General features: G+C 62.7%; 53 protein-coding genes (2 of these 53 cut by a window edge). 24 read left to right on the top strand and 29 right to left on the bottom strand.

Annotated features, from left to right (window positions below; genetic code table 11):
* The 9 genes from AD663_RS15445 to AD663_RS15405 form a co-directional block, all read right to left on the bottom strand.
* Positions 1-68, bottom strand: the start of a protein-coding gene (locus AD663_RS15445) for an aconitase X (RefSeq protein WP_053214071.1). It extends 1,711 nt beyond the left edge of the window; 68 of the gene's 1,779 nt are visible here — the first part of the coding sequence; its start codon is at positions 66-68; its stop codon lies beyond the left edge, outside the window.
* Between the two features lie 10 nt (positions 69-78).
* Positions 79-897, bottom strand: a complete 819-nt coding sequence (locus AD663_RS15440) for a transporter substrate-binding domain-containing protein (RefSeq protein ID WP_003182419.1) — start codon at positions 895-897, stop codon at positions 79-81.
* A 219-nt stretch (positions 898-1,116) separates the two neighbouring features.
* Positions 1,117-1,878, bottom strand: coding sequence for an AraC family transcriptional regulator (locus AD663_RS15435; RefSeq protein WP_003182418.1), 762 nt, complete (start codon positions 1,876-1,878; stop codon positions 1,117-1,119).
* A gap of 188 nt (positions 1,879-2,066) precedes the next feature.
* Positions 2,067-3,323 (bottom strand): FAD/NAD(P)-binding oxidoreductase, encoded by a 1,257-nt coding sequence (locus AD663_RS15430; protein WP_053214070.1) that lies wholly within the window; start codon positions 3,321-3,323, stop codon positions 2,067-2,069.
* Entirely contained in the window at positions 3,320-3,556 is a 237-nt protein-coding gene (locus AD663_RS15425; protein WP_053214069.1) for a 2Fe-2S iron-sulfur cluster-binding protein, read from the bottom strand. Before AD663_RS15425 ends, AD663_RS15430 begins: the two co-directional genes overlap by 4 nt.
* 191 nt (positions 3,557-3,747) lie before the next feature.
* Positions 3,748-4,863: an FAD-binding oxidoreductase gene (locus AD663_RS15420; protein WP_053214068.1), complete on the bottom strand. Its 1,116-nt coding sequence runs from the start codon at positions 4,861-4,863 to the stop codon at positions 3,748-3,750.
* A complete protein-coding gene (locus AD663_RS15415; RefSeq protein ID WP_053214067.1) occupies positions 4,860-5,792 on the bottom strand; it encodes a 4-hydroxyproline epimerase in 933 nt (310 codons plus the stop codon). The genes AD663_RS15420 and AD663_RS15415 overlap by 4 nt, the downstream gene beginning before the upstream one ends.
* Positions 5,793-5,901: 109 nt before the next feature.
* On the bottom strand, positions 5,902-6,573 hold the full coding sequence (locus AD663_RS15410; protein ID WP_003182408.1) for a GntR family transcriptional regulator: 672 nt from the start codon (positions 6,571-6,573) through the stop codon (positions 5,902-5,904).
* 64 nt (positions 6,574-6,637) lie between these two features.
* Positions 6,638-7,846: an MFS transporter gene (locus AD663_RS15405; protein ID WP_053214066.1), complete on the bottom strand. Its 1,209-nt coding sequence runs from the start codon at positions 7,844-7,846 to the stop codon at positions 6,638-6,640.
* Positions 7,847-7,982: 136 nt separating this feature from the next.
* On the opposite strand from AD663_RS15405, the gene AD663_RS15400 reads away from it, so the two are divergent.
* On the top strand, positions 7,983-9,371 hold the full coding sequence (locus AD663_RS15400; protein WP_003182403.1) for a PLP-dependent aminotransferase family protein: 1,389 nt from the start codon (positions 7,983-7,985) through the stop codon (positions 9,369-9,371).
* A gap of 146 nt (positions 9,372-9,517) precedes the next feature.
* Positions 9,518-11,659, top strand: coding sequence for a TonB-dependent siderophore receptor (locus tag AD663_RS15395; RefSeq protein WP_053214065.1), 2,142 nt, complete (start codon positions 9,518-9,520; stop codon positions 11,657-11,659).
* A 196-nt stretch (positions 11,660-11,855) separates the two neighbouring features.
* On the opposite strand, the gene AD663_RS15390 is transcribed toward AD663_RS15395, so the two are convergent.
* Complete coding sequence (locus AD663_RS15390) at positions 11,856-12,062, bottom strand: 4-oxalocrotonate tautomerase family protein (RefSeq protein ID WP_003182400.1); 207 nt, start codon at positions 12,060-12,062, stop codon at positions 11,856-11,858.
* Between the two features lie 123 nt (positions 12,063-12,185).
* On the opposite strand from AD663_RS15390, the gene AD663_RS15385 reads away from it, so the two are divergent.
* The gene (locus AD663_RS15385) at positions 12,186-13,109 is read left to right on the top strand and encodes a LysR family transcriptional regulator (protein WP_053214064.1); all 924 of its coding nucleotides are present in this window, start codon (positions 12,186-12,188) and stop codon (positions 13,107-13,109) included.
* A gap of 110 nt (positions 13,110-13,219) precedes the next feature.
* Here the strand turns inward: AD663_RS15385 and AD663_RS15380 are convergent, their stop codons facing one another.
* The gene (locus AD663_RS15380; protein ID WP_003182396.1) at positions 13,220-13,654 is read right to left on the bottom strand and encodes a nuclear transport factor 2 family protein; all 435 of its coding nucleotides are present in this window, start codon (positions 13,652-13,654) and stop codon (positions 13,220-13,222) included.
* Positions 13,655-13,843: 189 nt separating this feature from the next.
* Positions 13,844-14,740, bottom strand: coding sequence for a LysR substrate-binding domain-containing protein (locus AD663_RS15375; RefSeq protein ID WP_003182394.1), 897 nt, complete (start codon positions 14,738-14,740; stop codon positions 13,844-13,846).
* Positions 14,741-14,849: 109 nt separating this feature from the next.
* Between AD663_RS15375 and AD663_RS15370 the strand changes: the two genes are divergently transcribed.
* The 3 genes from AD663_RS15370 to AD663_RS15360 all read left to right on the top strand — a co-directional run bounded on the left by AD663_RS15370 (position 14,850) and on the right by AD663_RS15360 (position 19,100).
* Positions 14,850-16,253 carry an MFS transporter gene (locus AD663_RS15370; RefSeq protein WP_053214063.1) on the top strand — a complete coding sequence of 468 codons (1,404 nt, stop codon included), beginning with the start codon at positions 14,850-14,852 and terminating at the stop codon, positions 16,251-16,253.
* Positions 16,250-17,524 carry a glucarate dehydratase family protein gene (locus AD663_RS15365; protein WP_053214062.1) on the top strand — a complete coding sequence of 425 codons (1,275 nt, stop codon included), beginning with the start codon at positions 16,250-16,252 and terminating at the stop codon, positions 17,522-17,524. Before AD663_RS15370 ends, AD663_RS15365 begins: the two co-directional genes overlap by 4 nt.
* A gap of 391 nt (positions 17,525-17,915) precedes the next feature.
* Positions 17,916-19,100, top strand: coding sequence for a porin (locus AD663_RS15360; protein WP_003182389.1), 1,185 nt, complete (start codon positions 17,916-17,918; stop codon positions 19,098-19,100).
* Positions 19,101-19,309: 209 nt separating this feature from the next.
* Here AD663_RS15360 and AD663_RS15355 read toward each other — a convergent pair whose 3' ends face one another.
* The 11 genes from AD663_RS15355 to nirS all read right to left on the bottom strand — a co-directional run bounded on the left by AD663_RS15355 (position 19,310) and on the right by nirS (position 28,398).
* Entirely contained in the window at positions 19,310-20,806 is a 1,497-nt protein-coding gene (locus AD663_RS15355) for a nitrite reductase (protein ID WP_053214061.1), read from the bottom strand.
* On the bottom strand, positions 20,803-21,645 hold the full coding sequence (cobA, locus tag AD663_RS15350) for a uroporphyrinogen-III C-methyltransferase (RefSeq protein WP_003182384.1): 843 nt from the start codon (positions 21,643-21,645) through the stop codon (positions 20,803-20,805). Before cobA ends, AD663_RS15355 begins: the two co-directional genes overlap by 4 nt.
* A 36-nt stretch (positions 21,646-21,681) precedes the next feature.
* Complete coding sequence (gene nirJ / locus AD663_RS15345; RefSeq protein ID WP_053214060.1) at positions 21,682-22,863, bottom strand: heme d1 biosynthesis radical SAM protein NirJ; 1,182 nt, start codon at positions 22,861-22,863, stop codon at positions 21,682-21,684.
* Positions 22,864-22,890: 27 nt separating this feature from the next.
* The gene (locus AD663_RS15340; RefSeq protein ID WP_053214059.1) at positions 22,891-23,424 is read right to left on the bottom strand and encodes an Lrp/AsnC family transcriptional regulator; all 534 of its coding nucleotides are present in this window, start codon (positions 23,422-23,424) and stop codon (positions 22,891-22,893) included.
* A complete protein-coding gene (locus AD663_RS15335; RefSeq protein WP_003182378.1) occupies positions 23,399-23,842 on the bottom strand; it encodes an Lrp/AsnC family transcriptional regulator in 444 nt (147 codons plus the stop codon). The genes AD663_RS15340 and AD663_RS15335 overlap by 26 nt, the downstream gene beginning before the upstream one ends.
* Positions 23,835-24,347, bottom strand: coding sequence for an Lrp/AsnC family transcriptional regulator (locus AD663_RS15330; RefSeq protein ID WP_003182377.1), 513 nt, complete (start codon positions 24,345-24,347; stop codon positions 23,835-23,837). The genes AD663_RS15335 and AD663_RS15330 overlap by 8 nt, the downstream gene beginning before the upstream one ends.
* Positions 24,344-24,802 (bottom strand): Lrp/AsnC family transcriptional regulator, encoded by a 459-nt coding sequence (locus AD663_RS15325; RefSeq protein WP_053214058.1) that lies wholly within the window; start codon positions 24,800-24,802, stop codon positions 24,344-24,346. The genes AD663_RS15330 and AD663_RS15325 overlap by 4 nt, the downstream gene beginning before the upstream one ends.
* Before the next feature lie 2 nt (positions 24,803-24,804).
* On the bottom strand, positions 24,805-25,983 hold the full coding sequence (locus AD663_RS15320; RefSeq protein WP_053214057.1) for a cytochrome D1 domain-containing protein: 1,179 nt from the start codon (positions 25,981-25,983) through the stop codon (positions 24,805-24,807).
* Positions 25,980-26,309 (bottom strand): cytochrome c, encoded by a 330-nt coding sequence (locus AD663_RS15315; protein WP_003182371.1) that lies wholly within the window; start codon positions 26,307-26,309, stop codon positions 25,980-25,982. Before AD663_RS15315 ends, AD663_RS15320 begins: the two co-directional genes overlap by 4 nt.
* Positions 26,310-26,496: 187 nt before the next feature.
* Positions 26,497-26,805 carry a c-type cytochrome gene (locus AD663_RS15310; RefSeq protein ID WP_003182369.1) on the bottom strand — a complete coding sequence of 103 codons (309 nt, stop codon included), beginning with the start codon at positions 26,803-26,805 and terminating at the stop codon, positions 26,497-26,499.
* Between the two features lie 24 nt (positions 26,806-26,829).
* Complete coding sequence (gene nirS, locus AD663_RS15305) at positions 26,830-28,398, bottom strand: nitrite reductase (protein ID WP_256217218.1); 1,569 nt, start codon at positions 28,396-28,398, stop codon at positions 26,830-26,832.
* A 378-nt stretch (positions 28,399-28,776) separates the two neighbouring features.
* Here nirS and AD663_RS15295 point away from each other — a divergent pair, with 378 nt between their 5' ends.
* From AD663_RS15295 to AD663_RS15270, 6 genes are all read left to right on the top strand, one after another.
* Positions 28,777-29,511 carry a CbbQ/NirQ/NorQ/GpvN family protein gene (locus AD663_RS15295; RefSeq protein ID WP_371261191.1) on the top strand — a complete coding sequence of 245 codons (735 nt, stop codon included), beginning with the start codon at positions 28,777-28,779 and terminating at the stop codon, positions 29,509-29,511.
* Positions 29,495-30,079 carry a cytochrome c oxidase subunit 3 family protein gene (locus AD663_RS15290; RefSeq protein WP_003182364.1) on the top strand — a complete coding sequence of 195 codons (585 nt, stop codon included), beginning with the start codon at positions 29,495-29,497 and terminating at the stop codon, positions 30,077-30,079. Before AD663_RS15295 ends, AD663_RS15290 begins: the two co-directional genes overlap by 17 nt.
* 12 nt (positions 30,080-30,091) lie before the next feature.
* The gene (locus AD663_RS15285; RefSeq protein WP_053214055.1) at positions 30,092-30,349 is read left to right on the top strand and encodes a cytochrome C oxidase subunit IV family protein; all 258 of its coding nucleotides are present in this window, start codon (positions 30,092-30,094) and stop codon (positions 30,347-30,349) included.
* A 252-nt stretch (positions 30,350-30,601) separates the two neighbouring features.
* Positions 30,602-31,042, top strand: a complete 441-nt coding sequence (locus AD663_RS15280; protein WP_053214054.1) for a cytochrome c — start codon at positions 30,602-30,604, stop codon at positions 31,040-31,042.
* Between the two features lie 3 nt (positions 31,043-31,045).
* Complete coding sequence (locus AD663_RS15275; protein ID WP_003182358.1) at positions 31,046-32,473, top strand: cbb3-type cytochrome c oxidase subunit I; 1,428 nt, start codon at positions 31,046-31,048, stop codon at positions 32,471-32,473.
* 182 nt (positions 32,474-32,655) lie between these two features.
* Complete coding sequence (locus AD663_RS15270; RefSeq protein WP_003182356.1) at positions 32,656-34,494, top strand: nitric oxide reductase activation protein NorD; 1,839 nt, start codon at positions 32,656-32,658, stop codon at positions 34,492-34,494.
* A 4-nt stretch (positions 34,495-34,498) separates the two neighbouring features.
* On the opposite strand, the gene AD663_RS15265 is transcribed toward AD663_RS15270, so the two are convergent.
* A complete protein-coding gene (locus AD663_RS15265; RefSeq protein WP_003182354.1) occupies positions 34,499-34,699 on the bottom strand; it encodes a hypothetical protein in 201 nt (66 codons plus the stop codon).
* Positions 34,696-35,379 (bottom strand): Crp/Fnr family transcriptional regulator, encoded by a 684-nt coding sequence (locus tag AD663_RS15260; protein ID WP_003182352.1) that lies wholly within the window; start codon positions 35,377-35,379, stop codon positions 34,696-34,698. The genes AD663_RS15265 and AD663_RS15260 overlap by 4 nt, the downstream gene beginning before the upstream one ends.
* A 560-nt stretch (positions 35,380-35,939) precedes the next feature.
* Between AD663_RS15260 and AD663_RS15255 the strand changes: the two genes are divergently transcribed.
* The gene (locus tag AD663_RS15255) at positions 35,940-37,127 is read left to right on the top strand and encodes an NnrS family protein (protein WP_053214053.1); all 1,188 of its coding nucleotides are present in this window, start codon (positions 35,940-35,942) and stop codon (positions 37,125-37,127) included.
* A gap of 25 nt (positions 37,128-37,152) precedes the next feature.
* Entirely contained in the window at positions 37,153-37,590 is a 438-nt protein-coding gene (locus tag AD663_RS15250) for a hypothetical protein (protein WP_053214052.1), read from the top strand.
* 181 nt (positions 37,591-37,771) lie between these two features.
* On the opposite strand, the gene ytfE is transcribed toward AD663_RS15250, so the two are convergent.
* Complete coding sequence (gene ytfE, locus AD663_RS15245; protein ID WP_003182344.1) at positions 37,772-38,446, bottom strand: iron-sulfur cluster repair protein YtfE; 675 nt, start codon at positions 38,444-38,446, stop codon at positions 37,772-37,774.
* A 159-nt stretch (positions 38,447-38,605) separates the two neighbouring features.
* Here ytfE and norR point away from each other — a divergent pair, with 159 nt between their 5' ends.
* From norR to AD663_RS15210, 7 genes are all read left to right on the top strand, one after another.
* Positions 38,606-40,138 (top strand): nitric oxide reductase transcriptional regulator NorR, encoded by a 1,533-nt coding sequence (gene norR / locus AD663_RS15240; RefSeq protein WP_003182342.1) that lies wholly within the window; start codon positions 38,606-38,608, stop codon positions 40,136-40,138.
* Positions 40,139-41,290: 1,152 nt separating this feature from the next.
* Positions 41,291-41,938, top strand: a complete 648-nt coding sequence (gene pdxH, locus AD663_RS15235) for a pyridoxamine 5'-phosphate oxidase (RefSeq protein ID WP_053214051.1) — start codon at positions 41,291-41,293, stop codon at positions 41,936-41,938.
* A gap of 87 nt (positions 41,939-42,025) precedes the next feature.
* A complete protein-coding gene (moaB, locus tag AD663_RS15230; protein WP_003182337.1) occupies positions 42,026-42,580 on the top strand; it encodes a molybdenum cofactor biosynthesis protein B in 555 nt (184 codons plus the stop codon).
* Positions 42,577-43,812, top strand: coding sequence for a gephyrin-like molybdotransferase Glp (gene glp, locus AD663_RS15225; protein WP_053214050.1), 1,236 nt, complete (start codon positions 42,577-42,579; stop codon positions 43,810-43,812). Before moaB ends, glp begins: the two co-directional genes overlap by 4 nt.
* A gap of 81 nt (positions 43,813-43,893) precedes the next feature.
* Positions 43,894-44,889, top strand: a complete 996-nt coding sequence (locus tag AD663_RS15220) for a peptidase U32 family protein (RefSeq protein ID WP_003182333.1) — start codon at positions 43,894-43,896, stop codon at positions 44,887-44,889.
* A gap of 10 nt (positions 44,890-44,899) precedes the next feature.
* Positions 44,900-45,790, top strand: a complete 891-nt coding sequence (locus AD663_RS15215) for a U32 family peptidase (protein ID WP_053214049.1) — start codon at positions 44,900-44,902, stop codon at positions 45,788-45,790.
* Positions 45,784-46,254: an SCP2 domain-containing protein gene (locus AD663_RS15210; RefSeq protein WP_053214048.1), complete on the top strand. Its 471-nt coding sequence runs from the start codon at positions 45,784-45,786 to the stop codon at positions 46,252-46,254. The genes AD663_RS15215 and AD663_RS15210 overlap by 7 nt, the downstream gene beginning before the upstream one ends.
* Before the next feature lie 190 nt (positions 46,255-46,444).
* Here the strand turns inward: AD663_RS15210 and AD663_RS15205 are convergent, their stop codons facing one another.
* From AD663_RS15205 to AD663_RS15195, 3 genes are all read right to left on the bottom strand, one after another.
* Positions 46,445-47,122: a Crp/Fnr family transcriptional regulator gene (locus tag AD663_RS15205; protein WP_003182327.1), complete on the bottom strand. Its 678-nt coding sequence runs from the start codon at positions 47,120-47,122 to the stop codon at positions 46,445-46,447.
* Between the two features lie 259 nt (positions 47,123-47,381).
* On the bottom strand, positions 47,382-48,029 hold the full coding sequence (gene narL, locus AD663_RS15200) for a two-component system response regulator NarL (protein WP_003182325.1): 648 nt from the start codon (positions 48,027-48,029) through the stop codon (positions 47,382-47,384).
* The gene (locus AD663_RS15195) at positions 48,026-49,825 is read right to left on the bottom strand and encodes a HAMP domain-containing protein (protein ID WP_003182323.1); all 1,800 of its coding nucleotides are present in this window, start codon (positions 49,823-49,825) and stop codon (positions 48,026-48,028) included. The genes narL and AD663_RS15195 overlap by 4 nt, the downstream gene beginning before the upstream one ends.
* 308 nt (positions 49,826-50,133) lie before the next feature.
* On the opposite strand from AD663_RS15195, the gene AD663_RS15190 reads away from it, so the two are divergent.
* The 3 genes from AD663_RS15190 to AD663_RS15180 all read left to right on the top strand — a co-directional run.
* Positions 50,134-51,435, top strand: a complete 1,302-nt coding sequence (locus AD663_RS15190) for a nitrate/nitrite transporter (RefSeq protein WP_003182321.1) — start codon at positions 50,134-50,136, stop codon at positions 51,433-51,435.
* The gene (locus tag AD663_RS15185) at positions 51,413-52,810 is read left to right on the top strand and encodes a NarK family nitrate/nitrite MFS transporter (protein WP_003182319.1); all 1,398 of its coding nucleotides are present in this window, start codon (positions 51,413-51,415) and stop codon (positions 52,808-52,810) included. The genes AD663_RS15190 and AD663_RS15185 overlap by 23 nt, the downstream gene beginning before the upstream one ends.
* A gap of 65 nt (positions 52,811-52,875) precedes the next feature.
* Positions 52,876-56,438: the 5' portion of a nitrate reductase subunit alpha gene (locus AD663_RS15180; RefSeq protein ID WP_053214047.1), read on the top strand. 211 nt of this gene lie beyond the right edge of the window; the window shows 3,563 of its 3,774 coding nt (coding positions 1-3,563); the start codon lies at positions 52,876-52,878; its stop codon lies beyond the right edge, outside the window.

The following is a 56,438-nucleotide window of genomic DNA, read 5'->3' as shown; positions in this document are numbered from 1 at the left end:
AGCAGGGCGCCCTGGGCGGCACCCTCCACCAGGCTGCGGCCTTTCACACGGACAGGCGTGCTTGGCATGCGCCGATCCTCAGTAATAAACCTGGGGAACGGTCAGGTTGGCCGGCGGAATGTCAGTGCCGACCCATTTGACGAACAGTTCTTTGTAGCGGCCGGTGCGCACTTGCTGGTTGACGAACAGGTTGAGGTAATTGAGCAGGCCGTACTCGCTGCGCTTGGCGCCGAGGGACACGTAGTCGATGACGTAGGGTGCGTCGCCGGCAATCTTCAGGCCCTTGTACTTGCCCGACTTGATCGTCGCAGCGGCTACGGTGTTGGTGACCACGGTCGCATCGATGTGCCCTTGGGCGACGGCCAGCAGCGTGTCGTTCTGCGACTGGTAGGCGCGGAAACTGCCGCTGCCCCAGCTCTTCTGGTCTTTCTCCAGGGCGATGGCTTCGTAGGTGCTGCTGGTGTTGCCCAAGGCCTTGCCCTTGAGGTCGGCGTAGCTGTTGATGCCGGTGTTGTCGCGGGTCAGCACGACCATCTGGAAGGCGAAGTAAGGCACGGTCAGGCCAACGGTCTTGGCCCGCTCCAAAGTGTCGGAAGTGGAGGCGACGATGACATCGGCGCGGCCGGACAACAGCGCGGGGATTCGGTCGGAGAAAGGCGTTTCCACGACTTCGGCGTCTACACCGAGGACCTTCGCCAGGTCGTGGCAGTAATCCACGTCGAAGCCTGCCGGCTTATTGCTTTCGTCGCGAAAGCCCATGGGTGGGAAGTCCAGGGTCACGGCGCAACGCAGTTTGCCGGAACCGATGATGTCGTCGAGTTTGTCGGCTTGGGCGGGGGCGATGAAAAGGGGTGTGAGGACAACGCTGAGGGCTACGGCCAATGCAGGGTTTTTCATAAATGCCTCGCTGTCGAATAAATGCGGTGAGATATCGTATTGAGGATTTCGTATACGATATTAGATAAGCAATCAGCGTGCCTATCTGCGCTGCGGCCGCCAGAACGTCACCAAACAGCGGAAATAGAGGCTTCTGCACTGAATGAGCGGCAGTGGGATGGGGTGGCGTGCGCGTTTGAGGTGTTACAGATAGGAGCAGCGCAGGTGCCCGGCGCCCCGTTAGGGAACAACGCCCAATGCAGATTCGCGGTATTGACTGGGCGACAGGCTGGTCAGCGCCCGGAACTGGCGACTGAACGCGCTGTGGTCGGTGTAACCGCAGCGCAAGGCGATCTCTGTGATCGGCAGGTCCTTGTCCAGTAACAATCGCGAGGCCTCTTCCAGGCGGGCCTTGTGAATCATCTGCCGGGGCGTGAGTTGGAAGATACGCTTGCAGTGCCGCTCCAGCTGCGCCACCGATAAACCGGCGATGGCGGTCAGCTCGGCCAGGCTGATGGGGCGGGCGAAGTGGTGTTTGATATGGGCATCCACCGCCGCCAATTTTTGAAACGCCGGGTGGCTCGATTGGGGCAGCTGCAAGTCACGGGAAATGCCCGCCAGGCCGACGGTCTCGCCATTGAGGTCTTGCAAGGCCAGTTTGTGGGTCAGGCACCACACTGGCTGGTTGCCGTAATAGAGGTGCAACTCCAGCTGGTCGGCCAGCTCCCGCCCGCTGGCCAGCACTCGCCGATCCTGTTCGGTATACAGCGGGCCAAAGCGCTCGGGAAACACCTGCTCGGCAGTCAGGCCCAACAAATCGCCGCTGTGCTTGAAGCCACAACGCCGGGCCAGGGTCTGGTTGACGAAGGCGTAGCGGGCCTGCTTGTCCTTGATGAAAAACACCACGTCCGCGAGGGTGTCGAGCAGCGGCGCGATGGGTTGCAGGCTGCGCAGCAGGGTGTCCAGGTCGCAGGGGGCGAAGGAGGTGAGCGTGGGGTACATGGGCACCTGCAATCCGAGAGATCCACAGATCATAGAGCCAAAGCCATTGAGGCAGGAAAATTCTGGAGCCGACTCGGTCGACTGTGGGAGCGGGCTTGCTCGCGAAAGCGGTGGCTCGGCTTGCATTGATATTGACTGTGCTGACGTCTTCGCGAGCAAGCCCGCTCCCACAAAAGGTCCAGGTGCGCTCAGGTGGGCGGTGTTTCTTCAAGTCCCAGCAGGGTCTCGATCCGCGCCGGGCTGAAGGGCGGGCGGGGTGTGGGCGGGGTCCAGCCGAACAGATGCTCCAGCGCGGCGCCGCACACGCGGCCCTGGCAGGCGCCCATGCCGCAGCGGCTGGCCAGTTTCGCTTCGCGCCAGTTGCCATGCCCGACGAGCTCGCCGTACGGCACGTCTTCGCAGCGGCAGACCAGTGTGTCGGCGCGGGCCAGGGTCTTGAGTCGTGCGTCGAGGGCGAAGGCTTTGTTCAGTGCCTGGGCGAAACCTTGCCAACGTGCGCGGCGCGGCCACAGGCGCTGGGCGGCTGCGCTATTGCCCACCGCCGCGTGGCCGGCGATGGCGCCTTCCACCAGCGCCAGTTCGCTGCCGCCAAAACCGGTGCATTCGCCCGCAGCATAATGGTCGCGGCGGCTGGTCGCTTGCCAGGCGTCGACCACCAGCCCTTGGTCTCCCACCACGCAGCCCAGAGCCTGGCCGAGCTGGGTGTTGGGAATCAGCCCGAAGCCACAGGCCAGGCGGTCGCAGGCCAATTCAACGATCTTGCCGTGTTGCAGCAAGCGCACGCCTTCCAGCCGTTCGCGCCCCAGGGCCTCCAGCACATGAGTGCCGGTGCGGTAATGACCGTCGAACAGACTGAACGATTGCACAAGCTTGCCCGGCCAGCGCGGCAGTTGCGCGGCGAAGCCGCCCACACGGGCGCGACTGGCCTGCTCGGCGATCCGCAGCACGCGAGCGCCATGGTGCTTGGCTGTGGCGGCACTGGCCAGTAACAACGGTCCGCTGCCGGCGATCACCAGCCGCTCGCCGCGCACCGGCAGGCCGCCCTTGATCAGCGCCTGCAAGCCACCGGCGCCGGTAACACCGGGCAGCGTCCAGCCGGGGAAGGGCAGCAACAGTTCACGGGCACCGGTGCAAAGGATCAAGCGCTCATAGCTGATCTGCCAGCCGCGCTCGGCATCTTCCACCAGCAGGGTTTTTTTGGCGGCGCAGGCGATCACCCGAGTGCCGGCATGGCAGCGGATGTTGGCGCAGGCGTGCAGTTGCTCGCGCAGGCGTCGAGCCGTGTCGGGGAGGCTGGCCTGGGGACCGTCGCGCCAGATCTGTCCGCCGGGCAGCGGGTTGTCGTCGAGCACTACGATGCGCTGGCCGCTGTTTGCCGCAGCCAGCGCAGCGGCCATGCCAGCGGGGCCGGCGCCGATGATCAACAGGTCGGTGGTTTCGTTCATGGTCGGGTTTGCACCTGCATGCCGTCGCGACACACCGTCTGACAGGCCAGGCGGCGGTGGCCGTCGATCATCACCCGGCACTCCTGGCAGATGCCCATGCCGCATAAGGGCGCACGGCGCTGGCCGCTGACGGACGTGCGGCTGCAGCCGTCCGCGCCCAAAGCCAATGCCGCCGCGACGCTGCTGCCGTTGGCCACTGACAGGGGGCGGCCGTCCAGGAATAGATCAGGCATAACATCAGTGTCCTCTGGTTAGGCGAAGGTCAGGGCGAAACGCCGACCCCGTGGCGAGGGAGCTTGCTCCCGCTGGGCTGCGAAGCGGCCCCTTGGTCTGTCCTGACACACCGAGTCGCCAAGTCGACGTTGGGGCCGCTGCGCGCCCCAGCGGGAGCAAGCTCCCTCGCCACAAGGGGTTGTGTCGGGCGTCAGGCATGGGCCGGTTCTCCGAGGAAGCGCTGTGGCAGGTAAGCCTGAGGGGCCAGTGGCGATGTTTCGTTGAACAGCTGCGAAACCAGCAGATCAGCGGTTGCGGGCGCCGTCGTCACCCCCAATCCTTCGTGACCCACCGCCAGCCACAGGCCCTTGCGTTGCGGATGTTGCCCCACCAGCGGCAGGCCGTCGGGGCTGGCGGCGCGAAAACCGGTCCAGGCGCGAATGCCGTTGAGTTGCGCCAGCCCCGGCATGTAGTCGACGGCGCGCTTGAGCATCTTCGCCAGCATCCAACCCTCCACCTGCGGGTCGACGGTGCCGAACTGCCGCGACGCACCAATGAACAACTGCCCGGTTGGACGTGGCTGGATATTGCACGCCACCGACGGCCCGCTGGCGTTGTGGGCGCTGGTGACATAGCCCAGTTCCACCAGGGTATGGGCCACCGTGGCGGGGTAGCGGTCGGTGATCAAGAGGTGGCCTTTTTTCGGCTCGATGGGCAACTCCGGGCATAGCTCGGTGGCCTGGATTCCGTTGGCGAGGACGACGGCGTCGGCGCTCAACCAGCGACCGTCGGCCAGGCGCACACGCGGGCCATCGACCTCCATGACCTGGGCGCGTTGTTGGCGAATATTCGCCTCTTCCAGCATCCAGCGAGCGGCAGCCGGGGCATACAGGATGCCGTCACCCTTGATCAGCAGCCCGCCTTCCAGGCCTTTGCGCAGTTCGGGTTCGCGCTGGCGCAGGGCCGCGCTACCAATCAGTTCGCAAGCTTCGCCATGGGCCAGCAGGTTCAGGTACTTGCTGTGGGCCACCGCCATTTCCTCGGCATTGGCCGCCAGCCACAAGGTGCCGTTGTTACGCCAGGCGCAGCCATCGGGAAGACTGGGGGACAACTCGCGCCAGCGCTGTAATGAGTATTGACTGAGGGCCAGTTCCGCCGGGTTGTCATCGAGCACCAGCAAATGGCCCATGCCGGCCGCCGTGGCGCCATGCCAGCCGGCGTCCAGCACCAGCACCTTCAGGCCCCGTTGCGCCAGCGCGCGGGCGCAGGCCGCGCCGATGATGCCCGCGCCGATGACGATCACGTCGGCGCCTGGGCCTTGGTTCATGGACGAATGCCCCAGGCGAACGGGTCATTCGCATCGATGATCAGCGTGGTTTCGGCGCTGATGTAGGCACGGCCACGGATGGTCGGCACGATGCGCTCGCCCGCGCGTTCGTAGGAGCCTTCGAACTCGCTGCCAATGACACTGGCCTGCCGCCAGATCTGTCCGGGTTGCAGTTTTCCATCAGCGGCCAGGCACGCCAGCTTGGCGCTGGTGCCGGTGCCGCAAGGGGAGCGGTCATAGGCCTTGCCCGGGCAGAGCACGAAGTTGCGACTGTCGGCGTGAGGGTCATCGGCGAACAGTTCGATGTGGTCGATCAAGCCGCCGTCTTCGCCGCGAAAGCCTTGCTGCTCCAGAGCCTGTTGCACGGCGTAGGTGTAGGCGGTCAATGCATCGAGGTTGTCGCCCGCCACGCGTTGGCCATGCTCGGCGATCAGGAAAAACCAGTTGCCGCCCCAGGCGACATCGCCCACCACCGGGCCGATGCCGGGCACTTCCAGGCGCAGCGCCTGGTGATAACGGTAAGCCGGCACGTTGCGCACGCTGACCGAGTGATCGTCATGCAGGGTTGCCTGCACCGTGCCCACCGGGGTTTCGATGCTGTGCACGCCGGGGCCGATCCTGCCCAGGTGCGCCAGTGACGCCACCAGGCCGATGGTGCCGTGGCCGCACATGCCCAGGTAGCCGCTGTTGTTGAAAAAGATCACCCCGGCACAGGCGCTCGGATCCACCGGTTCACAGAGCAACGCACCCACCAGCACATCGCTGCCGCGCGGTTCCAGCACGCAGGCCGTACGCCAGGCATCGTGCTCCGCGGCCAGGCGCTGTTTGCGCTCGGCCATGCTGCCTTGGCCCAGGTCAGGAAAACCGTCGGTGACCAGCCGAGTGGGTTCGCCGCCGGTGTGGGAATCGATCACGGTGATGCGTTTCATGGGAGGACCACGTCCGTTCAGATGAGTGACGGCAAGCGTGGCCCGCGCCGAGGGGCGAAGGCTTGATGGATTTATCCGCCGCTGATGACGAAATCGGCACAGTGCTGGTTCATTGGCTGGAAGGCAGGAACTCGAACAGTGTCTTGCAGACCCCTGCGATGTGCTCGTCCAACAGTCCAACCGCCCGTTCGACGTCCCCGGCGCGACAGGCCTTGATGATGTCCCGGTGCTCATGATCGGCGCGGTCCTTGCCGGCCGAAAGGCTCATCTGCATGCGCAAGTAACGCTCCAGCTTGTCGTGGACTGAACGGATCAGGCCCACCAGAAAGGGCCGTTGCGCCGGTTCGTAGAGGCAGGCGTGCAGTTGCCAGTTCAGTTCGGCCCAGCGGCCCACGTCGTCTTCGCCGATGAATTCCTGGCAGATGCTCTCGGCGCGGGCGAACGTTTCTTCGGTCATGTTCGGAATCGCCAGGCGCAGGACTTTGTCTTCCAGCAGCATTCGCACTTCGAACATCTGCGCCAGCTCCGCCTCGGAAATGCGCGTGACCATGGCCCCGCGATTGCGCTGGAACATCACCAGGCCCTCGGCTTCCAGGCGCTTGAGTGCCTCGCGCACGGGAATCTTGCTGACGTTGAACTGACGGGCAATGTCGTCCTGGCGAATCGGCTCGTCTTCGGCAAAATGCCCGGCGACGATGGCATCGCGCAGGTGACGGGTGATGATCTCCGAAGTGGAGGGGGTATTGCCCAGGTCGGGCAGGTTGAACTTGGATAAAGTCACGGCGGCGGATCGTTCGGCTGAGATGCGGATATGGTATACGACTTTGCCGGGATGGTCGTTGGGGCTATGAGTGGTCGGGTCGATCCCTCGCCACAGAAATCCTGGTTAAGCCGTGGGACAGATGCGTCACGTAGGCCTGTGTCCGAACGATGATAAGTCCCGTACCACACGCCCCGGCAGCCAAGGCCAGGCCAAACAGGACCAATGCCGCGTCTGCGCCGAAATAATCCGCCAGCCATCCGGTCACCACCACCGGAATGCTGAAACCGATATAGGCAAACAGGAAAAATCCAGCGGTGACTCGTGCCTTTTCGACACCGGCCATCGCCGTGACCGCTGAGAGCCCGCCCAGGTACAGAAAGCCATAACACGCACTGCTGGCGCCCAGCGCGCCGAGCAGCACGGCGGTCAACGAACCGACACTCGCCCCCCAAGCCAGCAAGGCGTAGCTCAACGGTAAGATCACCAGCCCCAATGCCGTGGCCTTGGCCGCAGAGATGCGTCGAACCCAGGGCTGGAAGAGCAGCCCGCAACTGATCACCGTGAAGGTCGACAGGCCCGACCAACCCTGCAAGTCATGGGTCGCCAGCACCGACGGCAAGATGGCGATGACCAACCCCGAGGTTGCCCAGGCCAGCAACATGGAAAAGCTGTAGGGCAGGCTGCCGCGCGGAAATAACGGCAGTCGCAGCAAGGGGGCGTTTTGATTCTTTATCGCCGGGTCGGGAAGCCGCCACACGACGACGATAGCGCTGGCGGCCAGCATCAACTGCATCCAGAAACTGCCGGGCGTGACGCTGTGATGAGCGTACAAAAACAGGCTGGTCAGCGCCGCACCCAGGCCAAACCCCAGGGACGTGCTGGCCGTGACCCGGTTGGCCGGCGCGCGGGTGTCGGCGGTTGCCATGAGTTCGGTCATATAGGCGGTCGAGGTGGCCGAGGCCAGCCCCGTACCGACGCCCATCATCAGGCGCGCCAGGCCCAGCGCCGGGAGGCTCGGCCAGAGCAATGTCACCACTGTCGCCAGCATCGACAGGCCCAGCGCGATCAGGATCAACGGTTTGCGTCCCACCCGGTCGGCCAGACCGCCGAAGGCCAGCAGCACCGGCAGCACTCCCAGCACGTAACCGGAAAACGCCACTGCCGTGGCGCCGGCACCGTAACCGGATAACTGCGCGTAAGTGGTGTACAGCGGCGCTTGCAGGTTGACCGCCAGGGTGATCAGGCAAAGGCCGAAAGCCAGTCCCCAGGAATGTCGATGCTGTGGGTTCAAGGGTTTTCCTTAAGTGTGCGCATGAAGTCCCGGGGACTATCACTTCCGGGCACAACGTAAACAAGGAACAGACCCAGGCCATTTATGCTTAACTGTTCGCTCGAAATTAGAAAACACTTAGTCAAGGGTGCCAGCCGTGGATCTGAAGATTGATCGCAACGTTACCGAACCCTTGATCCGGCAGCTCGTGGCTCACATCGAGGGTTGGATAGCCGCCCATGGCATTCGCCCCGGGGCGCGAATGCCGTCCATTCGCCAGTTGGCCCGGGAAAATGACCTGAGCCTGTCGAGCGTGATCAAGGCCTACGATCAATTGGTGGCCTGCGGCGTGCTGGAGTCCCGGCATGGCGCGGGTTTTTTTGTCGCGCAGCAGTTGCCCCGGCCGATGGAGCCGGCACCTGAAGCCGATAATGAGGCGTGGCGGTTGTTCGATAATGCATCGACGCAGCTCAAGCTCGGTTGTGGCTGGCTTCCCGACGCCTGGCGCGACGACACCGACCTGGGCCAGGCGATCCGCCAAGTGGTGCGCAGCGACAACCACGCCCTGTTCAACTACAGCACCCCGTTGGGCTCGCCTCAGCTGCGCCTGCACATCCAAAAACGCTTGGGCCTGATCGACATTCACGTCGACCCGGCGCAAATCATCACCACCCAAGGCGCCAGCCAGGGCCTTGACCTGCTGGTGCGAACCCTGCTCAAGCCAGGTGACCTGGTGCTGGTGGAAAGCCCCGGCTATTACAACCTTTTCAACCTGCTGAAATTGCATGGGGTCAAGACCCTGGCAGTGCCGCGAACAGCCCAAGGTCCCGACATCGCCCAGATGGAGCAGTTGCTCGGTGAGCACAAGCCGTCGTATTTCTTCATCAACAGCATGTACCAAAACCCCACCGGCACCAGCCTGGCCCCCAGCGTGGCTTATCGGCTGCTGCAACTGGCAACGGCACATGACTTTCGTCTTATCGAGGACGACATCTACGCCGACTTCCAGAATGGCCCGACGTCGCGACTGGCGTCCCTGGATGCCCTGGACCGGGTGATTTACCTGGCGAGTTTTTCCAAGACGCTGTCCAGTTCGCTGCGCATCGGTTATGTGGTTGCCCAACCCGAAATCATCCAGCGCCTGGCCGAGGTCAAGATGGTGACCGGCATCGGCTGCTCGCTGCTGGCTGAAAATGTGGTGGCGACGTTGTTGGCCAATGGCGCTTATCGCAAGCTGATCCAGCGCTTGCGCCAGCGCCTGAACAAGCGGATGGCGAGCACGCTTCGGCAATTGGACCCCGCCCATTGGGAGGTGTTTGCCGAGCCGATGGGGGGCCTGTTCGTCTGGGCCAGGCCGCGGTGGCTGGCGGCACAACGGGCGCAGCAGATCGCCCGGGAGCTGCAAATCCAACTGTCCCAGGGCTCGACGTTCCTGCCCCAGGGCGAGGCGTGCGATTGGTTGCGGTTGAACGTGGCTTATACCCAGGATCATCGTGCGCAGGTGTTCTTCCAGCGGGTGGAGCAGGAGTCGATTGCGGCGGTTTAGTCTGCTTTTGGCTGACTAAGCAGTCACAAAAACACCCAGCGTTAATGGGAATAAATATCAAACAGGAATGAGTTGTTGTATCTTTCGCGACACATTCTTGTCAGCCTCCAAATGTGGTGGCTTTTTTCCATTAGGATTGTGCATCGATGCGTCGGATTCTCGTTTCACTGTGTGTGCTCCAGGCTTACTCCGTTTCCACCTGGGCAGAAGAGTCAATACCTGCCACCCCGGCGACCCTTGAGCTGCAAGCCACGGATATCGTCGGCGTTTCAGACTATGAATCAGCACAGGGACCGGTGAAGGGCTACCAGGCCACCCGTTCAGCCAGCGCCACCCGTACCGACACGGCGATCCATGAAACCCCACAATCCATTTCCGTAGTGTCCCGTGACGTGGTCGAAGACCTCGGCGCCACGCGCCTACAGGACGCCCTCGATTACGCCGGCGGCGTAGGCCGGGCCAATAATTTTGGCGGTCAGGGTCTGACCACTTTCACGGTACGCGGCTTCACCACCGGGGAGTTCTACCGCAACGGTTTCCCGATCAACCGTGGCTACCCGAACATGCCGGACGCCAACACCATCGAGCGGCTGGAAGTGCTGCGTGGTCCGGCGACCATGCTCTATGGGCGTGGTGATCCGGGCGGTACTTTCAATGTGGTGTCCAAACAGCCGTTGGCCGAGCGCACGGTGACCCTCGGTAGCCAAGTCAGCGATCAGGGGATGCGTCGCGGTACGCTGGATGCCTCCGGGCCGTTGGATCAGGAAGGCAACCTGGCCTATCGCTTGAATGTGGTGGGCGAGGGTGGCGACACGTTTCGCGACCACGTCGAGACTGAGCGTTACGGCATTGCGCCGGTGGTGACCTGGCAGGTCAACGACACCACGCGCCTGACTTTCGAAGGCGACTTCATGCGCAACAATGCGCCGCTGGACCGGGGTTTGACCCATTATGCCGGCCAGCGCGGCAGCGCTTCGCGCGATACCTTCTTCGGTGAAAAAGACGCCGGTAAATTGCACAACGACAACAACATGCTGCAGGTGCGTTTCGAGCACATGCTCAACGACGACTGGACCCTGGCCGGCGGTACCCAATGGCTGGAGGGCTCGTTGCAGGGCAATGCCATTGAAGGCAATGGCATCGCGGCGGATGGGCGCACTCTGGGACGCAACTTCAACTATCGCAAGTTGGAATGGACCGACCGGGACACCCAGCTCAACCTCACCGGACATTTCTCCACCGGTGGGTTCGAACACACGTTGCTGACCGGCATCGAGTATGAAGACTACGACTACCAATCCATCATCCAGCGTTCGGCTGCCGGGACCGGTGCCTACCCGATCGACATCTTCGATCCGGTGTATGGGCAGCCCCGCCCCGCGCTGACGCGCACACCCACCGACGACCAGGAAAACCTCAAGACATTCGGGATGTTCGTCCAGGACCAGGTGGCGCTCACCGAACGTTTGAAATTGTTGGCCGGTGCGCGTTTCGAGCGGTTCGAACATGAATACGAGAGCTTCGTGCCGCAGAATCCACCCGGCAGCAGAAACTGGGACACCAGCCACAATGCCGTCACTCCGCGCCTGGGGCTGATCTACGACCTGAGCGACACCGTCGCGGTCTATGCCAACACGGCCCGTTCCTTCAAGCCCAACAACGGTGCCAGCCGGGCGGGTGGCGGGTTCAAGCCGGAGGAGGGCAAGTCCTATGAGATGGGGGTCAAGTGGGAAGCCCTGGACGGTCAGTTGAGCGTCGATGCGGCGGTGTATCAGATCGAAAAACGTAACGTGCTCACCACTGACCCGGTGGATTCGACGTTCAGCGTGGCCGCTGGCGAAGTGCGCAGCCGAGGTTTTGACCTGAACGTGGCAGGCAACCTGACGCCGCAATGGCGCGTGATAGGTGGCTACGCCTACGTCGATGCGCAAGTCACCAAGGACATCAACATCCCCACCGGCACCCGACTGCTCAACGTGCCCAGGAATTCTTTCAGCCTGCTCAACGTCTACGAATTCCAAGACGGCGGCCTCAAGGGCCTGGGCCTGGGTGTCGGTGCCAAGTACGTGGACGAGCGGGCCGGCCAGACGGCGGCCAATGCATTCTCCATGGACAGCTACACCGTCGTGGACCTGCTCGGTTACTACAAGGTCAACGAACGTATCCGCCTCAACCTGGACCTGAAAAACCTGTTCGACGCCGACTACGAAGAAGGCGCATTCGGTAACGTCTACGCCTACCCAGGCGCACCACGAACCGTGCAGGCCGGTATTTCCTACTCGCTTTGAGGCTCAATAAAACAGGAGCGGTGCGAGCAAGCCAGGTGTATCGATAGGCAGATTTGTGGCCACTGCAAAGCCCCTGTGGGAGCTGGCTTGCTCGCGAAAGCGGTGGATCAGCTTGCCTCAGCGCTGGTAGTGCCACCGTCTTCGCGAGCAAGCCCGCTCCCACAGGGAAGACGCGACCCCAACTAAGCCCACGCCACTACTGCTTGGGCTGACTTCGAGCCTCAGTAGCCGTCATCCCCGCATACCCCCAATTATCCGTATCAACCTCCTCGATCACGATATGGGTCAGATGCGGATCCTTACCCAGCACCCGCTGCAACGTCTCAGTAATTTCAGAAATAACCTGGGCTTTCTGCTCACGGGTAACCCCGTCGCGAGTGATACGAACATTGACGAAAGGCATGCTGCACTCCTGCTGATAAAAAATGCGCGGGAGGATTCCCGGGCAAGCAAAGACTGTATTTATACGCCACAGGCTGATAAACAGGCATCTGCATACTCCAGTCGATACGCGGCGTAACGAATCATGAAGCGACATTTCGAAGATCTGCAGTTAGGCAGCATAGAGCTGTTTTGCATGGCGGCGGAGGCGGGCAGTTTCACGGCGGCGGCGAATTTGGCAGGTGTGACGCCAGCAGCGGTGAGCCGCTCGATCTTCCGCCTGGAGGAGCGCCTGGGCTCGCGGCTTTTCGTGCGCACCACCCGCAGCATCCGACTCACCGAAGCAGGCCGCAGCTATTTCGAGCAATGTCGCCAGGCCCTGACACAACTGGTCGAGGCGCAACAGGAAGTGATGGGCGCTCAATCGGTGCCGTCCGGTCAGCTGCGCATCAGCCTGCCGACCACCTACGGTCATCACCGGATCCTGCCATTGCTGCCGGCGTTCCGGGCGCTGTACCCGCAAGTCAGCGTAGACATTCACCTGGGCAATCGAAACATCGATTTCGTCGCCGAAGGATATGACTTGGCGATCCGCGTGCGGGCCCAGCCGGACTCTTCGATGATTGCCCGTCTGCTGGAAGACGCGAAGCTGGTGGTGGTCGCGACCCCGGAATATCTGCGCCAGGCCGGCACGCCGCAGACCCTGGAAGACCTGAACGATCACCAATGCATTCAATTCGAATTGCCCAGCAGCGGCCGGCGAATTTCCTGGTTGTTCACTGTCGATGGCAAGGAACAGGAGGTCTTCGGCCAGGGCAGCTATAGCTGCTCGGATGATGTGCTGGGCGGGGTGACGTTGGCCAAGCATGGCGCGGGGTTGTTCCAGACGTATCGGTTCATCGTCGAACAGGAACTGGCGGATGGACGCCTGGTGGAAGTGCTGCAGCCGTTCAGTGGCCGGTCTCGGCCCTTCACCTTGCTGTACCCCCACGGCCGCTATGTGCCGCAACGGGTTCGTGCTTTCGTCGACTTCTTGCTGGAGCACCGGCAGCAGTGGGCCGGGAACTGACGGGAACATCCTTCAGCCAAGCGTTTCCTGCGGCGTGAAAGCTAGCTTCCAACCAAGGGGCGATGCGCGCCCCCAGGCTTGCCACAGAAAACGCCTTATTCAGTCGGCGATCAGAAGCGGAACGCTTGGCGACCGATCAGCAGCCATTTGCCGTCTTTCTGCTTTTGCCAGATCTGGAAGTTCTCGATTTCCGTCGGCACCACCTCAGTGCCCTTGAGCGCTTGCGCCGAGAAGTGGTTGCGCACCAGCGCTACATCGCCCGACAAGGTGATTTTCTGGTTTTGCATTTCCAGGGTCTTGAACGCGCTCTTGCCGGTTTCGATGTCGGCGATGAACGCTTTTTTATCTTGGATATTGCCGCTGGAATGCCCGTAGGTCAGCTTCTCGGAAGCCAGTGCCTGGAGTTGTGGGATGTCCTTGTGCAGCATGGCCTGGGTCAGCTGATCAACGGCCTTGGCCACGTCCTGTTCTGGCGATGACGTGGCTGCCGCAGCATAGCCGCTGAACAGGCACAGAAAGCTAACGATCAATGTCGCTTTTTTCATGGGGGTGTTTTCCTTGTTTTTGTAGGTATTTGGAACGGACGAGCGCAGCGCTCGTCGGTCATCGTACAACTTGTCGAGGGCAACGGGAATAGTTCAGCGGTCGGTTCGCGCGCTAAATTGCCGGCGGTCGAGTACTGGCAGCCCGAGCCGGGTCATGGGGTGAGGGCCTTTCTAGCCCTGGTGTCGTGTTTACAACCCGTCCCGAACTGCCCCTCGAATCCCCTCCAGCAACATGGTGAACGCCGGGTTGTCGTTGTCCTCGCGCCACACCAGGTGCAATTCGCTCTGCACCCCTTCGCCCAGGTCGATCTCACGAAATACCACCTGCTTGAACACCACGCTGGTGGCGCAACGCGGTACCAGCGCCAGGCCCATGCCGGCATTGACCAGGGCCAGGATCGTCAGCGACGAGCCCAGCCACTGCACGAATTGCGGCGCGACCCGGGCTGAGCGGAGCATGCCGGTGAGCAGTTCGTTGAAGGGCGGGTAGGCGGAGTGGGAGTACATGAGGAACGGTTGCGCATCCAGGTCCTGGACGCTCACGGTTTCGGCGCTGGCCAGCGGATGTCCGGCCGGTACCGCCAGCACGAAGGGCTCGCGCACCAGGCATTCAGTGGCGTAGCCGGTTTCCAGCAGCGGCGAGCGGACGATGCCCAAGTCGATGCGCCGGGCGCGCAGGGCTTCGTGTTGCAGGTAGGTGTTCATTTCCGCCAGGACGATCTTGACCTGGGGTTGTTTCAGCCGGGCTTCGGCGATGACCTTGGGCAGGAACTCGTACACCGCGCTGCCGACGAAGCTGATGGTGACCGTGCCGATGTCGCCCTGGGCGAAGCGCTTGGCGGCCTCGGCGGCTTGCTGGGCCTGCTGCAGCAGGTTCTGCGCTTCGACGAAAAAGGCCCGACCCGCCGCGGTGAGTGCCACGCTGCGGGTGCTGCGGGTGAACAATTCGACGCCCAGGTGATGCTCCAGCAACTGGATCTGCCGGCTCAGCGGTGGCTGGGTCATGTTCAGCCGTTCGGCGGCTCGACGAAAGTTCAGTTCAGTCGCCACGGTGGTGAAGCAGCGCAGTTGGGCCAGTTCAAACATTGATTCAATCCAGGTATCAATCAAGTGCCAAGTTAGATTAGACGGGAACAATCCGCCGCGTCCATCATCGTCCCGTTCCCCACAAAAACAAAATGATCGGGAGGCACCCTTGAATAACGTACCGGACTCCACCCATGACAGCACCCTGGCGCTCGCCGCCGCCAAGGTCAAACGTCATGTACTGCCCCTGGTAGTGGTGATGTTCATCGTCAACTACATCGACCGGGTCAACATCGGCTTCGTGCGCAGCCATATGGAAACCGACCTGGGCATTGGCGCCGCCGCCTATGGACTCGGCGCCGGGCTGTTCTTCGTCGGTTACGCGCTGTTCGAAGTCCCGTCCAACATGCTCCTGCAACGCTACGGCGCTCGGGCCTGGCTGACGCGCATCATGTTCACCTGGGGCGCAGCGGCCATGGCCATGGCCTTTGTGCGCGGTGAAACCAGCTTCTATGTGCTGCGCTTCATCCTCGGCGCGGCGGAGGCGGGCTTCTTTCCCGGCATCATCTACTACTTCACCCAATGGCTGCCGGCCAACGAGCGCGGCAAGGCAATGGCGATTTTCCTCAGCGGCTCGGCCATTGCCTCGGTGATCTCCGGCCCGGTGTCCGGGGCGTTGCTGCACATCAGCGGATTGGGCCTGCATGGCTGGCAATGGATGTTCCTGATCGAAGGCTTCGCTTCCATCGTGTTGTGCGGGTTTGTCTGGTTCTGGCTGCAATCGCACCCGAGCCAGGCGAAATGGCTGACGGCGCAAGAGAAAACCGTGCTGATTGCGGCCATTGCCGAAGAACAACAGGCTCGGGAAGCGGCCCAAGTGGTCAAGCCGTCGATGTTCAAGCTGTTGGCCGACCGGCAGATCGCACTGTTCTGCTTCATCTATTTTTCCATCGCCCTGACCATCTACGGCGCCACGTTCTGGCTGCCCAGCATGATCAAGAAAATGGGCAACCTGGGAGACTTTCAGGTCGGCTTGCTCAATTCCATCCCGTGGATCATTTCCATCATCGCGATGTACGGCTTCGCCGCCCTGGCCGGCAAATGGAAGTTCCAGCAAGCCTGGGTCGCGGTGACGCTGGTGATTGCCGCGTTCGGCATGTTCATGTCCACCACGGGCGGGCCAATCTTCGCCTTCGTGGCGATCTGTTTTGCAGCCATCGGCTTCAAGGCCGCGTCGGCGCTGTTCTGGCCGATTCCCCAGGGTTACCTGGATGCGCGCATCGCGGCGGCGGTGATCGCCCTGATCAACTCCATTGGCAACCTCGGCGGCTTCGTCGCGCCCACGGCGTTCGGTTTCCTGGAGCAGACCACCGGCTCCATCGAAGGCGGCCTGTACGGGTTGGCGATTACTTCGCTGGTTGCCGCCGTGGTGATCTTTTTTGCCCGGACCAAACCCGGGCGCGATACACCGAACTCACTTTCCGGCCGACCTGAAACCGTTGCGGTCACTGTTGCCGACCAACCAGAAAAACCCCAAGCCTTGAACCCTGGCCCATCGGGAGCCGCTGTATGAAGATCAAACGCGTCACTGTCACACCGATTGCTTTTCGCGACCCGCCCTTGCTCAACGCCAGCGGCATCCACGAGCCGTTCGCGTTGCGCTCGATCATCGAGATCGAGAGCGACAACGGATACATCGGCCTTGGGGAGAGCTACGGCGATGCGCCGGCACTGGCGATCCAGTTGCAACTGCAGGACCAGCTGATTGGCCTGGACCCGTTCAACCTCAATCAGTTGCGCAGCATCGTCCAGGCCACCGTGGCCGCCCAGCGGCCGGCCAGTGTCGCCGGTGCCGAACTGGCGCCGGGTTCCCATGCGAGCAAGGCGGTCAGCAATGCTTATTCGGCGTTCGAAGTGGCCTGCCTGGATTTGCAGGCCCACTACCTCAACGTGCCGCTGGTAGACCTGTTGGGTGGGGCGATTCGTGACGAGATTCCGTTCAGCGCGTACCTGTTTTTCAAGTATGCCGAGCACATCGATTCACCGTACCCGCCGGACAGTTGGGGCGAGGCGCTCAACGAAGAGCAGATCCTTGCCCAGGCCCGGCGGATGATCCAGGACTATGGCTTCAAGAGCATCAAGCTCAAGGCCGGTGCCCTCGAGCCCGAGCACGAAGTGGCGTGCATCAAGGCCTTGAAACGGGCGTTTCCCGGCTATCCGTTGCGCATCGACCCCAACGCCAACTGGTCCCTGGACACCTCGATTCGCATGGCCCAATTGCTGGGTGACGACCTGCAGTACTACGAAGACCCGACGCCGGGACTGGAGGGAATGGCCGAGCTGCACAAACGCACGGGGCTGCCGTTGGCGACCAATATGGTGGTCACCGACTTCGACGAGTTCCGCCGCAGCGTGGCGCTGAACAGCGTGCAGATCGTGTTGGCCGACCATCATTATTGGGGCGGCCTGCGGGACACCCAGGCGCTGGCGAAAATGTGCAGCACCTTCGGCCTGGGCGTGTCGATGCATTCCAACTCACATTTGGGCATCAGCCTGATGGCGATGGCCCATGTGGCGGCCGCTGTGCCAAACCTGGACTATGCCTGCGACACCCATTACCCGTGGCAGGAGCCGGATGAAGAGGTGATCAAGGGCGGCAAGCTGCCGATTGTCGACGGCTGCGTGAAGATCACCCGGGCGCCTGGCCTCGGGCTGGAACTGGACCGGGATCAGTTGGGCATGCTGCATGAGCAGTTCCTGCGTTGCGGCATCCGCCAGCGTGACGACGTGCAGCAGATGCAGCGCTACCGGCCGGACTGGAAAACCGTCAAGCCCAGGTTTTGAGGCGAAGGCAAGGGGCCTGCTGCGCAGGCCAGCGGGAGCAAGCTCCTGTGGCGAGGGGATTTATCCCCGTTGGGCTGCGAAGCAGCCCCCATAAGCTTCCCACTCAATCAGACTGATACACGGAGTTATCTGGTTTCAGGGCTGCTTCGCAGCCCAGCGGGGATAAATCCCCTCGCCACAAATCAGTGATACCTAGCCTATATTCCCCAGGCCCCCTGCGGCCCACACCCAAAGTACCGCACCCGTCGGCCTCGCCGTCGTACACCCAAACTGCCGCGCCGGCCCGGCGCTTCCAAAGCATCCGCCAATTGCCCCCAAGGCAGCGTATGACGTGCCCGGGCACCTTTCGATAATCGCCTCCGACATCCCGTCCCCTGTTGCGGAGCGCGCCATGCACAACAATAAAAATACCCGCCAGCTTCTTTTGCCTGCGGTCATCGCCAGTCTTTCAACCCTGGGCGTGACGCCTTGGGCCCACGCCGAAATCATGCTGTACGACAAGGACCAGACCACCTTTTCCACCGACGGCTATATCAACGCCTTCTACGTCAACAGCGATGTGGACCGGGCCGGGGAGCAGTACGACCGCCGGCAGGCACGGGTGAAGATGGGGTTCTTGCCCAACTACCTGGGCTTCAACATGGGCAAGCAGGTCGATGACCTCAAGCTCGGCGCCCGGGCCTCGTTCTGGGTGACCATCAACGACAGCGAAACCAATGGCACCGACACGGCCATCGACGTGCGGCAGTTCTACGGCACCGTTGCCAACCCGGAGTGGGGCGAGGTGCTGATCGGTAAGGACTTCGGCCTGTTCGCTCGCTCCAACATCCTGCTTGACGAATTGCTGGCCGGTTACGGTCAGGTCAGCGACACCCTGGGGTTGGTGGACGGCGGAGGTGTCTCGTTCGGCAACATTGGCAGCGGTTATCCGTATCCGTTCCCCACCTCGCAAATCACCTATCGCACGCCCGTGATGGACGGCTTGCGCGTGGCGGTGGGGATCATGGACCCGGTGGACACCAACGACAACAGCGCCACCGGCAAGGCCTACCAGGAAAATCCGCGCACGGAGAGCGAGATCACCTACCAGTTCGACCTGGGCGGGGCGAAGATCTACAGCTGGCTGAACGGCAGCTACCAGACCTCGGACAACACCGACTCCACGGTTGAATCGGTAACGTCCAAAGGCCTCGGTTATGGCGTGCAGGCGAAGATGGGCGGGCTGTCGCTCACCGGCTCCGGGTTCCAGGCCAAGGGCATCAACCCGTTCTTTACCAACAACGCCGGGGAAGCGACGTTGCGCAATGTCGACAGCAAGGGCTACCTGCTGCAGGGTTCGTACAAGCTGGGCAAGAACCGCCTGGCGCTGTCCTACGGCAAGACCGATGACGACGGCAACGGCGTGGTGGGCAGTGGTGCCGATTATGAAACCCGTGGCATCGCGCTGTTCCATGACGTCAACGACAACCTCAAGCTCGTGGCCGAGTACAACCAGTTCGAAATCAACGGCCACGATACCAGCGCCCAGAATGAAGACACCGATACCTTCGCGGTGGGGGCGGTGCTCACCTGGTAACGGTGACCCCCTTCAACTGAGGCGTGTCAGGTCGGTTTTTGGAGCTGCTGCGCAACCCAGCGGGAGCAAGCTCCCTCGCCACGAGGGCAGTGTTCGACTTCATTTTTGAGTACGGATGCAATCCTGTGGCGAGGGAGCTTGCTCCCGCTGGGGCGCGAAGCGGCCCCGAGACTGATTTGATATTGGGGGCTGCGCATCAGCCCCTTTTTTCAGTGTGACGTCCCCTCGGCGAACTCGATCTTGTTCCCGACGTTGTACTTGCCCGAAGGCTTGTTCATGGGCAGGCGCTTGATCTCCTCAAGGGTATTGCTGTCGTAGACGATCAATGCGCCGTCAGTGTCCCAGATGCTCAGCAACAGGTAGCGGCCATCCCGAGTGAACTCGACGTGGGCGGCGGTCTTACCGGGCATGGGGCGCAGGGTGTGGGCGATTTCCAGGGTCTGTTTGTCGATCAGGTGGATGGCATCATTGTCCGGGCCAAAAAACACGTCGGTCCAGGCGTAGCGGGAGTTGACGTGGCTGCGCAGGAAGAACCCCGGGCCGAGCGTGGGGATCTGCTTGATGACTTTCCACGTATTGAAGTCGATCACCGAGATCAGCCCCTTGCTGATATTCGGCGTTGCGAACACCCAGTGTCCGTCGCGCTTCCAGTAAGTACCGGAGCCCAGGTGGGGCATACCCGGCAGCGCGATGTCGGTGACGATTCGCCCGCTGTCGAGGTCGATCACTTGCCCGCCCTGGGCCTTGCGCGAGGTCGCGAGCAGCTGTCGATAATCCGGCGAGAAGGAAAAATCATCGAGGTAGTCCTCGGCCTCGATTCGCCTCGGCACGAAGTCCGGGTTCGGCACGGTGGACAGTTCCCAGACCTCCTTGACGTCCTTCAGCGCGACGATAAAGCTGTTGCGCGGCGGCGCGGTATACACCGCACTGACCCGCGAAGCCTGGCCGTCCTGGCCCACCGTCGCGATGGTCTTGACCAGCGACAGATCACGGGCATCCAGCACCGCCAGATTGCCGGGCAGGTAGTTGCCCACCAGCACCCAGCGGCCGTCCTTGCTCACCGCCAGGTTGCGGGTGTTGAGGCCGGCCCGCACTTCGGCGATGAGCTTGAGGTTGTGCAAGTCGTACAGGCTGATCCAGCCATCCCGGGAGGCCAGGTAGACGAAGCGCCCGTCTGGTGAAAATTTCGGCCCACCATGCACCGCGAAATGCGAGGCGAACCGCGCGATCACCTCGAAGCGGTCGCCGTCGACGACATCGATGTGATGATCGCCAGCCTCCACCACCACGAACAGGTTCAGCGGATCGGCGGTGTGCTGGGGTGTGTCGGGCAGGGTGGCGACATCCGCCAACACACGATGACTGTGGCGAATGTCGTCTTCATTCCAGGTCGGCTCGACGGCAAGGGGACGCTGCAAGTACAACGCCAGCGCATCGATCTGCGCGGGCTCAAGCACCGCGCCGAACGCCGCCATCTGACTGGCTGGCCGACCGTTTTCGATCACCTGGCGGACTTCGGCAGGCTTGATCCTGCTCAGGCTCTGGGGCAACAGCGCCGGGCCGGTGCCGCCGATACGGTTGACGCCATGGCATTGCTGGCAGTGTTGCTGGTAGTCGCGCTCGGCAGGGTCCGGGTCGGGCGTTGTCGCCACGGCACCCTGCACAGTGCAGATCCACAAAAACGGAGTGAGCCACCAGCGCCTCATGACGCCACCTTCGAGATTCCAGGTTGGGCCTGGACGGTGGCATGCAGCCGCGCGGGATGTTGCAGCGCCTGATCGGCGAACAAACCGACCACCTTGCCAATCACGGTCAAGGTCGGCAGGCCCTCGGGGCATGCCCGTGCCATGTCCGTCAGGTGTTCGAGGGTGCCACGCAGCACCTGCTGGTCGGGACGTGTGCCGTTGCTGATCAACGCCGCCGGGGTATCCGCGGCCAGGCCCGCTTCCATCAGCCGCGCAGCAATGGTGCCCAGGTTCGACAGCCCCATGTAGAACACCAGGGTTTGGCTGTCATCCGCCAGGCTTTGCCACGGCAAGCTCAAGTCGCCTTCGCGTTGCAGATGACCGGTGATGAACCGACAGGAATTGACCAGGTCACGATGGGTCAGGGGAATGCCCGCATAAGTGCTGCAACCGGCTGCGGCGGTGATGCCGGGCACCACTTGGCAATCGATGCCGCGAGCCAGTAGATACTCCAGTTCTTCAGCGCCACGGCCGAAAATGAACGGATCGCCGCCCTTGAGCCGCACCACCCGTTGCCCCAGGTCGGCCAGGTCGGCCAAGAGTTCATTGATTTGTGGCTGGGGCAGGCTGTGGCAACCAGCGGCCTTGCCGACGTAATGCCGGGCGCACGTCAGCGGAATCAGGCTAAGCAATTGCGGGCTGATCAAGCGGTCGTAGACCACCGCATCGGCCTGCACCAACAGGCTCCAGGCGCGCAATGTCAGCAGGCCCGGATCACCGGGGCCGGCACCGACCAAGGCGACTTCACCCGGTCTTAAAGATGATTGCAGGGCAGCGGGCAAAACGAGAGGGGCAGGCATGGGGCTTCCTTGGTTCGGGATCAGATTCACCGTCGGTTAGCGGGCACAGGGCACTGCAACGCTGGTGATCGCGTGCAAGCCAATCTCTTCATCGCTGAGGTGACAGCCGGGATCCTGGCCCCAGAGATCGCCGTCGGCCCAGGCTCGGGTGCGGGTGTTGCCGTTACAGATCGCCAACCAGCGGCATTGACCACAGCGGCCGTTCACGGCCCGTGGGTGTTCACGCAGTTTTTGCAGCAGGGCGTCGGGGCGCTCCAGCCAGAGGGTCTTGAACGGGGTCCGGCGGACATTGCCCACCGAGTGCTGCCACCAATAGGTGTCGGGGTGGACCTCGCCGGTGTTGTCGATGTTGGCGATGCCGCTGCCCGAAGCATTGCCGCCCCAGGCGCGCAGCATCTGCTCCAATGCGGCGTAGTGTTGGGGCAATCGGCGGGCGACCCATTGCAGCAGCAAGATCGCATCGGCGTCGTTGTTGCCGCTGACGAAATCACTGTCGCGGCCCTGTTCGATGTCGTGCCAGGCCCGCTCGAAAATCAGGTTCATGGCCTCGCGGCTCATCTGCTGGTGAGCATCGAGCTTGCGACTGCGCTTGCCACGGCCGCTGTAGTTGAGGTGCGACAGATAGAATTTCTGCACATCGTATTCAGTCATCAAGTCCAGCAACTGTGGCAACTGGGCATGGTTCTGCTGGGTGAGGGTGGTGCGCAAGCCGACGCGAATCCCTCGCTCGCGGCAGAGCCGGATGGCCGCCATGGAGCTGGCGAAACTGCCCTTGAGCTGACGGAACGCGTCGTGGGTCGCCTCCAGGCCATCGATGCTGATGCCCACGTAGTCAAAGCGGGCTGCGTCGATCTGCGCGATGTTGCTCGTGTCGATCAGCGTGCCGTTGGTGGACAAGGCGAGGAAAAAGCCTTTGTCACGGGCATGGGCACTGAGCTGGAACAGGTCCTCGCGCAGCAACGGTTCGCCGCCGGACAGGATCAGCACGCGCACCCCGGCGTCATGCAAATCGTCGATGACTTGAAGCGCCGCCGGTGTGTCCAGTTCGTCGCGAAACACGCTGTCGGCCGAGGTGGCGTAGCAGTGCTTGCAGGTCAGGTTGCAACGCCTGAGCAGGTTCCAGATCACCACGGGTGGCCGTGTGCTGCCCGGTGGCGCGACGCGCGGGGCGGGGCAATGGCCGGCCAGGGCTCGCAGGTAGTGGCTGATCCTCAACATAAAGCGCTCCTTCGGTCGGCGTGCGGTTCAGCGCAAGGATGGCGACAGGCGCAGGCCGGTTTTTTTCAGGATGCGGCTGCTCACCAGCATGTCTTCGGCGGCGCAGGCGTCCCCCAGCAGGTAACGCAGGTGTTCGCGATAGCAGTCGATCTCTTCGCGGCTGCGGCCATGGACCATGGCGAACAGGTTGTAGCGCCAGCCAGGCCGGCGCGGACGCCGATAGCAATGGCTGACGAAGGGCTGCGCGCCGAGCAGGGCGCCGAGGCGCGGCATGTCGGCGTCGGTCACGTCCCAGACCGTCATGCCGTTGTGGCGATAGCCGAGGCGATAATGGTTGGGGACGGCGGCGATACGACGGATCGCGCCTTCGGCCTGCAAGCGCTTGAGCAGGTCGAGGGTCGACTCCACGCTCAGGTCCAGTTGTTCGCCGAGCCAGGCCCAGGGATCCTCGAGCAAGGGCAGGCCGGCCTGGGTCAGTTCGATCAGCCGCAGTGCCAGGGACGTTTCCTCCGGCGCCGGCGCTTGCGGCAAAGGCTCAGACAGGGAAATACAGGCCGACATGGTAGGTCTCCTCTTTGGGCAGGTTCAGCGGCACCAGGCCAGTCAGCCGTTCGATGCGCAGCAAGGTGTCGCTGATCGCCTGTTCGCTGGGGCAGGCGAGTACGAACCACATGTTCCAAGCGTGCTCGCGGCGGTAGTTGTGGGCCACCTCGGGCATGTCCGCGAGCTGCTCGGCGACGGCCTCGAAACACGGTTCGGGCACGGCCAGCGCCGCCAGGGTGAACGCGCCGCCGAGGCGGTCGATGTCGAACATCGGGCCGAAGCGGGTGAGCACGCCGTCGTTGAGCAGCTCATGCAGGCGGTCGAGCAGGTCGCTACTGTTGCTGTCCAGTTCTTCGGCCAACGCCTGCCAAGGCTGACGTACCAATGGCAGGCCCAGTTGCAGGCGATTGATCAGGCGTCGGTCGAGATCATCCATGAACGCGGGCTCCGGTCGGTGGGGCGAAGCGTCCGCCGCATTGCTTGAACAAATGCGTGCTGAACAGCAATTGGTGGGGCAGGTCATCGAGCAAATGCTGTTCGAGCAGTTCCTGGACCTGGGCTTCGACGCGGTCACGCTGGCGGCCGTGGATCATGCAGAACAGGTTGAATTGCCACTGAGGCAAACGTCGCGGGCGTTGGTAGCAAAGGCTGATGCCCGGGGCCTGGCCGAGACGGCGGCCGACTTCATCGACCAGGGCATCCGGCACGTCCAGCACCAGCATGGCGTTGGCGGCAAACCCCAGCGCGCGATGATTGACCACCAGGCCGACGCGGCGGAACAGTCCCTGTTCCTGCCAGAGCCGAACCTGCTCCAGCACCTGCGGTTCGCTGGCATCGATCTGCTCGGCCAGGACCTGGAAGGGGCGAGGCGCCAGGGGCAGGCCTGCCTCCAGCAGCCGGCGCAGTGCCAGGGATTGTTGTTCACTCAGGGCGATATTCATGGGGTGGGCTCCAGGGCAAAGCCCAGGTCGATGCGATAGGCCGTCAGCATGGGCAGGTCCAGCGGTGTGAGGCCGGTGTCGTGTTCCAGCTCCTGGAGAATGGCGTCCAGGTGGGCGCGGTTGGGGCCGGTCAACACGAACCAGAGGTTGTAGCGATGTTCGCGGGCATAGTTGTGATTGACTTCCGGGTACTGGCTGACGCGCGCCGCCACTTGATGCAAGCGCTCCTCGGGCACCGCCAGGGCAGCCAGGGTGCTGGAACCGGCCCGGGTGTGCTCGAACACCGGGCCGACTCGCGACAGGGTCCCGGCCACCTGCAGATGTTGCAGACAGTCGAGCACCTGGGCTTCGCTGCAACCCAACGCATCGGCCATGACCTGGTAGGGTTCGGCGCACAGCGGCATGCCGTGCTGGAATTGATCGATCAGGCGGCGGGCCAGCGAGCTTGCGGTCATGGTCAGTACCCCGGTTTGTGCGCACGGCTGCTGAAGAAAATGCCGCTGGGGCTCATGGCCGGCAGCGTGCTCAGGCGCTGCAGCGTGTAGGGGTTCCAGACCTGGACTTCACCGCCGTCCCGGGCCGACAGCCATAGCTGGTCGCCTCGTGCGGTGAACTCCATGTGCAGCACCGCCGGCCCGGGTCGCAGGTCCGCGACGATGGCGTGGGTTTGCGTGTCGATGACCTGGACGCGGTCGTTGTCCGGGTAGGCGAAGTTGACCCACAGCTGCCGGCCATCCGGGCGCGCGGTGACGAATACCGGCTGGCCGGCCACGGCGATGGCGTCAGTCAGTTGCCAGGTGCGAGCGTTCATCACCAATACCTGGTGGTGGCCGACCGCAGGGACGAAGGCTTGCTCATCGGCCAGGGCCCAGCCTTCCAGATGGGGCATCTTGTACACCGGCAGCCTGGCCTGGCCGCGTCCGTAATGCCCGAGCACGCGTTTCACGCCACGCTCCGGGTGCCAGAGGTCGAGTTGCGCCATGCCGTCTTCGCCAAACAGCCCAGCCATGTAATAGCGTCCGTCCGGGGTGATCAGCGCGTCATAGGGTTGCTGGCCGATGCCGGTGAAACGGTCGATGCGCGGTGTGTGGCCTTGGCTGAAGTCGGCGGTCCAGATCTCACCGGTATCGAACAGGCTGAACACGAAGCGTTGTCCCGGCGCATCCACCAGACCCACCACCCGTGAACGTTTCTGGCCGTCGGGCAATGGTGTGGCGGGGATGTCGGCGACCTGATCCAGGCTCTGGGCATCGAACACCTTGACGCCGCCGGGCTCGTAGTTGGACACGGCGATCAGTTTGCCGTCCTGGCTGATCGCACCGCCGATGCTGTTGCCGCCCTGGAGGATGCGCCGTTCGATGCGCGCCGTCAGCAAGTCGACCTTGCTCAAGCCACCGTCGCGGCCAAACACATAGGCGTAGCGCTGGTCGCGGGAGAACACCACCGAAGCGTGGGACAGGTCGCCCAACCCTTCGACACGGGCCAGGGCGGTGCGGTTGTCGCTTTCGATGATTTGCAGGCTGCCGGTGGCGCGTTCCACCACGACACCCAGGTCACCGGTGCCACGTAGCGGTGTTTGCGCACACGCCGACAGCAACAGGGCGATGGCGGTACAGGACAGGATAGAGCGGATCATGAGGCGGGTTTTCCTTGAAGGAGCCGGTCCACCAGCCAGCGGATATCGTCGGGATCGAGCAGCGGCGCCCAACCGGGCATGGCGCTGCCGGGCCGCCCGAGGGTGACGGTGGCGATGAGGCTGTCGCGGGATTTTCCGGCGAGGGCGTCAAAGGTCAGGGGTGGGCCGAGGCCGCCGGTCATGTGCAGGCCGTGGCAGGCGCCACAGTCCTGTTCGAGCAGGTGTTGCAGTTGGGCCTGGCGCTGGTGGCCGGGAGCGGCCAGCACGCAGGACGAAAAGACGAGGAGGAGGGCCGTCATCAAGGTTGTTGAGCTGTGTCGTTCCATGACGCCTCCTGAATCAAAGTGCTGCGCGGTCCTGTGGCGAGGGAGCTTGCTCCCGCTGGGCTGCGAAGCAGTCCCAATAGCAACCTGACGACTCAGTGTGTCAGGCAAAACCAGGGGGCTGCTGCGCAGCCCAGCGGGAGCAAGCTCCCTCGCCACGGGGTTTGTGTCAGGCAGGTCCTGCCTGGGTTTATTTAAGGGTCAAGACCCACGCCGCGAGGATCTTGGCTTCTTCTTCCGTCACGGGGTTGGCCGGCATCGGCATCGGCCCCCAGTTGCCTTGCGTACCTTCCTTGATGTGCTTGGCGAGTAAATCCTGTGCACCAGGGACACTGGCGTTTTTCGCCGCGACGTCCTTGAGCGCCGGGCCAACGACCTTGGTATCGATGGAGTGACAGGCCGCGCAGGGCTTGCTCTTGAACAGCGTCGGGCCGTCTTGTGCCAGCGCCGGTAGGCTGTAGGCAGCCGTCAGGGCCAAGGCGATCAGAATAGGCTTCATGGTTTTTCCTCTTATTGATGGGGCTCAATAGATGTCGTGTTGGGTGTTGTAAACGTTGAATTTTCCGGTCGGGGTGATCAGGCGTTTGTCCTTGATCACGTTCTTCACCTTGAGGGTCTTGTCGTCGATCACCACCAGCGCCGACTCGTCTTCCTGGCCACTCCAGACCGAGAACCAGACCTCATCGCCGGCCTTGTTGTATTCCGGCTGCACCACGCGCATCGCGCCTTTCTTGATTCCCGCGTATTCGGCAATCGGCAGCACGGTGTAGCCGGCGTCGAGCTTGTCGATGTCGAACACCGCCACTGATTGGCTGAGCTTGGCATCGGGGCTGAGGGTGGTGTCGACATACAAGTGTCGGGATTGAGGGTGAGTCTTGATGAACAGTGAGCCGCCGCCCTGGCCCTGGAGCGAGCCAACCTGCTTCCAGGCGTATTGCGGATGATTGACCGGGTCGGTACCGATCAGCGAAACCCCGGCGTCACCCAAGTGGCTGGTGGCCCAGACGGGCCCGTAGAGTGGATGGTTGAAGTTGGCACCGCGCCCTGGGTGCGGGGTCTTGCCAACGTCCACCAGGGCGGTGAGTTTGCGTTCCTTGGAGTCGATCACCGCGACTTTGTTGGAGTTGTTGGCCGCCGTCATGAAGTAGCGATGGCTGCTGTCCCAACCGCCGTCATGTAGGAATGGCGCGGCGTCGATATTGGTGATGGTGAGGTTCTTGATGTCCTGGTAATTGACCAGCATCACCTTGCCGGTTTCCTTGACGTTGACGATGAACTCCGGCCATTCGTGGGAGGCAATGATCGCCGCGACGCGAGGCTCGGGATGGTATTGCTGGGTGTCGACGGTCATGCCGCGGGTCGAGACGATCTGCTTGGGCTCCAGGGTTTCGCCGTCCATGATGGTGAACTGCGGCGGCCAGTACGAACCGGCGATGGTGTACTTGTCTTCGTAGCCCTTGAATTTTGACGTCTCCACCGAACGGGCTTCGATGCCTACCTTGATTTCGGCGACCTTGGTCGGCTCTTTGGGCCACAGGTCGATCATGTCGATCTTGGCGTCCCGGCCGATCACCAGCAGGTAGCGGCCCGATGCGGAAATGCGCGAGATATGCACGGCGTAACCGGTGTCGATCAGCTTGACGATCTTCTTGCTGTCGCCATCGATCAGGGCAATCTTGCCGTCGTCGCGCAGGGTCACCGAGAACAGGTTTTGCAGGTTGAGGGTGTTGAGCTGCTTGGTCGGCCGGTCCTCGGGCTTGACCAGGACTTTCCAGGTCTTGAGGGTTTCGGCCATGCCCCATTCCGGCGGCGTCGGCGGGGTGTGCTGGATGAACTTGGCCATCACCGTGATCTGGTCTTTGGTCAGGGCGTTGGAGGTGCCCCAGTTCGGCATTCCGGCGGCGGAACCGTAGGTGATCAGTGCTTCGAGATAGGCCTGGCCGCGACTCTGGGTGATGTCGGGGGTCAGCGGTTTACCGGTGGCGCCCTTGCGCAATACACCATGGCAACCCGCGCAGCGCTGGAAGTAGATTTCCTTTGCCGCGTCGAAGTCGGCCTGGCTCAGGTCCGGCGCGCCTTCGGTTTTGACCATGCGCGAGTGTTCTGGCTCATGGGTTTTGTCGGCGAAAGCGTAGGGTGCGGCCAGCGCTGTACACAGCGCCGCGACCCTCAAGGTCCACGATTTTTTGTGGCTGATCAGCATTCCATTTCTCCTCAGGCGTGATCCGCGCTGCGCTTTAATTGGTGTTCGGCGCGCAGGTTCTTGGTGCGGTGCAAGGCTATGCCCAGGCCTGTGGTTAGCCGCTTGACGGCGATCAAGTTTGCCGGCCGCCGCCCTTGCCAGGTTGTCGCAGGGCGCCGTAGCTTGACCGCCAATCGTGTTGTCTGATCGGGCCTTGCCATGAACGCTATCCACTCCTTGCAGCATCCGGACGAACCCTTTTATCAACCCCAGGACAATGAACAGGCGATGTTCGAACAGGCCTGGCATCACGGCATGCCGGTGCTGATCAAAGGCCCGACCGGCTGCGGCAAGACCCGTTTTGTCCAGCACATGGCCCACCGCTTGAAATTGCCGCTGTACACCGTGGCCTGCCACGATGATTTGAGCGCCGCCGACCTGGTGGGTCGGCACCTGATCGGTGCCCAGGGTACTTGGTGGCAGGACGGGCCCTTGACCCGGGCGGTGCGCGAGGGCGGGATCTGTTATCTGGACGAAGTGGTCGAAGCGCGCCAGGACACCGCCGTGGTGCTGCATCCACTGGCCGATGATCGCCGGCAGTTGTATTTGGAACGCACCGGCGAAGTCCTGCAGGCGCCGCCGTCGTTCATGCTGGTGGTGTCGTACAACCCCGGTTACCAGAACCTGCTCAAGGGTATGAAACCGAGCACTCGCCAGCGCTTTGTGGCGCTGCGCTTTGGTTATCCTGCGGTGACCGATGAAGAGCGCATCGTCGCCCGCGAGGCTGGCGTCGACATGGCCTTGGCCGCCCAGATCGTGCGGCTTGGGCAGGCGCTGCGCCGGCTCGATCAGCACGACCTGGAGGAAGTGGCCTCCACGCGCCTGCTGATTTTCGCCGCGCGTATGATCGGCTCCGGCATGGACCCGCGCCAAGCCTGCCTGGCGTGCCTGGCCGAGCCGTTGAGTGACGATCCGCAGACTGTGGCTGCGCTGATGGACGTAGTCGATGTCCATTTCGGCTGACACCGCGACCACGCTCCGGCGCTTGCCGGGGGATTTGGCGATGTGGTTCTTCATCCTCGCCGAGCTGTCGGTGTTCGCGTTGCTGATCCTCGCGTTCACCGTCGCCCAGGCGCTGCATCCGCAGGTGTTCAGCGAAGGCCGACAGTTGCTGGATCGTTCCACGGGCCTGGCGATGACCCTCAGCCTGCTCACTGCCGGCCTGTTCGCAGCGTTGGCTCAAGAGCAAATCCGGCAAGACCGACCGCGTCGAGCCGCGCTGTTGCTGTGCGTGGCGTTGGTGCTTGCGTCGGGCTACGTGGGGATCAAGCTCACCGAGTACGCCCATCTGTTGGCGAGCGGCCTGGGGATGGAGCACAACACCTTCTTCACCTTGTACTGGATCCTTACGGGGTTTCATTTCCTGCACGTGCTGCTGGGCATGGTGATCCTCGGCTGGCTGGCCGAGGGTTGCCGGCGTCGTCGTCATGATTCGCAGCGATGCAGCGGGTTGGAATCCGGCGTGCTGTATTGGCACATGGTGGATCTGATCTGGGTGTTGTTGTTTCCGTTGGTCTACATCCTCGATTGAGCTGAGGTGCACATGTCGGTTTCCCATCACCTGATCGTCTGCTGGGCGGCGTTGACACTGCTCAGTACGGGCACCGTGGCGCTGGGGCGGGTCGCGGGCACGGAGTTGATTTCCATGGCCATAGTGACGGTCGCGGTGACCAAGGCCTGGCTGATCGCCGACGGCTTCATGGAACTGCGTCACGCGCCGCGCTTGTGGCGCGGGCTGGTTTTGAGCTGGGCGGTGCTGCTGGCGGTACTGATTGCCTCGGCACTCCTGTCAGGCACATAACCGGTGGCGAGGGAGCTTGCTCCCGCTGGGCTGCGCAGCAGCCCCAACCGCAACAACCTCCTTTTACCTGAAATACCGTGCCGGCAGGTTTTGAGGGTGCTTCGCGCCCCAGCGGGAGCAAGCTCCCTCGCCACGGGGGATCGGTGCTGCAGGAACAACCCAGCAAAACCATCGGAGATTCTTGATCGCCATCAAGCGGTTCCGGACCCCTCGCTTCCTAGAATGGACACGCCAAGCAATGAGGAAGTGACCATGTCAGATACCTTCACCAAAGGCATGGCCAGGAATATTTATTTCGGGGGAAGCATCTTCTTTTTCCTGATATTCCTGGCCCTGACCTACCACACGGAACAGACCTTTCCGGAACGCAGCAACCAGGCGCAATTGACCGAGTCGGTGATTCGCGGCAAGGGCGTCTGGGAGCGTAACAACTGCATCGGCTGCCACACGCTGCTGGGCGAGGGCGCTTACTTTGCGCCGGAGCTGGGCAACGTGGTCAACCGCCGTGGCGGCGAGGAAGCCTTCAAACCGTTCCTGCACGCCTGGATGAAAATGCAGCCGTTGAACGTTCCGGGCCGTCGGGCCATGCCGCAGTTCAACCTGAGCAAGCAGGAAGTCGACGACATCGCCGAGTTCCTCAAGTGGAGCTCGAAAATCAACACCAATGGCTGGCCGCCAAACAAGGAGGGCTGAGAGATGAGCATGGCTAATCCGCATCTGAAATTCGCCTCGCAGGCCGTTGCCAAACCGTACTTCGTGTTTGCCCTGATGCTGTTCCTGGGCCAGGTATTGTTCGGTTTGATCATGGGCCTGCAATACGTGATCGGCGACTTTCTGTTCCCGCTGATCCCCTTCAACGTGGCCCGCATGGTCCACACCAACCTGCTGATCGTCTGGCTGTTGTTCGGCTTCATGGGCGCAGCCTATTACCTGATCCCGGAGGAAGCCGACCGCGAACTGCACAGCCCGAAACTGGCGCTGGTGCTGTTCTGGGTGTTCGCCGCCGCGGGTGTGGCGACGATCCTGGGTTACCTCTCGGTGCCGTATGCGACGCTGGCGAAGTTCACCGGCAACGACCTGCTGCCGACCATGGGCCGCGAGTTTCTCGAACAACCGACCATCACCAAAATGGGCATCGTGGTGGTGTGCCTGGGGTTTCTCTACAACATCGGCATGACCATGCTCAAGGGCCGCAAGACCACCGTCAGCATGGTGATGATGACCGGGCTGATCGGCTTGGCGGTGTTCTTCCTGTTCTCTTTCTACAACCCCTCGAACCTCGCCCGCGACAAGTTCTACTGGTGGTGGGTGGTGCATCTTTGGGTCGAAGGCGTCTGGGAACTGATCATGGGTTCGATGCTCGCCTTCGTCCTGATCAAGATCACCGGTGTGGACCGCGAAGTGGTGGAAAAATGGCTCTACGTGATCATCGCAATGGCGTTGATCACCGGGATCATCGGCACCGGTCACCACTTCTTCTGGATCGGCGCGCCCGAGGTCTGGTTGTGGGTCGGCTCGATTTTCTCGGCGATGGAGCCGCTGCCGTTCCTGGCGATGGTGATCTTCGCCTTCAGCATGGTGAAAAACCGTCGTCGACAGCACCCGAACCGCGCCGCCACGTTGTGGGCCAAGGGCACCACGGTCACCGCGTTCTTCGGCGCGGGCGTCTGGGGTTTCCTGCACACCCTGGCACCGGTCAACTACTACACCCACGGTTCGCAACTGACCGCGGCCCACGGTCACCTGGCCTTCTACGGGGCCTACGCAATGATCGTGATGACGCTGATCAGCTACGCCATGCCGCGCTTGCGTGGTTTGGGCGAAGCCGCCGATGAACGCTCGCAGCGCCTGGAGATCTGGGGTTTCTGGTTGATGACCCTGTCGATGGTGATGATCACCTTGTTCCTCACCGCAGCCGGTGTGGTCCAGGTGTGGCTGCAACGCTGGATGACGGATGGCAGTGCCTTGCCGTTCATGGCGACGGTGGATCACTTGAAGCCGCTGTTCTGGGCTCGACTGGTCAGCGGCGTCGGTTTCCTGGCCGGGCTGCTCTGCTACCTGTTCAGCTTCCGTCAGCGTGGCCGCGCGGCCCTGCGTGCACCGGCGGCGGTGGTGCCGTCGTGAGTCACCACAGCGACTGAGCCGAACTCATTTGTGGTGAGGGGATTTATCCCCGTTGGGGCGCGAAGCGGGCCCCCTACATCCTGTCTGATACACCGCAGTAGCGGACATATTGGGGCTGTTTCGCAGCCCAGCGGGGATAAATCCCCTCGCCACAATGGGTTCGGCTTAAGAGGAGAATAACCATGGCATTCACCCTGGAGCTGGAAGAATGGGTCGGCAGTGTCTGGCACCGTTTCATCACCCGCCGGGCCAGTGCTGATTTTCCTGAGGCCCGGGTCGAGCTGGTGCCCCGGCAACGCTCATTGCAGGTGCTGTTTCGCGCCACTGGCGGTGCGCCTCACCTGGGGGTGGAAGCGGTCAGCGACCGCGACCTGTTGTTGCGCCGCAACCTGCTGCAGCAGATCGCCGGCACCTGCAAGCAAGTGCCCTTGGCCTGGTGCGATGCCGATAACCTGCGCCTGCCGGCGAGCCTGGCGGCGTTTCCCGATGTCGATCTCAACGCAGAGTTGTATCGCTGGCTGGCGTTGCTGGCCGCACAGTCTGGCCCGATGACGCACTGGGGGCGGGACAATCAACGGTGGACCCAAACCGTGCTGCACCGCTACCCGGCCATGCGCCCTCGTTATCGGCGGCTGGTGGACGCGCACCTGTCCCTGCGCCCTGACCCAGCCACCCTCAACCCGGCCGAAGCGGCTCTGGAGCGCGCGCTGTGCCAAGCGCTACGCGAGCCGGGCAGTGTCGAGCATTTCTCGCGCAGCGAGCGGGCGGCCTGGCCGTTGCCGTTGTGGCTATACCCACCCCAACATCTCGCCAACCCCCAGGCCGCGGACCTGGAGGAATCCGAACAGTACCTGGCGACACCGCCGGGTGAGCAGCAGGGCGGTCGCAAGCGCGCTGAACGCATCGACGAAACCACCCGCGACGGTGGATTGTTGATCGTGCGCCTGGAGAACCTGTTCAGCTGGACCGAACACGTGGACCTGGATCGCTGGGCGGACGACAGCGAAGACCCGGACGCCGCCCGCGTCGCCGAAGACCTGGACCAGTTGACCTTGTCGCGCACCCGCCTGCGCAAGGGCGGCGGCTTGAAGCTGCACCTGGACCTGCCGCCGGCCGATGTCGATGACATCCCCTTGGGCGAGGGCATCCACTTGCCGGAATGGGACTACCGCAAGCAACGACTGCAGGACGATTTCGTCAGCGTGCAGACGTTTGTCCCCCGCGATTGTCAGCCTCAGCCATTGCCCGCACGCCTGCGCAGCTCGGCCCAGCGCCTGCGCCGCCAGTTCGAACACCTGCGCAATGATCGCCAATGGCTGCGCCAGCAAACCCAGGGTTCGGAACTGGACCTGCAAGCCTGGCTGGATTTTCACGTCGAACGCCAGCACGGCCAGTGCAGCGAACGCGGCCTGTTCATGGAGCAACGCCAGACTCGCCGCGACTTGGCCTGCTTGCTGTTGGCCGATCTGTCGATGTCCACCGACGCCCACCTCAATGATGAGCATCGCGTCATCGACGTGATTCGCGACAGCCTGCTGCTGTTCGGTGAAACCCTGGCGGTGCTGGGGGATGATTTCGCCTTGTACGGGTTCTCTTCACTGCGGCGCCAGCAGGTGCGGATGCATGAACTCAAGGCCTTCGGCCAGCGCTATGACGATCACACCCGAGGCCGGATCCAAGGGCTCAAGCCCGGTTATTACACCCGCATGGGCGCGGCGATCCGCCAGGCCACGCAGCGGCTGCAAGGCTGCAAGCGGCGGCGCAAATTGTTGTTGCTGCTCAGCGATGGCAAGCCCAATGACCTGGACCTTTACGAAGGGCGCTATGGCGTGGAGGACACTCGCCAAGCGGTGCTGGAGGCACGGCGCCAGGGGCTGACGCCGTTTTGCATCACCATTGACCGTGAAGCGGGGGATTATTTGCCGTACATGTTTGGGGCCAACGGCTACACCTTGATCCGCCAGCCCGAACAGCTGCCGTTGCGGCTGCCACAGTTGTACCGCCAGTTGACACAAGACTGAGGGCTCAAACGATGCTGCGGGGCAACCAGAAAAACATGCCGATGCAGAAAATCGTCAGCCCCACACAGAACCAGGTGAAGCGCCGCAACCGACGTTCACCGGCCAGCGCCGCTTCGGCGGGCAACGGCATGCCGCATTGGCTGCATTCGGTTTCATCGGCGGGGCTGGCGCGTTGGCAGTACAGGCAAAGGGATTGCGCGCTCATTCGAATTGCTCCAGGCGCAGGCGATCAAGAATGGCAATTTGGCGGCCATCCTGGGTGATGATCTTTTCATCGATCAGGCGGCGGATGATCCGCGAGAAGGTTTCCGGCTGGATCGACAGGTGTCCGGCAATCAATTGCTTGGCCATCGGCAGTTCGAACTGGCTGTCCACGGTTTGCAGCCGCACCAGTTGCGTCAGCAAGTAGCGCACCACGCGGTGGGTGGCGTTTTTCAGCGACAGGGTTTCAATCTCATTGACCCGCTGGTGCAGGCGCACGCACAGCTTGCCGAGCAGGGCAAACGTCAACCGGCTGTTGCTTTGCAGCAGGCGCATGTAGGTGGCATTGGACAGGCGATACACCTGGCTGGGCCCGACGGCTTCGGCGGATGCCACGTAGTTGGGCGTGTCCATCAACATCATCGCTTCGGCGAACGTCTGGCGCTCGCCGATCACCTCGAAGACTTTTTCCTGGCCGTCCGGGGTCAGCCGGTAGATTTTCACGGCCCCGGAAATCACGAAATAAAACGCCTGGGCCGGCTCGCCCTGACGGAAAAGCGGGTCGCCCTTGTCGATGTTCAGCAGTTGGCTGTTGCTCATCAGTTCGTCGAGCTGTTCTTCGTTCAACGGCTCGAACAGGTGATGGCTGCGCAGAATCTGGTGATGGACACGGTGGAGCACCATGGGACGGTCCTTGTGTTGGCAGGAATAGGAAAAGGGTCAGACCAGGCTCAGGGACAGGCTGCTGGCGAGCGCGACAACGCAGGAGAGCAGGACGAACCAGGTGAAGGGCAGCGCGACGTGTTTCATGGGGAACCCCGGCGGAGAAAGTCTGTGCCCTGCCTGAGCAAGAGCCGGGCCAGGGCGGCGGGCCTTGTATTTCGAAGGTTGCCGGGTCTCAGGGTATAAATGACCCTGATCTGCTAGGGTAATAAAAACCATGAAAGGGTAAAAAAGACCTGAATCCTGTGGGAGCGGGCTTGCTCGCGAAGGCGGTGTGTCAGCTTGCATCGCTATTGGGTGTGCCACCGCATTCGCGAGCAAGCCCGCTCCCACAAGGAAAAAAGGGGAGGGTTGAAAAACGGTACTCAGCCCAAAGCCGTTCCGGCAGGCCCTTTGCAAGTGTCTGTCCGAGGCCGGCTGGCTTGATCTGAGACAAGGTTCGCCAGCGCCGATAGCCGATCATTCGAACCCTGATTTGTCGTACCTCGCTGGCGAGCCAGATGAGGGCAAAGGAGTGGTGTATGCAAGTGCTTGACCGTCGCAAGGCCATGGCCATCCTGCCGCTGTGGCGCCTGGCGTTTCGGCCGTTCTTCCTGGCAGGCTGCGTCTTGGCGCTGCTGACCATCCCCCTTTGGCTGCTGGCATTCACGGGGCGCTCGGCCTGGCAGCCGGCAGGCGGCTGGTTGGCCTGGCACCGTCACGAACTGTTGTTCGGTTTTGGCCTGGCGATCATCGCCGGGTTCCTGCTGACGGCGGTGCAGACCTGGACGGGCACCCCGGGGCTCAGCGGCAAGCGCCTCGCGGCATTGGCACTGTTGTGGCTGGGCGCGCGGCTGGCCTGGTTGGTCGACGCGCCCTGGCCGCTGCTGGCCACGCTGGAGTTGGGCTTCGCCCTGGCGGTGGCTGCGTTGATGGGCGTGACCTTGTGGCGTGTGCGGCAAAAACGCAATTACCCGATTGTGCTGGTATTGCTGTTGCTCGCCGCTGCCGACGGGTTGTCGGTGTACGGCCTGCTGCAGCACAACGAGGGTTTGCAGCGCCAAAGCGTGCTCACCGGCCTGTGGCTGGTGGCGGCGATGATGGGGCTGATCGGCGGGCGGGTGATTCCGTTCTTCACTCAGCGCGGTCTTGGTCGGGTCGAGGGCGTTGCGCCGTGGCCGTGGCTCGATCGTTTATTGCTGGCGGGATCGGCACTGGTGGCATTGTTGTATGCCTTCGGTACGGCGCTGTCGGCCAATGCCTGGGTCGGCCTGTTGTTCGTCGCGCTGACGGTGGGGCACGGGATTCGGCTGGTGCGCTGGCATGACCGGGGCGTGTGGCGAGTGCCGCTGCTGTGGTCGTTGCACCTGGCCTACGCCTGGCTTGCCTTGGCCTGCCTGGGCATGGCGCTGTGGCACTTGGGTGTGCCGCTGAATCCAAGCCTGGCGGTGCACAGCCTGACCATCGGGGCCATGTCCGGGCTGATCCTGGCGATGATTGCCCGGGTGACGCTGGGCCATACCGGCCGGTCCCTGGAGCCGCCACGGGGGATGACCCAGGCGTTTATCCTGCTGAACCTCGCGTGCCTGAGCCGCGTGTGGCTGGTTCTGGTATTTCCATTGGCCGCGCTGTGGCTGGCGGGGCTGTGCTGGATCCTGGCCTTCGGGCTCTACGCCTGGCGCTACGCGCCGATGTTGGTACGGGCCCGGGTGGACGGGCATCCGGGATGATTCACCGGGACGGAGGTAAGCGTTGATGTACGGGATCCTGCTGGTCACCCATCTGCTGGCGGCCATCGCTTTCATTGGTACGCTGTTTTTCGAGGTGTTCATTTGGCATTCAGCCCGTCGGCCCCTGGCCCAGGGCGTCAGGGAGCCCGCCGAGCAAGCGATCGCCCAGCGTTCGCGGCGTGTGCTGCACGCCGTGGTGCTGCTGCTGTACGGCGCCGGCATCGCCCTGGCCTGGCAGCATCGCGGGGCGTTGAGCCAACCGTTGAGCAACAGCTTCGGCTTGTTGCTCAGCCTGAAGATCCTGCTGGCCCTGAGCATCATTGGCCATTACCTGTGGCTGGCGTACTGGCTCAAGAGCGGGCGCCTGACACCCGGCCGGGCCTGCTGGCTGCGGCGCAGTATTCTCGGGCATATGGTGCTGATCGTGGTTTTGGCCAAGGCGATGTTCTATTGGCAGTTTTGAGTAAGAGCAGACCCCACCAATCCTGTGGGAGCGGGCTTGCTCGCGAAAGCGGTGGTTCAGCCGGCATTGATGTCGCCTGACACGACGCTTTCGCGAGCAAGCCCGCTCCCACACTGAACCGAGGTGATGCAAAAAAATGGGAACACTGCCCACCCCTATGGGAGCGGGCAGTGCTTGAGGGTTAGCGGGCAGGCTTCATCGCATTGACGAACAGCACATTGTTTTCCAGGTGGATGTGCTGCATCAGGTCATCACGGAACTCCACCAGCCCGCGATACAGGGCACGCCAGGTGTTGCAGGCGTCGGAGGGCGGGGTGATCTGGTCGGTGAGGGTGAGCATGGTTTCCAGCGCTTCACCGTGCTGGTCGTGCTCGAAACGCAGCACCTGGATCGGCGCCGAGGCCCGTTCGCCGAGACCCTGTTGCAGCATCGGGAACAGCACTTGTTCTTCCTTGAGCATGTGGCCTTCGAGTTCCTGATACATGTCCTGCAGGTGATCGGCCAGGCCGTTCGGGCAACTGGCCCGCGCACCATGGACCTGCTCGACGCGACGGGCCAGGCGGATGAGTTCCGGCAGTTGTTCGCGATGGCGGGCGTGGTAGCGTTCCAGGATGTGGCTGATCAGCAATGCCTGGGGCTCGTCGCGCCAGTCATGGCCCAACTCTCCAGCGGCTTGCAGGGTGCGCAGGGCATCGGCGATCAGCAGCGGGTTCAGGCCTTTAACCAGGGCGGCTTCGCGCAGGGATTTTTGTCCGCCGCAACAGAAGTCGAGGTTGTAATGATGGAAGGTACGGGTGGCACCGGGAATGTCGCAGGCCAGTTGGCCGAGGCTTTGTTCCAGCAGATCGAGGCTCATCATGTTTCCTTGGGTTGAATCCCGGCAGGGACAGATGAGTAGGTTTTGCAGCCGACGTGCCAAATGTAACTGACTGAAAATCAAGCATAAAAATTTCGCCAGGGTGATTGTCACCCTGGTTGCCAAGGGTCATACGAACCCTGGAGGGTCATCACTACCATGCTGCGAGAAAGCCTGGCCGCCGACCTGATCGTCGAGCTGCCCAATGCCGTGCGGTTGCAGCGCCTGGTGCAGACCCTGCGCGAATATTTCAACAGTGGCGCCGTAGGGCTGTTGCGCCTGGACGAAGACAGCCTGCGACCGGTGGCGACCGTCGGCCTGGTCCACGAGGCCCTGGGGCGTCGGTTCGTGATTGCCCAGCATCCGCGCCTGGCGGCGATCATGGCCTCGCGCGAACCCACCTGGTTCGAGCCCGACAGCCGCTTGCCGGATCCTTATGACGGCTTGCTCGATGACCATATTGGCGAACCGTTGCCGGTGCACGACTGCATGGGCGTGAGCCTGTATGTGGAAGGCCGGCTGTGGGGCGCGATCACCCTCGATGCGTTACACGCCGGGACGTTCGACAGTCACGCCCGGGAGGAACTCAAGCGCTGCACGCTGCAGATCGAGGCGGCCGTGCGTGTCACTCGACTCGAGCAGGAAAACCGCAGCCTGCGGGCATCGCGCAGCGACACGGCGGACCTGCGCCTGCCAGCCGAAGAGGGCGAGATCCTCGGGCGCAGCGAGGGGCTGCAACAATTGCTCAACGAGCTGGACGTACTGGCCGACTCCGAACTGCCGGTGTTGTTGCTGGGGGAGACCGGCGTCGGCAAGGAATTGTTTGCCCGACGCCTGCATCGCCTGTCCCGGCGCGCCCACAAACCCTTGGTACAGGTCAATTGCGCGGCGCTGCCAGAGTCCTTGGCCGAAAGCGAATTGTTCGGCCACGTCAAAGGCGCGTTTTCCGGAGCAACCACCGACCGCGCCGGGCGTTTCGACGCGGCCAATGGCGGCACGCTGTTTCTCGACGAGGTGGGCGAATTGCCGCTGAGCGTGCAGGCCAAATTGCTGCGCACCCTGCAGAACGGCGAGATCCAGCGCCTGGGAGCGGACAAGCCGCTACACGTCGATGTGCGGATCATCGCCGCCACCAACCGGCACCTGCCCGACAGCATTCGCGAGGGCCTGTTTCGCGCGGACCTCTATCACCGGCTCTCGGTCTACCCCGTGCCGATCCCACCCCTGCGCGAACGCGGCCACGATGTGCTGATGCTGGCCGGGCACTTTCTCGAACTGAACCGTACACGGCTGGGCTTGCGCGGCTTGCGCCTGTCACCGGCCGCCGAACAGGCGCTGTTGGCGTATAGCTGGCCGGGTAATGTGCGGGAGCTGGAGCACGTCATCAGTCGTGCGGCGTTGAAGCAACTGAGCCGGGGCGCCAGTCGCAGCTTGATCATGACGCTGGAGCCGCAGGTGCTCGACTTGGATGTCAATGCCAATGCGACCTCAATGCAGGCACTGCCCGAACAAGCAGTGCCACTATTGGAGACGCCGGTGCTGCCCTTGGGCGAGGCCGTTGATGATTGCCAGCGGCGGGCGATCCTCGGGGCCCTGGAACGCTGCGGGCAGAACTGGGCGGGGGCGGCGCGGTTGTTGGAGGTGGATCCGAGTAATTTGCATAAGTTGGCGCGGCGGTTGGGGCTTAAATAGGAGGGGGCTTCGCTTCATAGTTGGTGTGTATATCCGTTTTTTTGGTGACGGCAGCTTAAGGTTCCGCCCTGACGGCGGCTCACTTTTGAGAAGCGCAAAAGTAAGCAAAACGCTTTTGCCCCACCACTTGGTGCCTCGCCTAGGCTCGGCATGCCCTCTCTCCGGCATTGCTCCGTGGGCCGCCGCGAAGGGCCATCCATGGCCCAGCGCGGCTACCTCGGCATCCATGCCGAGGTGCCCACTGCGCAATGCCTGCGTTCGGCCATCGTGGTTAACGGGGCGCCTCGAGATCAACGTCCGCGACGAGGCGGCCTAACGGCCGACCTGTTTCTCTGCGAATGTGTTCCCCTGTGGGAGCGAGCAAGCTCGCGATGGCTGTCTTGAGGCTGATGCTACGAGCCGCACAGAATTGGCTGGAGCTGAGCTGACTAGGCAGGTAATCCGCAATGAATATCACATCAAATCCATAGGTTTCAGCTCTCGCCACGGCATGGTCAGGCCCTCCGAATCAACAATTGCCAGCAAAACTGTTACCTATGTGCGTGAACTGATTTGTAACCTATGTGGGTGTTCATACGGCCGCCTTCGCGAGCAGGCTCGCTCCCACAATTCGATCAACGTACAGCCGGGAGAAATGAGTCGGCAACAAGGCCGCCTTCGCAAGCAAGCCCGCTCCCACAGTTGGATTGGGGTACGGCCAAAGAAACAGGTCGGCTATAAGGCCGCCTCGCCAAGGCTTTTGATCTGGGGCCCCGTTAACCACGCTGGCCGAACGCAGGCATTGCGCAGTGGGCATCCCGGCATGGATGCCGGGATAGCCGCGCTGGGTCATGGATGACCCTTCGCGGCGGGCCCACGGAGCAATGCCGGAGAGAGGGCATGCCGAGCACTAGCGAGGCACCAAGTGGTGGGGCATAAAGCGTTTGGGTTACTTTTGCCTGGGCCGGCTTCCGGATTTTCAAAAGTGACCCTCCGTAAGGGCGGAACCCTAAGCAGCCGTTACCGAAGAAACGGATATACACACAAGCCATCCAAAAAGCAGCATTAGCTGCTCGCGATCCCATTCCCCACCAGACTCAGCATTGACAACGATCAAGGCCAGCCAACCCCACAAAACCCACACTGGGCCAAACCCTAGTGGAGATCACCGCCATGCCCCTTTCCCTGGCCAAAATGCGCCGCCAATACGCCCTCGATGGGCTGGACGAAACCCAAGCGCCAGACAACCCGCTGGCGCTGTTCAGCCTCTGGATGCAACAAGCCCGCGACACCGAAAGCCCCCCGGTGGAAGCCAACAGCATGGCCCTGGCCACCGTGGACGAGCAGGGTCGGCCCCATTGCCGAGTGCTGTTGCTAAAGGGCTTCAGCGAGGAAGGTTTTTCATTCTTCGGCAACTACGACAGCGGCAAGGGACAGGACCTGGCGGCCAATCCCTGGGCGGCCATGACGTTTTTCTGGCCGGGGCTGGAGCGGCAAGTGCGCATCGAAGGGCAGGTCAGCAAGCTCGATCCCGGCTTGTCCGACGCGTACTTCGAGTCTCGTTCGGTTGCCAGTCGGCTGGGCGCCTGGGCGTCGCCACAAAGCCGTTCGCTGGAAAACCGTGCGGCCCTCGAAACCTTGCTCGCACAAACTGAAGAACGCTTCGCCGATCAAGCCGTGCCACGTCCCGCGCATTGGGGCGGTTATTGCCTGCGCCCCGAACGGCTGGAATTCTGGCAAGGCCGTGCCGACCGTTTGCATGATCGCCTCGACTACCGCCTGCAAGGGGGCGCTTGGCAGCGCAGGCGTCTGGCGCCCTGAGGCCGAGGGAGGTACCTCCATGGAGGAATAGGCCCGGCATCGAATGCGGTTCAGGCTGGGCCATCTTTTCTGACAGGACGGCTGATCATGGCCCATCTGAAGCAACGCCTCTTCCAACCGCTGAACATCGCGGTCCTCACCATCAGCGATACCCGCAGTTTCGACACCGACACCTCGGGCCAGACCCTCGCGGACCTGCTGCAAACCGCCGGTCATGTGCTGATCGACCGTGGTCTGGTGAAAGACGATATCTACCAGATCCGCGCCCAAGTATCACAGTGGATCGCCGACCCCAAGGTGCAGGTGGTGTTGATGACCGGCGGCACCGGTTTCACCCCGCGCGATAACACCCCTCAAGCGGTACTGCCATTGCTGGACAAACAGGTGGACGGTTTCGGCGAATTGTTCCGTCAGGTCTCCCTGGCCGAAATCGGTATGTCCAGCCTGCAATCGCGCGCGGTGGCGGGCATGAGCAACGGCGTGCTGATCTGCTGCCTGCCGGGCTCGCCAGGCGCCTGTCGGACCGGTTGGGAACAGATCCTCGCCGGGCAATTGGACAGCCGCACCGGCCCATGCAATTTCACTCCGCACCTCAAGCCCCAGGCCGGCATTGCCCCGACAGCCTGCGAGACTCGCTCGTGAGCGGCAAGGTCTGCGACAGCGGCGTGCTGACGCCGGTGGATGAGGCGATTCGTCATCTGCTGGACCAGGCGCCGCCGCCACCGCCCGTGCAACGGGTCGGCCTGGACCAGGCCCTGGCCCGGGTGTTGGCTGTCGACATCCTGTGCCCGATGAATCTGCCGGCGTGGGACAACAGTGCGATGGACGGCTATGCCCTGCGCGCGGCCGACTTGCCGGTTGACGGTGGCCATCTGGCGTTGGCCGGGCGCATCGCCGCAGGTGATGAACCGGGTGAGCCGCTGCAGCCCGGGCGAGTCGTGCGGATTTTCACCGGCGCGCCGCTGCCGCCGGGTGCCGACACGGTGGTGCCACAGGAAAGCTGCCGGGTCGATGGCGAGCGGGTCTGGTTGCCGTCGGTCAATGACGGTGACCACGTTCGCAAGGAAGGTGAGGAGTTGCGTCGAGGTGATCGGCTGCTTGCGGCCGGTACGCGCCTGCGGGCCCAGGAGCTGGGTCTGCTGGCCGGCGCCGGCGTCGCTCAGGTTGATGTTCATCGCCCCTTGCAGGTGGGCTTGCTCAGCAGTGGCGATGAGCTGCGCGAACCAGGCGAGCCTCTGGCGCCGGGGCAAATCTACAACAGCAATCGCCATAGCCTCGCCGCGTTGTTGCGGGGCTGGGGCGTGGAAGTGCATGACTTTGGCGTCATGCCCGATCAACTGCACGCCAGCCGGCAGGCACTGCGCCTGGCGGCCGCCGAATGCGACGTGCTGCTGACTTCCGGAGGTGTGTCGGTCGGTGAAGAGGACCATCTCAAGCATGCCATCGAAAGCCTGGGCAGCATCGATCTCTGGCGCCTGGCGATCCAGCCGGGCAAGCCCTTGGCCTTTGGCGATGTGGAAGGCAAACCATGGATCGGTCTGCCGGGCAATCCTTCGGCGGCGTTGGTTACCGCATTGATTGTCGTGCGTCCATTCCTGTTCCGGGCCCAAGGCATCAGCAACGTGCTGCCGGTGCCGTTGCAACTGCCGGCCGGGTTCGACTGGCTCAAGCGCAACCGGCGCCGGCAATACCTGCGCGCCAAACTGATCCCCGACACCGAAGGCCACCTGTGCGTGGAACTGCACCCCCAGCAAAGCTCGGCGATGTTGGCAGCCGCATGCTGGGCCGACGGCTTGGCGGTGGTCGAGCGTGAGACGCTGGTGCACAAGCACGACCGGGTGCTGTACCTGCCATTCGCCGAGCTGATGCATTGACGGCAATTGATTGCCGTCAAGGTCGCCGGCCGAGGGCTGGCTAGACTGGCGGCGCCCTTAGTTTTCTCACGAGGATGCCCCATGCAACTGGTTTGCCCGGCAGGGAATCTGCCTGCCCTCAAAGCGGCGGTGCGCCAAGGCGCCGATGCCGTCTATGTCGGCTTTCGCGATGACACCAATGCCCGGCATTTCGCCGGGCTGAACATGGACGACAAGCAGTTCGATGCCGCTGTCGCGCACATCCGCCAGAATCAACGCAAGCTGTACGTGGCGGTCAATACCTACCCGCAACCCAAGGGTTGGGAACGCTGGCAACGGGCGGTGGACCGGGCTGCCGATTTCGGCGTGGACGCGCTGATTGCCGCCGACCCCGGTGTGCTCAGCTACGCCAGTCAGCGCCATCCGCAACTGGCCTTGCATCTGTCGGTACAGGGTTCGGCGACCCACGCGGCGGCCCTGGCTTTTTACGCCGAGCGCTACGGCATCCGCCGCGCCGTGTTGCCACGGGTGCTGTCCCTGGCCCAAGTGCGGCAAGTGGCGGCGGCCAGTTCGGTGCCGATCGAAGTCTTTGGCTTCGGTAGCCTGTGCATCATGGCCGAGGGGCGTTGCCACTTGTCTTCGTACATCACCGGCGAATCGCCGAACCTGTGTGGGGTTTGCTCGCCCGCCAAGGCGGTGCGCTGGAGCGAGGACGCCCAAGGTCTGAGCGCACGCCTCAGCGAGGTGCTGATCGATCGCTACACCCCTGAAGAACCGGCCGGTTACCCGACCTTGTGCAAGGGCCGCTTCCTGGTGGGCGGCAAGCGTTTCCATGCCCTGGAAGAACCCACCAGCCTCGACACCCTGGACCTGTTGCCGGAGCTGACGGCCATCGGTGTCGAGGCCGTGAAAATCGAAGGCCGGCAGCGCAGTCCGGCCTACGTTGAGCAAGTCACCCGGGTCTGGCGCGCCGCGCTGGACGCACACCAGGCCGCGCCGCAACGGTTCCGGGTGCGGGAAGAATGGCGCCAGGTGCTGGCTGGTTTGTCCGAAGGCAGCCAGACCACCCTGGGTGCCTACCATCGATCATGGCAATGAGGGAGGCCTGATGAAACTCAGCCTGGGACCGGTCCTGTTCTACTGGGACAAAACGCAATTGGGAAATTTCTACGCCGAGATGTCGGCCCTGCCGTTGGACGTGATTTACCTGGGGGAAACCGTGTGTTCGAAGCGCCGGGCTTTTTCCCTGGATCAATGGCTGGGCCTGGCGCGTGAGCTGCAAACGTGCAGCCAGGCACAGATCGTGTTGTCGAGCCTGACGTTGGTCGAGGCGGCTTCGGAGCTGTCCTCGCTGCGACGCCTGTGTGACAACGGCCAACTGTTGGTGGAAGCCAATGACATGGGCGCGGTGCAGTTCCTGGCCGAGCGCAAGTTGCCCTTTGTCGGCGGTCCGGCGTTGAACTTGTACAACGGTCACGCCCTGGGCCAACTGCTCGACAGCGGCATGACCCGTTGGGTGCCACCCGTGGAATGCTCGGCAGCGCTGATCGGCGATGTGCTCGAACAGGTGCGGGACATGGACCGTGAAGTGCCTGAGGTTGAAATTTTTGCCTACGGCCATTTGCCCCTGGCGTACTCGGCGCGTTGCTTCACCGCCCGCGCCGAGAACCGACCCAAGGACGACTGCCAGTTCTGTTGCATCAACTATCCCGACGGCCTGGCCCTGAGCAGCCAGGAAGGCCAACAGTTGTTCACCCTCAATGGCATCCAGACGATGTCCGGGGAGGTGACGAACCTGCTCGCCGATTACAGCGCGCTGAAGGCCAGCGGCGCTGACCTGTTGCGCCTGAGCCCGCGCGCCCAGGGCATGGCCGACGTGGTCACGGCCTTCGACAAGGTGCGCCAGGGCGAGGCGCCGCCGTTGTTCGTGGACGGCTGCAACGGTTACTGGCACGGCCATGCCGGCATGTTGAAGGTAGAGGAGGCGGGCCTGTGCTGAGTCCAAAAAAATGGTTGCTCAAAAGCGCTGACCGGGTGCTGCCGCTCGTGGCCAAGGTGCCGTTTGTGGTGCAACGCCTGGCGTTGCAACAGGCACTCAACCGTTGCCTGGCCGAGCCGCTGCGCGATGGCGGTTTCGACGTGCTGCAGGGGCGCTGGCTGTGCCTGCGGGTGCCCGACCTGAAGTTGTGCTGGTACCTGACCTTGGCGCGCGATGGACTGCGCATCGCCGAACGGGCCGAAGCCCAGGTCACCATCAGCGGCGACTGGCGCGAATTCCTCTTGCTGGCGAGCCGTCAGGAAGACCCCGACACGTTGTTCTTCCGGCGGCGGCTGGTGATCGAGGGGGATACGGAATTGGGACTGGCGCTGAAGAATCTGATCGACAGTCTCGACCCGGAGGTATTGCCGCCGTGGTTATGGCGCAATCTGGAACGGGCGGGCAAGGGCTTGGCGACCGTGTGATGACAGCACCGAGGCTGCTGCCCCTCGTGTATTACCTGTGGCGAGGGGATTTATCCCCGCTGGGGCGCGCAGCGCCCCCCTTCAACCGCCTGACACACCGCGGGCTAAGGCTTTGGGGCTGCTTCGCAGCCCAGCGGGGATAAATCCCCTCGCCACAGGGGCTGGGGTGACCGTCATATAGGGGCTGCAATTATTGCTGGTACGCCTCCAACTCTTCCTCAGCCAGGATGTGGATGTTGCGCCGCTCCATGGCGATCAGGCCGCCATCCACCAGGCGATGCAGAATGCGCGAAAAGGTCTCTGGCTGGATCCCCAGCTTGGACGCCACCAGCCGTTTGGACACCTGCAACACCACCAAGCCGTCCCGCGGGTCGCGTTCCTGCAACAGGAAATTGATCACCCGCCGGCTGGCGCTGGCCAAGGTCAGGTTGTCGATGTCCTTGAGGCGCTGGTGCAGGTGGATACTCATGCTTGCCAGGATCGCCAGGCACACCTTGGGCTGGTCTTCCAGAGCCTTGCGATAGTGGGTGCCCTCGATGCTCACCAGCACGCTGTCCTTGATCGCCGATGCACTGACCGGGTAGCAGCGGGCCTCGCTGAACAGCAGGGCCTCGGCAAAGGTCTGGCCGGGCTGGATGATCTCCACCAGGTTTTCCTGGCCTTCGCCGGTCACCCGGAACAGCTTGATCTGGCCACTGACCAGCAGGAAAAACCGTTTGGCCGGGTCGCCCTGGTGCATAAGTGTGCTGTTGCAAGCCAGGCGCTTGAGCACGGCCAGGCTGCACACTTCTTCGAACACCCGCTCGGGCAATTGGCTGAACAGGTGATGACGTCGCAACAGTAGAACAATGGAAGGGTGGGTCAGCATGGCGTACCTCCGCGTGCCGTCATGGTAGAGCCCAAGGCGCCGTCGGCCTATGCCTCGGCAGGCCTACCTCGGAAGAGGGATGGGAATTGTCATTGCAGTCAGTCGAATCGGTATCTGCCGAACACCGATCCTGTGGCGAGGGAGCTTGCTCCCGCTGGGGCGCGCAGCGGCCCTGTTTTTGGGGCTGCTACGCAGCCCAGCGGGAGCAAGCTCCCTCGCCACGGGATTTATGTTCGCTCAGGAAATCTACGCGCCTGCTTTAGCCCGCCCCGCGCAAATGCTCCATTGCCCACACCGCCGCTTCCACCCGCGAGCGCAAGCCAAGCTTGTGCAGCAGGTTCTTCACATGAACCTTGACCGTGCCTTCGGTGATGCCCAGTTTGTGCCCGATGACCTTGTTGCTGTAGCCGCCGGCGATGGTCTTGAGCACCTGGCGTTCGCGCTCGGTCAGTTCGACATCAGCCTGGCGCGGTGCGGCGCGCAGGGCCTGGGCCATCACGCGGGTCAGGCCGGGGCTGATCACCAGGGCGCCGTTGAGGGCGTCGCGGATGTACTGGATCAGCAACTCAGGCTCCATGTCCTTGAGCAAATAGCCGTTGGCGTCCAGGCGCAGGGCATCGCGGATGTCGTCCTCGGCGTCAGAGACAGTGAACAGCAAAACCTTGCCGGTGTAGTGCATGGCGCGCAGCCGACGCAGGGTCTCGATGCCGTTCATTTGCGGCATGTTGTTGTCCAGCAGCACCAGGTCGGGCTTGAGCGGCTCGATCAGCGTCAAGGCTTCTTCGCCGTGGCTGGCTTCGCCGACAATGTGCAAGTCGTCTTCGAGCTCAAGCATCTGGCGGATCCCGCGACGCATCATCGGATGATCGTCGACCAACAGCAGGGTGTGGCGCAAAGGGGCGTTCATGTTGCGATGCCTTCGGTGGGTTGACCCAGGAATTCCGGTTGGAAAAGCACCTGGATACGGGTGCCCTGGGGTATTCGGGAAAGAATGCTCAGTTGGCCGCGCAGGCTGCGGGCCCGTTCGTTCATGATGTTCAGGCCGTGGTGCTCGCGCGTGTCCACCTCACCGCTGAAGCCGCAACCATCATCTTCGATCGTCAGCTGCACGGTCTCGCCGTCCTGGCGCAGTTCGAGCCAAGCGTTCTCTGCATGGGCATGGCGCAGGCAATTGGACAAGGCCTCGCGGGTGATCTGCAGGATGTGGATCTGCTCGCTGGCCGACAGCTCGAAGGCCAGGGTGTCGATGAACAGGTGCACCTGGAAATCGCCGCGGTTGGAAAACTCTTCAGCGGTGTCCTTGAGCTCCTGAACGAGGCCGTCGTCACGAATCTGCAAGCGGAAGGTGGTCAGCAACTCGCGCAATTGGCGATAGGCGTTGTTCAGGCCTTCGCGCAGCTCTGCGGTGACGTTTTCCAGGGTTTGTACCGGTTCGCCCCGGCGCATCAGGGTCTGCATGCGGCTGACTTGCAGCTTCATGTATGACAAGGCCTGGGCCAGGGAATCGTGCAGTTCCCGGGCAATGATCGTGCGCTCATCGAGCAGCAGCAGGCGGTGGTCCTGTTCGCGCTGGCGCTTGAGTGACAGGGTGGTGCCGATCAGGTTGGCCAGGGCCTGGATCAATGCGGTTTCCCAGGGGTGCGCCGCGTGACCGTCGACAAAATGCGCCTTGAGTTCACCCAGCTCGTTGCCCTGGTTGCTGATGCTGAAGGCCTGCGGGCGTGCGGCGTTATGTTTATGGCAACTGGCGCAATCGCTGCTGGCGCAAACCTGGCGGCTGGCGGCGCCATGCAATGCCAGCAAGTGCTTGGCCGGTGCCTGCAATTGTCCTTGCAGGCACAGCGTCAGACGCAGGCCGGGCAAGCGTTGCTGGAACCTTCGGATGAGCTCATCCAAGCCTTCGGCATTGGCCTGTCGCGTCGCCAGGTTGCGGCTGCTCTGGTACAGCAGCTCCAAGGCGGCATTGGCCTGTTGCAGGTTCAGAGTCTTTTGCTGGACTTGGCTTTCCAGGGTGCGATGGGACTGCTCGATGGCCTCGGCCATGGCGTTGAAACTGGTTGCCAACTGACCCAGCTCATCTTCGGATTGATGATTGACTCGCACCTGGAACTCGCCACGACGAAAACGTTGGGTGGCGTCCACCAGTTCCTGCAAGGGCGCGACCACGCCGTACTGCAATTCATACAGGCCGATCAGCAGAATGATCATGGTGGTAAACAGTGCAATGCCCTGGATCACTTGCTGCCAGCCTTGCTTGTGCTCGCTCTGGCGTTGCAACAGGGTGACGAATTGGTCCAGCTGATCGACGAAGGAGTTGGCGCTGGCCTGGAAAAACGCCGAATCGCCACGCTCGACGGCTGGGCGCAAGGTCTGGTTCCAGCGCTGTAGCAGGTTGCGATAGCTCTGGTGCAGGGAGGTCGCCGGCCCGTCTTCCAGCACGGCGCGCAGGGCGGGGCTGTCGAGGCGTTGCTGCAGGCTGTCGATGATGACGTGCACATCATCGGTGGCGCCGGCAGCGAGTTTCCAGCTCAGGTGGTAGGTTTCCATGCGCACCGAGCCGGCGGTATTGATGGCTGCGGCATCGCCCTGGCTGAACCAGGCGATCAGGCCGGCGCTCAAGGAGCTGGCCAGGGCCAGGATCGCGATAAGAATCACCGCCAACCCGGCGCGAGCGGGCAGGGAGCTGCGCAGCCAGCGCATCATTGCGGCTGACCCTGCAAGAAAATCTGGAACCCGAACATGGGGCGGCGCCTGGATCTGTGATGTAGCAGCCGATCCTGGGCGCACTACCTCTAAAGAGTTGTCCGCCGCTCCGTTTCCATAAAAGCGTCGGCAGACTTAGCCAAAATATTGATAAACAAAGGGTTTTATCAATATCTGGATCTACCTCCTTGGAGGTAGACGGGCCAAGCATAGGCCATTGCCCCTTCCGGGCACGTTGACCCAGGTCAAGTTTTCACGGGGTTCGCATCACTAGGCTGCGCTCAATCGAACTGACGGAGTGCATCGTGATGCGAGCGCAAGTGCAACAAGGGCTGGTACTGGGGATGAGTACCCTGGCCTTCACCGTGTGCTTCATGGTCTGGATGATGTTCGCCGTGCTCGGCGTTCCGATCAAGGAACTGCTAGCCCTCAACGAAACCCAATTCGGCCTGCTGGCCGCCACGCCAGTGCTGACCGGTTCGCTGGTGCGTTTGCCCCTGGGGCTTTTGACTGACCGTTTCGGCGGGCGGATCGTGTTTTTCCTGCTGATGCTGTCCTGCGTCTTACCGCTGTATCTGATCACCCTGGCGACTGCTTTCTGGCAGTTCCTGGTGCTGGGCCTGTTCGTCGGCCTCGCCGGCGGGTCGTTTTCGGTGGGCATCGCCTACGTCGCCAAATGGTTCGACAAGCAGAACCAGGGTTTTGCCATGGGCGTGTTCGGTGCCGGCAACGCCGGTGCTGCGGTCACCAAGTTCCTGGCCCCGGCCCTGATCGCGTTGGGCACCTGGCACCTGGTGCCGAAAGTGTTCAGCGCCATCCTGTTCACTACCGCGTTGCTGTTCTGGTTTCTCACCGCCGAGAAAAAAGAACACCGCAACGTCGGCGGCGCCACCTTGCGCGAGCAACTCCAGGCCTTGAAAGAGCCGGCCGTGTGGCGCTACTGCCAGTACTACTCGATCGTGTTCGGCGGCTACGTGGCCCTGGCGCTGTGGATGACCAAATACTACGTGCAGGAATACGGCTTCAGCCTGCAAAGCGCGGCGCTGCTGGCGGCCTGTTTCTCCCTGCCCGGTGGCGTGCTGCGGGCCGTCGGTGGCTGGATGTCCGACCGCTGGGGCGCCCAGAGCGTGACCTGGTGGGTGTTGTGGGTGAGCTGGATCTGCCTGTTCCTGCTGTCCTACCCCCAGACCCAACTGCAAGTGCAGACCGTCAACGGCATCGTCGATTTCCACATCGGCCTCAACGCCACGCTGTTCACCGTGCTGCTGTTCGTGATGGGCATCGCCTTCGCGTTCGGCAAGGCCTCGGTCTTCAAATACATCGCCAACGACTACCCCAAGAACATGGGCGCGGTGTCCGGCATCGTCGGCCTGGCCGGCGGCCTGGGCGGTTTCGTGCTGCCGATCATGTTCGGCGCCCTGGTGGACCTCACCGGCGTGCGCTCGTCCTGCTTCATGTTGATGTACGGCGTGGTCTGGGTATCCCTGGCCTGGATGTACTTCAGCGAAATGCGCAGGCGCCCGCTGCTGGGTAAACAGCCGCCGGCCACTCAATCCCCGTTTTCCAGCATTGCCCAAGGAGAAGAACATGTCCGTTCTGCAAACGCCTGAAAAGGGCCCGGTCATTCATGACTGGCGTCCGGAAGACCCCGCGTTCTGGGGCAGCAGCGGCAAGCTGACCGCCCGGCGCAACCTGTGGATCTCGATTCCTGCGCTGCTGTTGGCCTTCGCGGTCTGGATGGTCTGGAGCACGGTGATCGTGCGCCTTAACGCCATCGGCTTCAGCTTCACCACCGACCAGCTGTTCTGGCTGGCGGCCCTGCCGGGGTTGTCCGGTGCCACTCTGCGCATCTTTTACTCGTTCATGGTGCCGATCTTCGGTGGTCGGCGCTGGACCGCCCTGAGCACCGCCTCGTTGCTGATACCTGCGCTGTGGATGGGTTTCGCGGTGCAGGATTCGGCCACGCCCTACAGCGTGTTCGTGCTGATCGCGCTGCTCTGCGGTTTTGGCGGCGGCAACTTTGCCTCGAGCATGTCCAACATCAGCTTCTTCTATCCAAAGTCTCAGCAAGGCACGGCCCTGGGCCTGAACGCCGGGCTCGGCAACCTGGGTGTGTCGGTGATGCAGTTCAGCGTGCCGCTGGTGATTTCCTTTGGCGTGTTCGGCTTCATGGGCGGCCAGCCACAGGTGTTGGCTGACGGCAGCTCGCTGTGGCTGCAGAACGCCGGTTTCATCTGGGTGCCGTTCATCCTGGCCGTGACCTTGATTGCCTGGTTCGGCATGAACGACTTGTCCAGCGCCCGGGCCTCGTTCAGCGAACAGGCGGTGATTTTCAAGCGCAAGCACAACTGGCTGATGTGCTGGTTATACCTGGCTACCTTCGGTTCGTTCATCGGCTTCTCCGCAGCGTTCCCATTGCTGATCAAGACCTCGTTTCCGGAAGTCATCGCCCTGAAATTCGCCTTCCTCGGCCCGTTGGTGGGCGCGCTGGTACGGCCGCTGGGCGGCTGGCTGGCGGACAAGCTCGGTGGCGCGAAAGTCACCTTGTGGAACTTCGTGCTGATGATCGTGATGGTGTTCGGTGTTCTTCACTTTCTGCCGCAAAACGGCCAGGGCGGCAGCTTCTACGGCTTCCTGGGCCTGTTCATGTTGCTGTTCATCACCACCGGCGTGGGCAACGGTTCGACCTTCCGCATGATCCCGGTGATCTTTCGCACCCTGCATGAAAAAGCCGCCCTGGGCAAAAAGCCCGAGGTGCGCGAGCAAGCGATCAAGAACGCTGGCAAGGAGTCCGCCGCGGTGCTGGGTTTCAGCTCGGCCATGGGCGCCTTCGGTGCGTTCTTCATCCCCAAGTCCTTCGGCACTTCGATGGCCCTGACCGGCAGCCCGGAGATGGCCTTCTACATGTTCGTCGGCTTCTACCTGAGCTGCATCGTGGTGACCTGGTGGTGGTACGCCCGCAAAGGCGCGGCGACACCCTGCTAAGACGAATTCAACTATTGCGTGGGCGGGGCGCAGACCCCGCGGAGCAAGCCTGAGAGGAACACACTGTGAGTCATTTACTGGATCAACTGCGGTTTTTCAACCGCAAGCAAGGCGAGTTTTCCGAGGGGCACGGCGAGACCCGCAAAGAGTCTCGCGACTGGGAAAACGTCTACCGCTCCCGCTGGCAGTACGACAAGATCGTGCGTTCCACCCACGGGGTGAACTGCACCGGCTCGTGCTCGTGGAAGATCTACGTCAAGAACGGCCTGATCACCTGGGAAACCCAGCAGACCGACTACCCGCGCACCCGTAACGATTTGCCCAACCACGAGCCACGCGGCTGCCCGCGCGGCGCGAGCTATAGCTGGTACATCTACAGCGCCAACCGGCTCAAGTATCCGAAGATCCGCAAGCCATTGCTCAAACTCTGGCGCGAAGCCCGGCAGACCCTGCCGCCGGTGGAGGCCTGGGCCAGCATCGTCGAGGACAAGGTCAAGGCCGACTCCTATAAAAGCAAGCGCGGCATGGGCGGCTTCATCCGTTCCAACTGGGAAGAAGTCAACGAGATCATCGCCGCCGCCAACGTCTACACCGTCAAAGAACACGGCCCGGACCGGGTGGTTGGCTTCTCGCCGATCCCAGCCATGTCGATGGTCAGCTACGCTGCCGGCTCGCGCTACCTGTCGCTGATCGGTGGCGTGTGCCTGAGCTTCTATGACTGGTATTGCGACTTGCCGCCTGCTTCGCCAATGGTTTGGGGCGAGCAGACCGACGTGCCGGAATCGGCCGACTGGTACAACTCCAACTACATCATTGCCTGGGGCTCCAACGTCCCGCAGACCCGTACCCCCGATGCACACTTCTTCACCGAGGTGCGCTACAAGGGCACCAAGACCGTGGCGATCACCCCGGACTACTCGGAAGTCGCCAAGCTCACCGACTTGTGGCTCAACCCCAAGCAAGGCACCGACGCCGCGTTGGCCCAGGCTTTCAATCATGTGATCTTCAAAGAATTCCATCTGGACAAGCCCAGCGCTTATTTCACCGAATACGCCAAGCGCTACACCGACCTGCCGGTGCTGGTGATGCTCAAACCGATGCTTGGCGCGGCGCCGGGCGCGGGTTACCAGCCCGACCGTTTCCTGCGGGCCAGCGACCTGACCGACAACCTCGGCCAGGACAACAATCCGGAATGGAAAACCATCGCCCTGGATGCCGCCGGCGAACTGGTTTCGCCCCAAGGCTCCATCGGCTATCGCTGGGGCGAGAAGGGCAAGTGGAACATCCTGCCCCGTGAAGGTGGCGAAGGACGTGAGATCGACCTCAAGCTGAGCCTGATCGGCGGTGACGTCGCTGAGGTGGCCTTCCCGTATTTCGCCGGCGAAGCCCAGGAGTACTTCCAGCACGTGGCCGGTGATGCGGTGCAGTTCCGCCGCGTGCCGGTGCACAGCGTGGTGCTGGCCGACGGCAGCGTGGCGAAAGTCGCCACCGTATTCGACCTGTCGGCCGCCAACCTGGCCATCGACCGTGGCCTGGGCGGCGCCAATGTCGCCAAGGACTACGACGACGCGTCAGTGCCTGGCACCCCGGCCTGGCAGGAGCAAATCACTGGTGTGAGCCGCGAAAAGGCGATCCAGATCGCCCGGGAGTTCGCCGACAACGCCGACAAGACCCGTGGACGCTCGATGATCATCGTCGGTGCGGCGATGAACCACTGGTACCACATGGACATGAACTACCGCGGGCTGATCAACATGCTCATGCTCTGCGGTTGCGTCGGCCAGACCGGCGGTGGCTGGGCCCACTATGTCGGCCAGGAAAAACTCCGTCCGCAGTGTGGTTGGCTGCCCCTGGCCTTTGGCCTGGACTGGAACCGTCCGCCACGGCAAATGAACGGCACCAGCTTCTTCTACGGCCACAGTTCGCAATGGCGCCACGAGAAGATGAGCATGCACGACGTGCTCTCGCCCCTGGCCGACAAATCACAATTCCCCGAGCACGCCCTGGACTACAACATCCGCGCCGAACGGGCCGGCTGGTTGCCGAGCGCGCCGCAACTCAACACCAACCCGCTGCACATCTGCCGCGATGCCGCCGCCGCGGGCCTGGAACCCAAGGACTACGTGGTCAAGTCGCTGCAGGACGGTTCCCTGCGCTTTGCCTGCGAGCAGCCCGACAGCCCGGTGAACTTCCCGCGCAACATGTTCATCTGGCGCTCCAACCTGCTGGGCTCCTCGGGCAAGGGCCACGAGTACATGCTCAAGTACCTGTTGGGCACCAAGAATGGCGTGATGAACGAAGACATCGGCCATGGCAGCGAATGCAAGCCCACCGAAGCCGAATGGGTCGACGAGGGCGCCATTGGCAAGCTCGACCTAGTGACCACCCTGGACTTCCGCATGTCCTCGACCTGCGTGTATTCCGACATCGTCTTGCCGACCGCGACCTGGTACGAAAAAGACGACATGAACACCTCGGACATGCACCCGTTCATCCACCCATTGTCGGCCGCCATCGATCCGGCCTGGGAGTCGCGTTCGGACTGGGAAATCTACAAAGGCATCGCCAAAGCATTTTCGGCCATGTCGGTCGGGCACCTAGGTGTCGAGAAAGACTTGGTCACCGTGCCGTTGCTGCATGACAGCGTCGGCGAGCTGGCCCAACCCTTTGGCGGCACCGACTGGAAAAGTGCCGGTGTGGCGCCGGTACCGGGCAAGAACGCGCCGAACCTGCACGTGGTGGAGCGCGACTACCCGAACATCTACAAGCAGTTCACTTCCCTGGGCCCGATGCTGGAAAAACTCGGCAACGGCGGCAAGGGCATCAACTGGAACACCGAGACGGAAGTCAAATTCCTCGGCGAACTGAACCACAAGGAAGTCGAGGCTGGCATCAGCCAAGGGCGGCCGAAGATCGACAGCGCGATCGACGCTGCCGAGGTGATCCTGTCCCTGGCCCCGGAAACCAACGGCCATGTCGCGGTGAAAGCCTGGGCGGCGCTGTCGGAGTTCACCGGCATCGACCACAGCCACCTGGCCATCTCCAAGGAGCACGAGGCCATTCGTTTCCGCGACATCCAGGCCCAGCCACGCAAGATCATTTCCAGCCCGACCTGGTCCGGCCTGGAAGACGATCACGTGAGCTACAACGCCGGCTACACCAACGTTCACGAGGCGATTCCATGGCGCACCATCACCGGCCGCCAGCAGTTCTACCAGGATCACCCGTGGATGCAGGCCTTCGGCGAACAGTTGATGAGCTACCGGCCACCGGTCAACACCCGCACCATCGCCGGCGTGAAGGGCAAGCGCAGCAATGGCGAGACCGAGATCGTCCTGAACTGGATCACTCCGCACCAGAAATGGGGCATCCACAGCACCTACAGCGACAACCTGCTGATGCTCACCTTGAGCCGTGGCGGGCCGATTGTCTGGCTCTCGGAAATCGACGCCAAGCGCGCCGGTATCGAGGACAACGACTGGATCGAGTGCTTCAACGTCAACGGCGCGCTGACCGCCCGGGCGGTGGTCAGCCAGCGGGTCAAGGAAGGCATGGTGATGATGTACCACGCCCAGGAACGGATCGTGAACGTGCCGGGGTCGGAAACCACCAAGACCCGCGGCGGCCA

The organism is Pseudomonas sp. Q12-87, assembly GCF_001269755.1.
GTDB classification, from domain to species: domain Bacteria; phylum Pseudomonadota; class Gammaproteobacteria; order Pseudomonadales; family Pseudomonadaceae; genus Aquipseudomonas; species Aquipseudomonas fluorescens_S.
Note: the sequence above shows the minus strand (reverse complement) of the source record. Positions and strands in the feature narration are given on the sequence as shown.

What these genes read in the sequence shown, in the direction of transcription:
- AD663_RS15205 (WP_003182327.1), bottom strand. Translation starts at nt 47,122, where the DNA reads ATGCTGACCCACCCTTCCATTGTTCTACTGTTGCGACGTCATCACCTG.
- cobA (WP_003182384.1), bottom strand. Translation starts at nt 21,645, where the DNA reads ATGCCTGCCCCTCTCGTTTTGCCCGCTGCCCTGCAATCATCTTTAAGA.
- AD663_RS15390 (WP_003182400.1), bottom strand. Translation starts at nt 12,062, where the DNA reads ATGCCTTTCGTCAATGTTCGTATCACTCGCGACGGGGTTACCCGTGAG.
- AD663_RS15325 (WP_053214058.1), bottom strand. Translation starts at nt 24,802, where the DNA reads ATGACCGCAAGCTCGCTGGCCCGCCGCCTGATCGATCAATTCCAGCAC.
- norR (WP_003182342.1), top strand. Translation starts at nt 38,606, where the DNA reads ATGCTGCGAGAAAGCCTGGCCGCCGACCTGATCGTCGAGCTGCCCAAT.
- AD663_RS15260 (WP_003182352.1), bottom strand. Translation starts at nt 35,379, where the DNA reads ATGGTGCTCCACCGTGTCCATCACCAGATTCTGCGCAGCCATCACCTG.
- AD663_RS15380 (WP_003182396.1), bottom strand. Translation starts at nt 13,654, where the DNA reads ATGAAAAAAGCGACATTGATCGTTAGCTTTCTGTGCCTGTTCAGCGGC.
- AD663_RS15375 (WP_003182394.1), bottom strand. Translation starts at nt 14,740, where the DNA reads ATGTTTGAACTGGCCCAACTGCGCTGCTTCACCACCGTGGCGACTGAA.
- AD663_RS15415 (WP_053214067.1), bottom strand. Translation starts at nt 5,792, where the DNA reads ATGAAACGCATCACCGTGATCGATTCCCACACCGGCGGCGAACCCACT.
- AD663_RS15425 (WP_053214069.1), bottom strand. Translation starts at nt 3,556, where the DNA reads ATGCCTGATCTATTCCTGGACGGCCGCCCCCTGTCAGTGGCCAACGGC.
- AD663_RS15285 (WP_053214055.1), top strand. Translation starts at nt 30,092, where the DNA reads ATGTCGGTTTCCCATCACCTGATCGTCTGCTGGGCGGCGTTGACACTG.
- AD663_RS15295 (WP_371261191.1), top strand. Translation starts at nt 28,777, where the DNA reads ATGTTCGAACAGGCCTGGCATCACGGCATGCCGGTGCTGATCAAAGGC.
- AD663_RS15265 (WP_003182354.1), bottom strand. Translation starts at nt 34,699, where the DNA reads ATGAGCGCGCAATCCCTTTGCCTGTACTGCCAACGCGCCAGCCCCGCC.
- AD663_RS15365 (WP_053214062.1), top strand. Translation starts at nt 16,250, where the DNA reads ATGAAGATCAAACGCGTCACTGTCACACCGATTGCTTTTCGCGACCCG.
- AD663_RS15440 (WP_003182419.1), bottom strand. Translation starts at nt 897, where the DNA reads ATGAAAAACCCTGCATTGGCCGTAGCCCTCAGCGTTGTCCTCACACCC.
- AD663_RS15385 (WP_053214064.1), top strand. Translation starts at nt 12,186, where the DNA reads ATGAAGCGACATTTCGAAGATCTGCAGTTAGGCAGCATAGAGCTGTTT.
- AD663_RS15435 (WP_003182418.1), bottom strand. Translation starts at nt 1,878, where the DNA reads ATGTACCCCACGCTCACCTCCTTCGCCCCCTGCGACCTGGACACCCTG.
- AD663_RS15270 (WP_003182356.1), top strand. Translation starts at nt 32,656, where the DNA reads ATGGCATTCACCCTGGAGCTGGAAGAATGGGTCGGCAGTGTCTGGCAC.
- AD663_RS15330 (WP_003182377.1), bottom strand. Translation starts at nt 24,347, where the DNA reads ATGAATATCGCCCTGAGTGAACAACAATCCCTGGCACTGCGCCGGCTG.
- AD663_RS15355 (WP_053214061.1), bottom strand. Translation starts at nt 20,806, where the DNA reads ATGAGGCGCTGGTGGCTCACTCCGTTTTTGTGGATCTGCACTGTGCAG.
- AD663_RS15185 (WP_003182319.1), top strand. Translation starts at nt 51,413, where the DNA reads ATGTCCGTTCTGCAAACGCCTGAAAAGGGCCCGGTCATTCATGACTGG.
- AD663_RS15215 (WP_053214049.1), top strand. Translation starts at nt 44,900, where the DNA reads ATGAAACTCAGCCTGGGACCGGTCCTGTTCTACTGGGACAAAACGCAA.
- nirJ (WP_053214060.1), bottom strand. Translation starts at nt 22,863, where the DNA reads ATGTTGAGGATCAGCCACTACCTGCGAGCCCTGGCCGGCCATTGCCCC.
- AD663_RS15340 (WP_053214059.1), bottom strand. Translation starts at nt 23,424, where the DNA reads ATGTCGGCCTGTATTTCCCTGTCTGAGCCTTTGCCGCAAGCGCCGGCG.
- narL (WP_003182325.1), bottom strand. Translation starts at nt 48,029, where the DNA reads ATGAACGCCCCTTTGCGCCACACCCTGCTGTTGGTCGACGATCATCCG.
- AD663_RS15220 (WP_003182333.1), top strand. Translation starts at nt 43,894, where the DNA reads ATGCAACTGGTTTGCCCGGCAGGGAATCTGCCTGCCCTCAAAGCGGCG.
- AD663_RS15315 (WP_003182371.1), bottom strand. Translation starts at nt 26,309, where the DNA reads ATGGAACGACACAGCTCAACAACCTTGATGACGGCCCTCCTCCTCGTC.
- AD663_RS15255 (WP_053214053.1), top strand. Translation starts at nt 35,940, where the DNA reads ATGCAAGTGCTTGACCGTCGCAAGGCCATGGCCATCCTGCCGCTGTGG.
- AD663_RS15360 (WP_003182389.1), top strand. Translation starts at nt 17,916, where the DNA reads ATGCACAACAATAAAAATACCCGCCAGCTTCTTTTGCCTGCGGTCATC.
- AD663_RS15195 (WP_003182323.1), bottom strand. Translation starts at nt 49,825, where the DNA reads ATGATGCGCTGGCTGCGCAGCTCCCTGCCCGCTCGCGCCGGGTTGGCG.
- AD663_RS15430 (WP_053214070.1), bottom strand. Translation starts at nt 3,323, where the DNA reads ATGAACGAAACCACCGACCTGTTGATCATCGGCGCCGGCCCCGCTGGC.
- AD663_RS15190 (WP_003182321.1), top strand. Translation starts at nt 50,134, where the DNA reads ATGCGAGCGCAAGTGCAACAAGGGCTGGTACTGGGGATGAGTACCCTG.
- nirS (WP_256217218.1), bottom strand. Translation starts at nt 28,398, where the DNA reads ATGGTCAAAACCGAAGGCGCGCCGGACCTGAGCCAGGCCGACTTCGAC.
- AD663_RS15320 (WP_053214057.1), bottom strand. Translation starts at nt 25,983, where the DNA reads ATGATCCGCTCTATCCTGTCCTGTACCGCCATCGCCCTGTTGCTGTCG.
- AD663_RS15395 (WP_053214065.1), top strand. Translation starts at nt 9,518, where the DNA reads ATGCGTCGGATTCTCGTTTCACTGTGTGTGCTCCAGGCTTACTCCGTT.
- AD663_RS15250 (WP_053214052.1), top strand. Translation starts at nt 37,153, where the DNA reads ATGTACGGGATCCTGCTGGTCACCCATCTGCTGGCGGCCATCGCTTTC.
- moaB (WP_003182337.1), top strand. Translation starts at nt 42,026, where the DNA reads ATGGCCCATCTGAAGCAACGCCTCTTCCAACCGCTGAACATCGCGGTC.
- AD663_RS15420 (WP_053214068.1), bottom strand. Translation starts at nt 4,863, where the DNA reads ATGAACCAAGGCCCAGGCGCCGACGTGATCGTCATCGGCGCGGGCATC.
- AD663_RS15280 (WP_053214054.1), top strand. Translation starts at nt 30,602, where the DNA reads ATGTCAGATACCTTCACCAAAGGCATGGCCAGGAATATTTATTTCGGG.
- pdxH (WP_053214051.1), top strand. Translation starts at nt 41,291, where the DNA reads ATGCCCCTTTCCCTGGCCAAAATGCGCCGCCAATACGCCCTCGATGGG.
- AD663_RS15290 (WP_003182364.1), top strand. Translation starts at nt 29,495, where the DNA reads ATGTCCATTTCGGCTGACACCGCGACCACGCTCCGGCGCTTGCCGGGG.
- AD663_RS15335 (WP_003182378.1), bottom strand. Translation starts at nt 23,842, where the DNA reads ATGGATGATCTCGACCGACGCCTGATCAATCGCCTGCAACTGGGCCTG.
- AD663_RS15275 (WP_003182358.1), top strand. Translation starts at nt 31,046, where the DNA reads ATGAGCATGGCTAATCCGCATCTGAAATTCGCCTCGCAGGCCGTTGCC.
- ytfE (WP_003182344.1), bottom strand. Translation starts at nt 38,446, where the DNA reads ATGAGCCTCGATCTGCTGGAACAAAGCCTCGGCCAACTGGCCTGCGAC.
- AD663_RS15310 (WP_003182369.1), bottom strand. Translation starts at nt 26,805, where the DNA reads ATGAAGCCTATTCTGATCGCCTTGGCCCTGACGGCTGCCTACAGCCTA.